Genomic DNA, 56,343 nt, shown 5'->3' with positions numbered 1-56,343 from the left:
CCACGTGGCGCTTGCGTCCAAGCGCCTGCAGGGCTTCGTCGATGAAGCCCGACAGGTCCCCGGCGAACGACACCAGGGCATGGGGCCTTGCACAAAAATCATCGAGGCTGATGCTGCCCGGTACGCTGTCGGCCCGCAGCAGCTTGGGTCGGCTGCGGCGCAGCACTTTGCGTTTGGCATTGGCAGGGAGTTCGCTGGTGTAGCTGACGCCGACCGAAATTTCACCGGAGGCCAGCAAGGTGGGCATCAACAGGTAGTTGACGCGCCGTATCACCAGCACGATACCTGGCGCTTCGGCGCGTACGCGCTTGAGCAATTGCGGCAGCAGGCCGAATTCGGCATCGTCCGACAAGCCGATGCGAAACACGGCGTTGCTGGTAGCCGGGTCGAACTCGGCAGCACGGCTGACGGCCGTGGAAATCGAATCCAGCGCGGGCGAGAGCAGGGCGAAGATTTCGTTGGCGCGGGCGGACGGCTCCATGCTGCGCCCGGTGCGCACGAAAAGCGGATCATCGAACAGGTTGCGCAGGCGCGACAGGGCGGCACTGATGGCGGGTTGGCCGAGGAACAGCTTTTCCGCTGCACGGGTCACGCTTCGCTCGTGCATGAGCGTTTCGAACACGATCAGCAGGTTGAGGTCTACGCGACGCAAGTCGTTTCGATTCATCGGGGCGCTTCGCCAGAAAAGGAGCAGGGGTGAATATTAAGGCCAAAGGCTGGTAACCTGCACCCATCCAGGGGGCCAATTGCAGGGAAAATGCAGGGCCCAATCGATGACAGGCATGTCGACTATTAATGACCGCGGCTGGTCTGATGGGTAAAGCCCGGATAGAGTCAGTGGTAATTGATGTTTCACGAGGCGAGGTAGGCGATGTCCCGCATGATTCGGTTCCACAAGTTCGGCGCTGCGGATGTGCTCCGTTGCGAGGAGCAGGCTGAGCCGATGCCCGCCGCCGGTGAGGTGCAAATCCGCGTCGAGGCGATCGGTGTCAGCTGGTACGACGTGCTCTGGCGCCAGAACCTGGCGTCCTCCCGTGCACGGCTGCCAGCCGGTATAGGTCATGAAATGGCCGGCGTGGTAACGGCGGTGGGCGAGGCGGTCGACGACATCGTGGTCGGTGACAGGGTCGCGAGCTTCCCGGCCACCAGTGCCAACGATCACCCGGTGTACGGTGACGTCATCGTCTTGCCCCGTTCAGCCATCACCCGCTATCCCGAGGTGCTGACACCGATCGAAGCGAGCGTGCACTACACGCCGCTGCTGATCGCCTATTTTGCGTACGTCGATCTGGCCCGTGCAAAAAGTGGGCAGACGGCACTGGTCACCGATGCCAGTCATTGCGCGGGCCCGGCGTTCGTGCAGCTGGGCAAGGCGCTTGGGCTGACGGTGTTTGCCGCAACCAAGGATGGCGAGCAGCGTGACTATCTGCTCGGCCTGGGCGCTGACAAAGTGATCGTCACCGAGGAGCAGGACCTGGTGATGCAGGTAGGCAAGTACACCGAAGGTCGCGGTGTAGACATGGTGCTCGATGGCCTGGGCGGGCCGCAGATGTCGTTGCTCGGTGATGTGTTGGCCCCGCGTGGCAGCCTGGTGCTGTATGGCCTGCAAGGCGGCAACCAGACCCCATTCCCGGCCTGTGCTGCGTTCCAGAAGAACATTCAGTTCTACGTGCACTGCATTGGCAATTTCACGGGCAAGCCTGAATTGGGCATCAGCCAGGACCAGGTGGCCTTGCACAGGGCATTGCGCGACATTAATCAGTTCACGGCCGACAAGCTGCTCACGCCGCAGATCATCAAGGTGTATCCGTTCGAGCAAGTGGTAGACGCCCATCGTTACATGGATCAGTGCCCTTGCGGCGGGCGCGTGGTTCTGGACCTTACGCCAGCCTGACATGCCGCTTGCTGATGACTCGCTCACTAGGTGGCATCTGCAGCATATAGACGTCGCTGCCAGCCGCATCAGGCTTTGATCGCACATACCCCTCCCAACAGTCAGCCGTCGTCGGCATGATCGCCGGCGACGGCTGACTGTGCCTGGCTCTTTACTCGCTTCGGCCAGTGGCCGGTAATCCTGCGCATGATGTTTAGAAAAGGATAATTCCTACAATGGACCAAGACTGATACTACATTAAGTTTCAGTGTTCTGGAGTTGCAGAAATATTTCGCCTCTTATCTTTGATTGAAGTCTCCAAGTTTCAAGGTCAAGCTGTCATTTCATCATCGCTGACTACTTTTTTTCCCCTGATCTGTATCTTTAATTCTTCTGTTGTATATCGATAATGGCGCAATGACAGTTTACGCAAGGAGCGTGATATGAGCAGGGCTGAGCTGGCTGGGCAATGGCGTGAAGGGCTGGTGTGCCATGGGCATGCGGTGAGGGTTTCCGGAGTGTGTCGACAGTGAAGGTGAACTTCATTGTGCGTGGACTGTAGCGACCTTTCGGAGTACCCCGGGCCGGTCGATGCCAAGTGCTTGTGCATCGACTGGCCGCATGAACTGGACGAGGTAATATCGTGACGGCTATTCACGATCAGGCAATGCATCATATCTATCGGCAAGTGCTGGAGCGCTTGTTGAATCATATGTCCCAATCACAACGTGCGTCCTTGCAGTTGTTGATTCAGCGATTGCTGATAGCTGCCGGAGGTGCTGAATATATCGGGACATTCCGTGTATTGGTTCTGCATGGCAACGACCGCCGTAGTGCAAGGTTACTAGCCATGCTTCGGGCTGCGCAATTGAGCATCGCCGCACGCGGGCCGGTCACCTTCCAGTTGCGCGTGTTGGTGATCAGTCAGCCCGCTCCCAGTTTCAACACCCTGATCGCTCACGAGCGTGCGTTCAATGCCTTGTTCCTGCAGGATGATCCACGCGTTGAGTTACTCATGTTCCAAGGCCGGGCGGTCAGACCCTTTTCGCGAGACTGGGTGCCCAGCAGAGACGACGCCCCTGCGGCCAGCACTGCCATGCTCCTGTTGGGGCATCTGGCAGGGACCAGGCCTGAGGGGTTGCTAGGCGCTTGGCTTTATCTGGACCTGGCAACCACATTCAGTGAGGCCGTGCAGTCCCAAACACCTGTCGACGTGATGATCACGGCAATACCGGCGCGAGAGCGGCATCGTTTTCTGGCCTGGTTCCGGCGCATCCTGCACCTTGCAGGCGAAAGTGGCTTGCCCGAGGCGCAGCATTGCCTGGCTGCGTTGGCTGACGGGCTCAGTCACCTGTCAAGGCGGCTGGAGGGTGTTGGCTGCCAGGAAACCATCCCGGCAGGCCGGGAGGTGCAGGCACGTACGCCACTGCGGGTCATGGCGATCGATGAGCTTCTGGCAGACTTGCTTGAAGGGCAAAAACTCGAAGCAATGCTCGGCAATGCGTGTGCAGTGCCAGAGAATGCCTATCCATTGGGGGCTTTCGTGGAGCCTGAGGCGTTGGCGCAGGTGCGCCAATTGCAGGGTCGTGCTCAGCAAAGCCTGGGGTGCAGGCCCGCATTGTCGCTCAAAAGTCAGGTAGACAAACCTGGCCGGGGCCGCGTTAAGCAGGCGGGCGGCGTGCTGGGGTTGAGTCACGATCAGTTGATTTGCCTGCTGTTTGCACCTTTCGCTCGCAGGGGTGAGTATTTGGAGCGCTACCTCAGGTGCCGGCATACCGACATGCTGGTGGCATTGCCCTACTTGCACTACGCCTTGCGCGGGGAGCCATGTCCACAGGCCGTGAAGGCTTGGCTCGTCAATGTCAGTGGCTTGCCTGTTGCACAGCTGCGGGCCGTGTATGAAACCAGCTTGCCTGCCTCGGCCATGCGCGTGTTGAGGCACCTGGCCAGGCGTGACATCAACCTGCGTCTGCTGTGTCAGGCGCCATTGCCGGCGCAGGGCAGTGACGTGGAGTGGTCGTGATGCCGCAGGCCCCGCATCGCGAATTCGCCTACCGCAAGGTCTACCGGTACATCGAAGCACTCATCGATCAATCGCCGCCCGGCCAACGACAGCGTTTGCCCTCGCTGCGTGGCCTTGCTTCGAGGCTGCGGGTGTCGTTGGGCACTGTTCAGCACGCCTATAACCTGCTGGAGGAAGCCGGTCGTGTTCAGCGCCTGCCCAGATCGGGCTATTTCGTGCACAGTGCGTCGAGCAGCGAAGTGGCCATCGTGCCCCGGCAACCGCCGGTATTCGAGCCATCGCTGTTCGAGCTGAACTTGCACCACCATGAACGCCGGCTGGCGCGTCAGCGGCTGCGAGCCGTGGGCTGGGGCCAGGATCCGGGTAGCGTGAGATTGCGTCAGGCGCTTGCTGAGCGCTACACCCTTTCCAGCAGCCGTTACTGGTGCGCCAAGGATGTGCACGTGGCGCCGGACCTCACTGCGTTGCTCGATACGGTGTGGGCAGCGCTCGAACTCCGGCATGCGACAGTACTGGTTCATTCACCATGCTGCTGGCAGCTGCTGCAGGCGCTCGCCCGGACCGGGGTGCCCGTGCTGGAGGTGCCAGTGGATACTCGGGGTGATCTGAATCTGTATGCGTTGACCTGTCTGTTGGAAAGCGAGCCAGTGGGGCTTGTGGTGTTGCCCTCATGTCTGAGCACGCCACAAGGGCGGTTGATGTCCTCGGCGGGCCAGCAGCAGTTGGGTCATCTGCTTTCACGCTATCGGGTATGGGTGCTGGAAAGCGACCTGGACAGCGAGCTCTGTCACGCAGGCCCGCCTGTCATACGCCAGCGAGACTGGGTGGATGTCAGGCAACTGTTGGTGGTGGGTGGGTTCGAGGCAGTGCTTGGGCCCGAGGCCCCGTATGCCTACGTGCTCGGACCAACCGGTGCACTGACCAGAGGCTTTGGCGAACGGGCTTTCCGCTTGCCACCCTTACGCATGCAAGCGCTGGCCTGCATGTTGGACAAGGGGGAGGTGGATGCACAGTGGGCCTGGCTTCGCCAGGCGCTGCAACGCCGTACCCGAACATTGGCACGCGTGCTCGCGTTACGCTTCGGGCCACAGCTGCAACTGCGTTTGCCCGACGGCGGCGGCTTGCTCTGGGCAAGGTTGCGCCAGCCTGTGCATTGGGAGTCCATCAGCAAGGCGCTGGCAGGCACGTCGCTGCATGCCATGCCTGGCAAGCACTTCAGCTTGCAAAGCCGCTTTCAGCACCACCTGGCCCTGGGCTGGACCGGCGATGACCCGGTAGAGCTACAGATTGCCGTCGATCGACTGGCTCGGATCGCCGGGCATCCCTGATGACCTTACCAGTCGGCATCGGCCATGCTGTCACGGTGCGAAGGGCACGGCCCGACCCGCGGCACTTGTCACATGGGCCAATCTGTATGTATAACCAGTACCCCGTAAAGCTGCCGTCCGACCGATTTCCGTGATTGCCCATTCTGTCGAAGATCCCCTGTATTACCTGCATAACTTCCGCCAGGTCCTGTGCTGGGTGGGTCAGCGCTACGCAGACCTGCTCGACCTGAGCGAGCAGGCGTTCATCGCTGCGTTCGCCGAGTTGGACCCGCCTGCACAAGCGATCATGGTGCGCATGGTCATGCGCAAGGGTGAGCTGTTTCGCGATGATCGCCTGCAGTATGCCGAAGTCGGTGATATCGGGCAGGCCCTGGCACCTCTGATCGGGCTCGGCTGGGTGTGCGAGCCCGAGCACTTGACCCTCGAGCAGTTGTTCACGCTCTTGCGCAAGGATGAACTGGCGCAGTGCTTTGCAGCGCAGCTCAGCCGGCCGCGTGCGGCCAAGCATGAGCTGCTGGCCGAGTTGCAAGCATTGGAACTGGCTCCGCGGTCGCTGCGCCAATGGTTCGCCGACAGTGAGCTGCGTATCGTGCAGTGGTGTCGCCAGCCGGTCTGTGACCGAATTCGGCTGCTGTTTTTCGGCAATCTCTATCAAGACTGGTCGGACTTCGTGCTCGCCGACCTGGGGGTACTGCGCTTCGAGCAGGTAGCGTTCAGCGCTGACTCGCGGGCCTTGCACCAGCGCTCGGAGGTTGATCTGGCCCTGGCGCTGCACCAGTGCGCCGAGCGTCTAGAGGAGGGCGCCGATACCGCTTCGATCCTGACGACACTGCAAGGCTTGCACAGTGGCAATGCATGGCTGGCCAGGCGCAGGGCGCGGTTGCTGTTCGCGCTGGGCCAGCAGTGCGAACGCAGGGGCGAGTGGGATCAGGCTATGGCGGTGTACGCCCAATGCGCCCATCCCCAGGCGCGCATTCGTCAAGTACGCGTACTGGAGCGCACACAGTCCTGGGAGCAGGCCCATGCCCTGGCTCTGCAACTGGCAGCAGCGCCGGCCAATGCGCTCGAGGTACAGGCGCTGGAGCGCATGTTGCCGCGTCTGGCGCGCAAGCTCGGCGGGCCACCTCAGCGTCGCCAGCGCCTCAAGCCCGTCGAGTTGATGGAGCTGGAACTGCCCAGAGCCCACGCCGAGCTTGGCGTCGAGGAAGCGGTGCGACAGCATCTGGCTACGGCGGGTGGGGAGGTTCACTATGTGGAAAACACCCTGTTCAACAGCTTGTTCGGCCTGCTGTGCTGGGAGGCCGTGTTTGCCCCGGTCCCAGGAGCCTTCTTCAACCCGTTCCAGTCGGCGCCACAAGACCTGCACGACAGCGACTTCCAGCATCGGCGCAGCCAAGTGTTCGAGCGTTGCCTGAACCGGCTGGACGACGGTACACATCGGCAGGCCATTCTGGACTGCTATGCCACCAAGCGCGGCCTGCAATCGCCTTTCGTGTTCTGGGGCATGCTCAGTGAAACCCTGCTGGACCAAGCCTTGGGCTGCTTGCCGGGCGCCCATCTGAAGCAGTGCTTTTTGAGGCTGCTGCAGGACATTCGCAACAACCGCACCGGTATGCCAGACCTGATCCAGTTCTGGCCGGAGCAAGGCCGCTACCGCATGGTGGAGGTCAAGGGGCCAGGTGATCGCCTGCAGGACAACCAGCTGCGGTGGCTGGAATTCTGCCGCCTGCATGGCCTGCCGGTCGCGGTGTGTCATGTGCGCTGGAGCGAGGCGGCGTGAGCTACAGTGTGGCTGTACGGGCTTTGTGTGAGTTCAGCGCCAAGGTGGGTGACCTGGACCTGCGCTTCACGCCGTCGCCCACAGCCCAGGAAGGCATTGAAGGCCATCGGCGCGTGGTCGCCCGCCGGGGGGCAGGCTATGAATCGGAAATCGCCCTTGAAGGGCAGTTTGAAACCCTGCGTGTTCGCGGACGCGCCGACGGCTATGACCCGGCTTGCAACCGCCTTGAAGAAATCAAGACCCACCGCGGTGACCTGGCCCGCCAGCCTGACAATCATCGCCAATTGCATTGGGCTCAGGCCAAGGTCTATGGCTGGCTGCTGTGTCGGGCGCGTGGCCTGTCAGCCCTTGATGTGGCCCTGGTGTATCTGGACGTCGACAGTGACGGGCAGACGCTGATCACCCAGCACTGCACGGCGACTGATCTGCAGGCCTTCTTCGACGACCAGTGCCAACGGTTTCTGGCCTGGGCTCACCGTCAGCAACGGCGGCTCGCGCAGCGCGACCAAGGGCTACTGGCGCTGCGCTTTCCCTATCCGCAGTTTCGCCAAGGGCAGCGGCAGCTGTCTGAGACCCTGTACAAGGCCGTGAGCACTGGCCGCTGCCTGATGGCCCAGGCCAGTACCGGCATCGGCAAGACGCTTGGCACGCTGTTTCCCCTGCTCAAGGCCATGGTGCCGCAGCAGTTGGACAAGCTGTTCTTCCTGACAGCCAAGACGCCGGGGCGCGCGCTGGCCCTGGATGCCCTTCGCCAACTGACCGATACCCAGGCCCAGCCCGGCTTGCGCACGCTGGAGCTGATCGCCCGCGACAAGGCCTGCGAACACCCGGATAAAGCCTGCCACGGGGAATCATGCCCGTTGGCGGCGGGCTTCTACGACAGGCTGCCTGCCGCACGCGAAGCCGCCGCTGCCCAGCCCTTGCTCGACCGCAGCAGCCTGCGCGCAGTGGCGTTGGCCCATCAGGTATGCCCTTACTACCTGGGGCAGGAAATGGCGCGCTGGGTCGATGTGCTGATTGCCGACTACAACTACTACTTCGATGCCCACGCCTTGCTCTTCGGTTTGGCCCAGGCCAACCAATGGCGTACGGCCGTATTGGTGGACGAAGCCCACAACCTGGTCGAGCGCGGCCGCAGCATGTACAGCGCCAGCCTCGATCAAGGCCAGCTGCAAGCATTACGTCAACGCAAGCCGGCCGGGCTGACCACGGCCCTGGACCGTTTGAACCGGCAGTGGAATGCGCTGCACAAGGAACAGCGCGCGCCGTACCAGGCCAGTGACGCGTTGCCCCAAGCGCTGCTACGCGCGCTCCAGCAGTGCACAAGCCTGATCCAGGAGCAGATGAACCAATCCCCGGCGCATACCGATCCGCACCTGCTGCAGTTTTTCTTCAATGCGTTGCAGTTCAACCGGGTGGCTGAACTGTTCGACGAGCATTTTCTGTTCGACATCAGCGTGCGCAACGGCCCACGCAACAAGCGCTATTCCACCCTGTGCCTGCGTAACGTCAACCCGGCGCGGCTGCTCGCGCCCCGTATGCTGGCGGCCCGCAGCGTGACCTTGTTTTCAGCCACACTGAGCCCCCGGCGCTTCTACCACGACCTGCTGGGCATGCCGGCGGACACCGCCTGGCTCGAGGTAGCCGCGCCGTTTCGCGCCGAGCAGTTGGAAGTGCGCATCGCAAGTCAGGTTTCCACGCGTTATCAGCAGCGCAGCGCCTCGTTGGCGCCGATCGTCGAGCTGATTGCGCAGCAATACCAGCGCCTGCCGGGTAACTACCTCGCCTTCTTCAGCAGCTTCGAATACCTGCAGCAGGTGGCCGAGCTGCTGGCGCGCCAGCACGGGCAAATCCCCCTCTGGTCGCAAGCGCCAGGGATGGACGAGGGCGAGCGTCAGGCCTTTCTCGACCGTTTCGTCGAAGGCGGCCGCGGCGTAGGTTTTGCGGTGTTGGGCGGGGCTTTCGGTGAAGGTGTCGATCTGCCGGGGACGCGCTTGATCGGCGCGTTCGTGGCCACTTTGGGCCTGCCCCAGGTCAACCCGATCAACGAGCAGTTCAAGCAGCGGCTTGGTCGGCAGTTCGGCGCTGGGTTCGACTATGCCTACCTGTATCCAGGCGTGCGCAAAGTCATCCAGGCAGCAGGCAGGGTCATCCGGGGCGACCAGGACCGCGGGGTACTGGTACTTATCGACGAGCGCTTTGCAGAACCCCGCGTTCAGCAGATGTTTCCAGGCTGGTGGCCGCCAGCGATTGCTTGACACTGCAGCGTGGGCCCTTTGCCGCTACTGATAAAAAGGCAACTTTGAGGCCCTGCGTTCGTTCTGGTCGAGCCTTTGCGGTAAGATCAGCGACCACACCGTTCCACAATCCGTTGTATTTGAGGGCGGTTGAGCGTGTCAGGTTCGCAGTGGCTTGGCCCGTGCGCTGTCTCCGAGGCCTGGGAATGGGTAGCGTGCACTCATCGTCCGCCTGCGCTGCAACACTGCTACAGGATTTATGTTTTGTCCGAACTTCCGAAAAACCCGCTCTTGCAGTACATGGACCGGCTGGCGCCCTCCAGCCAGCAGACCATGCGCTATATCCTCCAGGACGCTGCCGACCGGCTAGGGTTCGTGGACTGCAACCTGATCGATGTGCCGTGGCATCAGCTCGAGCCTGGTCATGTGATAGGGCTGGTCGCCGCGCTGCGCAGCGATGGTTTTGCGCCCAACAGCTCGTCGCTGTACGTCAACGCCATTCGCGGTGTTATGAACGAGGCTTGGCGACAGGGCCTGATCGACCACGAGCACCTGCTGCGCATGCGCGAGGTCAAACCTGCCACTGGCTCGCGACTACCGCCTGGTCGCAACCTGCGGCGCAGCCTGATTCGGGAACTGATGGACGTCTGCGCCGCTGATCCGCGCCCGCAGGGCGTTCGTGATGCGGCCATCATCGCCTTGTTGTACGGCACCGGCATGCGCAAGTCGGAATCGGTGGACATCGACCTGGACCAGGTGGATTTCGAGGCGCGCAGTTTGCAAGTGGTGGGCAAGGGCAATCACCAGCTGATCAAGTACGCACCGCCCTGGGCCTTCGAGAAACTGCAGGCCTGGCTTGACCTGCGGCGCGCTGGCTTGCCTGCCGGCGCAGAGGACGATCCGTTCCTGTTCAACCGAATTCGGCGGGGCAACCACATCACCCGGGCTCGCATCACCAAGCATGCGATCTACTACATTGCCCGCCAACGCGGTGCGCAGGTCGGCGTGAAGATCATGCCGCACGATTTTCGTCGCGCCTTCATCACGCGGGTCATCGAAGAGCATGACCTGTCCATCGCTCAGAAGCTGGCGCACCACGCCAACATCCAGACCACTGCCATCTATGATCGGCGCGATGACAACGAACGTCGGCGTGCCGTGGACCGTTTCGACTACTGATCACGCCCGTCCCTTGCCGGCAGATGGCCGACTCTATGCCTAGGCTCGCGAGCACCTCAATGGCGCTCGTGCATGCCCTTGGCTAGTGCGCGCACCAACGAGCTGCCCAATGCGGGCGCAGCGCTCTGATTCAAGCATCTGCCGCTGATCCGCCGAATTGGCCCATTCCCTGCTATGTCCACCTCGAGAATTTGATCGAGTGGTCAGGCAGGAGCGGGCAGCCGTTCCCGCCCGGTCCCCTCGCAACGGCCATGACGCCACGCACTACAAGGGCTGCAGGATGATGCTCGCAGAGCCGCTTAAAGCATTGGACGACCCGACCGGGTGGAGCGCTTGTCTGCAATTGCGTTTTGTCGTACGCGAGGATGTGACCCGCCTTGGTGCGCGCCGGCATTTCGGACCTCTTTTGGTGCAGCGGCCATTCTATCCGGAAGGCGCGCCATGCCACGTCTATGTCCTGCACCCGCCAGGCGGCATCGTCGCCGGTGACCGGCTAGAGTTGGACATCAGCCTGGAGCCCGGTAGTCACGCGCTGCTTACCATGCCGGGGGCGAGCAAGTTCTACCGCAGCGTGGGCCCGACGGCGCGCCTGACCCAGCGCTTTCACCTGGCAGCGGGCAGCACACTGGAGTGGCTGCCCCAGGACAGCATCTTTTTCAATGGTGCCAAGGCAACGCTCGAGAGCCGCTTCACCCTCGAAGCCGGCGCTCGACTACTGGCCTGGGAAACCTTGTGCCTGGGTAGGCCGGTCATGCAAGAGCGCTTCGAGCAAGGCGCGCTCGACAGCCTGCTGAGCATCGAGCTTGCAGACCAAATCGGCCTGCACGAACGCTTGCGGGTGCGCGGTGGACGCCTGGAGAAGCTCGGTGGTCATCCGTTGCTGGCAACGTTCTGCGCTGCGCCCGCCAATCAAGACACGCTTGAGGCCATACGCCCGCATCTGGACGCGCTGGGTATCCCGGCAGGCGCGACGCTGCTCGGCTCGCTGCTGGTGATCCGCCTGCTCGATCACGACAACCAACACCTGCAACACACCCTGCAACGCCTTTGGCAGGTGCTGCGTCCGGCCATCCTGGGGTTGTACGCCTGCCCGCCACGAATCTGGGCCACCTGAAGAGAGTACCGATGGAGCTGACCCCTAGAGAGAAAGACAAACTGTTGCTGTTCACCGCCGCATTGCTGGCCGAACGGCGCCTGGCCCGTGGCCTTAAGCTCAACTACCCCGAGGCGGTGGCGCTGATCAGCGCGGCGGTGCTCGAAGGGGCACGCGACGGGCGTACGGTCGCCGAGCTGATGAGCCTTGGCCGTGAAGTACTGACCCGCGAGCAGGTCATGCCCGGCATCGCCGAGATGCTGCACGACGTGCAGGTAGAAGCAACGTTTCCCGATGGCACCAAGCTTGTGACGGTGCATGACCCCATTGTCTGAAACCCCAGCGGAGCCCCTGATGATTCCAGGTGAAATCCAGGTCGCCCTTGGCGACATCAAGCTCAACAGCGGCCGTGCCACCGTCAGCGTGAGCGTTGCCAACCACGGCGACCGCCCCGTGCAGGTCGGGTCGCATTACCACTTCTTCGAGGTCAACGCGGCCCTGGTCTTCGACCGTGGCCCCACCCGCGGGTTTCGCCTGGACATCCCGGCAGGTACCGCCGTGCGTTTCGAACCAGGCCAGGCCCGTACCGTGCAGTTGGTCGCCTATGCCGGCAAGCGCGAGGTGTATGGGTTTCAGGGCAAGGTCATGGGGCCTTTGGAGCGTGAAGCATGAGCCGACTGTCTCGCCAGGCCTATGCCGACATGTTCGGGCCCACGGTAGGGGACCGGGTACGCCTGGCCGACACCGAGCTGTGGGTGGCCGTCGAAAAGGATTACACCCTGTACGGCGAAGAGGTGAAGTTCGGCGGCGGCAAGGTCATCCGTGACGGCATGGGCCAAGGGCAGATGCTGGCCGCCGAGGCCATGGACCTGGTCTTTACCAATGCGCTGATCATCGACCACTGGGGCATCGTCAAAGCTGACATCGGCATCAAGCACGGCCGCATCGCCGGCATTGGCAAAGCCGGCAACCCCGACGTCCAGCCAGGCGTCACCTTGCCGATCGGCCCTGGCACCGAGGTGATTGCGGCCGAAGGCAAGATCGTCACGGCTGGCGGCATCGATTCGCACATCCACTTCATCTGCCCACAGCAGGTGGATGAAGCCCTCAATAGCGGCGTGACTACCTTCATTGGCGGTGGTACCGGGCCCGCCACCGGCACCAATGCCACCACCTGCACCCCAGGCCCCTGGTACTTGGCGCGTATGCTCCAGGCAGCCGACAGCTTGCCCATCAACATAGGGCTGCTGGGCAAAGGCAATGCATCGCGCCCCGAGGCACTGCGCGAGCAGATCGCCGCCGGCGCCGTGGGGCTGAAGCTGCACGAGGATTGGGGCTCGACCCCAGCGGCCATCGACTGTTGCCTGGGGGTGGCCGAGGAGATGGACATCCAGGTGGCCATCCATACCGACACCCTCAATGAGTCCGGCTGCATCGAAGACATCCTGGCCGCCATTGGCGAGCGCACCATCCATACCTTCCACACCGAAGGGGCTGGCGGGGGCCATGCGCCGGACATCATTCGGGCAGCGGGGCAGGCCAATGTACTGCCGTCCTCGACCAACCCCACCTTGCCCTACACGGTCAATACCGTGGATGAGCACCTGGACATGCTGATGGTCTGCCACCACCTGGACCCGAGCATTGCCGAGGACGTCGCCTTCGCCGAGTCGCGTATCCGGCGCGAGACCATCGCGGCCGAGGACATCCTGCACGACATGGGCGCCTTCGCCATGACATCTTCCGATTCCCAGGCCATGGGCCGGGTCGGAGAAGTCGTGCTACGCACCTGGCAGGTGGCGCACCAGATGAAAAAGCGGCGCGGGCCCCTGGCGCCCGACACGGCGTACAGCGATAACTTCCGGGTCAAGCGCTACATCGCCAAATACACCATCAACCCTGCGGTCACCCACGGCATCGCCCATGAGGTCGGCTCGGTCGAGCCGGGCAAACTGGCAGACCTGGTGTTGTGGTCTCCGGCGTTCTTCGCGGTCAAGCCGGCGTTGGTGATCAAGGGCGGCATGATCGTCACTGCGCCCATGGGCGACGTCAACGGCTCGATTCCAACGCCGCAACCGGTGCACTACCGGCCGATGTTCGGCGCCCTGGGCGCGGCCCGCCATGCCACCCGCATGACCTTCCTGCCACAAGCCGCAATCGACGATGGCCTGCACCAGGCGTTGAACCTGCGCAGCCTGATCGGGGTGGCCCACGGCTGCCGACGGGTGCGCAAGGCCGACATGCTCCACAACACCCTGCAACCGGTGATCGAAGTCGATGCCCAGACCTATCAGGTCAGGGCCGACGGTGAACTGCTGGTGTGCGAACCGGCCACCGAGCTGCCGTTGGCGCAGCGCTATTTCCTGTTCTGAAGGAGCCCCGATGTTAGTTCTGACCCGTCGTATCACCGACCCCGGCACCCATGCCGTAACCGGCACTGTCACCCTGGATGTGGACAGCCGCATCAAGAGCCGATTGCGGGTAACCCTTGACGATGGCCGCGAAGCGGGCCTGATGCTCGAAAGGGGGCACTTGCTGCGCGGCGGAGAACTGCTGACGGATGCCACCGGCAGCCAGTTGATCCGGGTACAGGCCGCGGCCGAAGCAGTCTCGACCGTGCGGTGTGCAGACCCGCACCTGCTGGCACGCGCCGCCTACCACCTGGGCAATCGACACGTACCTCTGCAGATCGAGCCTGGCCTGCTGCGCTTTCAGCATGACCATGTGCTCGATGACATGCTGCGCGGCCTGGGCCTGACCGTGGAGGCCGAACAAGCGCCTTTCGAGCCGGAGGCCGGTGCCTACCAGAGCACACCCCATACCCATGCCCATGGTCACCCCTTCGTGCGCCTGCCTGCTCATTCCTGACCTTACTGGAGCTACCTATGAAAAAGACGTTCGCGCTGTTGTTGCTGATGCTGGCGTTGCCCGCTTTCGCCCACCCTGGTCACGATACCCACCCGCTACAGGACGGGCTGTTGCATCCGTTGACCGGGCTGGATCACCTGTTGATGCTGCTGGGCACTGGCGTGTTGGCGGCGCTCACTGGCCGCACGTTGCTACTGCCCTTGGCGACATTGGCGGCGATGTTCGCCGGTGCTGTAGGAGGGCACTTGTTCGGAAATGTACTGGGCATGGAAACCCTGATTGCAGGCTCGCTGGTGGTGGCCGGTGCGGCCATGCTGCTGCCAGCACGGCAGCTGCTGCTGGCGCTGGCCATGCCGGTGTTTGCGCTGTTCCATGGCTGGGCGCATGGGGTAGAGGCGACGCCCAGCGCGTTCTGGCAATTCAGCGCAGGCTTCGTTGCAGTGAGCGGCCTGTTACTGGCCTGTGGCTACGCAGCAGGCTTGCTGCTGCGCCGCCATGCACGGCTGCAGAAAGCGTTCGGCGGTGGGCTGCTGGCCGGCGCCGCGCTGGTGCTGGCCGGTTGATGAGCACCGATCTGGCGCTGCTGCGGTTGTTGCAGCTGGCAAGCCCCGGCTTGCCAGTCGGGGGCTTCACCTATTCGCAGGGCCTGGAATGGGCAGTCGAGGCAGGGTGGGTCAAGAACACAGATGGTTTTGCCGCCTGGCAGCGCGAACAGATCCAGGACACCTTGGCGTACCTGGACTGGCCCGTGCTTGTCCGCCTGTACAACGCCTGCCTGGCCAGCGATGCCCAGGCCTACGCCCATTGGTGCCAGTTCTTGCTGGCCAATCGCGAAACGGCAGAGCTGCGCCTGGAAGAGCAACAGCGTGGGGCCGCCCTGGCGCGACTGCTCGACGGTTGGCAGCTGGCACAGGTCCCGGCTTGGCGTGACAGCCTGGGGCTCACCCAGCTGGGTGGCATGGCCTGGCTGGCCGTGCATTGGGCGATCCCCTTGCGGCAACTGGCCATGGGCTACGGTTTCGCCTGGCTTGAAGGGGCGGTAATGGCCGGTGTCAAGCTGGTGCCGTTCGGCCAACAGGCTGCCCAGACCCTGCTGCATGCGCTGAGCAATGACTTGCCCGAGGCATTCGACCACGCCCTGACCCTTGGCGACGACCAGCTTGGCGGCGGCTTGCCACTGCTGGCCATCGCTTCATCGCGTCATGAAACCCAATACACCCGTTTGTTCCGTTCTTGAGGACTGCCTGAATGCAAAGCTATCAACAACCCCTGCGTGTCGGTGTGGGTGGCCCCGTGGGCTCCGGCAAGACCGCATTGCTCGAAGCGCTGTGCAAGGCCATGCGCGACCATTACCAGATCGCGGTGGTGACCAATGACATCTATACCAAGGAAGACCAGCGCATCCTGACCGAAGCCGGTGCACTTGAGCCTGAGCGCATCGTGGGCGTCGAAACCGGCGGCTGCCCGCACACGGCCATCCGTGAAGATGCGTCGATGAACCTTGCAGCCGTCGAGGAGCTGGCACGCAAGTTTGGCAACCTTGAAGTCATCTTTGTCGAAAGTGGCGGCGATAACCTGAGTGCGACGTTCAGCCCCGAGCTGGCCGACCTCACTATCTACGTGATTGACGTAGCCGAAGGCGAGAAGATTCCGCGCAAGGGTGGACCCGGCATCACCAAGTCGGATTTCCTGGTCATCAACAAGACCGACCTGGCACCGTACGTTGGGGCTTCACTCGAAGTAATGGAGCGTGACACCCAACGGATGCGGCCCGAGCGGCCCTGGACGTTCAGCAATCTGAAAAAGGGGGAGGGGTTGCAGGCGGTGATCGACTTCATCATCGAGCGGGGCATGCTGGGCGTGCGAACCTGACACCCGCTTGATGGGCAATACCCAGCCAGGCGGGGCTGCCAGGCTGGGTAGACGCGACCCGGCAGCGCATCAGCCTGAGTGCGCGACGTGCTCCGGCGTCAGTTCATCCTGAAAATCCTCCTCGCCAGGCAATGCGGTGATCACGCTGAAGTCACTCACCTCGACCTGCCCACCGCCATAGCCCAGCAGGTGGAAGGAGAAGGCCTTGCGTTCCACCGGGTTGTCGAAACCGAACTCCATCTCCAGCGGCTCGTCAGCGGTGACCCTGACTTCCTCGGGCAAGCCTAGCGGCACATCCTGCTCCAGTTGCTTGGCCTTGAGCTGGATATACGCGGCGTGCCTGGCGTCCAGCGCACGCACCTTGACCCTGACCCGCGTGCGCGAGCCCTCGGGCATTTCCAGGTACTGCGCGCCGATCAGGTTATCGGCCCAATCGTCATGGATGCGCTTGCGTAACTGGATGGGTGAAGGCCCGCCAAATTGATAGCGCAGGTTGAGAGGGCTTTGCATCAGTGACTGGTCCAGTACGCCGGCCAATGCACCCATCTGCTGGCCCAGTGCGCTGTCGCCCTGGTCCAGGTAGCGGGCCTGATCGGCAATGAAACCTTCGCTGGCGTAACGGCGACAGCGCTGCTGGAAATCGCACTCGGTAAACACGCCCTTGCCGTCGTGGTAGCGGAGCATGCCATTGGTGAACGAGATCATTTCACGCCCAGTGTCGTAGTCTCGGTACATCGACCGCCCGCCAAGGGCCAGCGGGATGGGCAGCGCGAAATAGTCCAGCAGCGAAGTGGCCAGGTCGACATGCCCGTAGGTGCCGCCCTTGAGGTGAGGTAACTGGGCCTGATCGGGTGCGAGGGTCAGGTTGAAGCCCCAGGAAGAGGCCAGACGCACCCCATCAATGCCGTGGGATTCATCCGAGGTGATAACCACCAAGGTGTCCTTGAGCACGCCCCGGCGCTCCAGGTTATCCAAGAAGGCCCCCAGGGCATCGTCCAGATAGGCCACGGCGGCCTGCTTGGGCGTGTCGAAGCGCGCCAGGTAATCGGCAGGGGCGGAGTAGGGCTGGTGGGTGCCGACGGTGAGCAGGGTGAGCATCCACGGTTTGTCTTGCTTGCGCAGTTGCCCGACGTAATTCAGTGCGCCCTCGAAAAAGGCTCGGTCATCCTTGCCCCACGGGAAGTCCAGGTAATTGCGGTTGGCGAACCACTCCACGCCATGTACCGAATCAAAACCTATGTGGGGCATGATGCGGTCCTTGGCCATGAAACGCAGCCCAGCGCCCTGCAGGTAATGGGTGGTAAAACCAGCCTGGCGCAACTGCGCCGGCAGGCAGGCCTGGTTGCGCTCGGCCTGGGTCAGCAACTCCACGCCCTTGGGCGTACCGTTGGCCAGCTTGTCGTAGTCGCCACAGAGCATTGCATACAAGCCGCGTATGGTCTGATGGCTGTGCAGGACGTAGTCCGGGGTGTTCATGCCCCGCGCTGCCCATTGGCTCAGGCGCGGCATCAGGTCTTCGTCGAAGCGGCTGTGCAGCGCCTCGCGATTGGGGCGCAGGTAGGCACCCGGGATGCCCTCGACCGTGATGACCAGCAGGTTGCGCGCGCTGCCCGGGCCATTGAGCAGGCGTTGGCCGTTGAGATCCGACTGGGTGAGGCCGGCGCTCGGCAGGGGGGTGAACGGCGTCGCCTGGCCGCTCCAGCGTTGCACCTGGCGCTGCACATCGCCCACCGCCGCAGAGACGAGCTGATGGCCCAGGTTGTATTGACGCCACTGTTCGGCATCGGAGGGTGCCAGGTGTTGGCTGGCCCAATGCACACCGAACAACGCCAGGACCGCCACCCACGCCTTGCGTGGCAGCGATCGGCCAGGCTGTGTACGCGTCTTCCACGCCCAAGCCAGCCAGGCCAGCAGCCCGGCACCCATGGACCAAGGCAGCCAGGCGTGGGCCAGACCGCCCCCGGTGGAGTTCTCCATGAACTGCGGGTCGACCAGATAGGCGAGGTCTGCGCTGGTGGGCAACCGTCCCACCGCGCTGACCAGTTCGGCCGAGGCGACCCAGAGGAGGGCCCACGCCAACAGCACCGGCAGCGCCAGCCACCAAGGCCGGCGGTGCAAAAGCAGCACCAGTGCGCCGCCCAAGGCCAGGTCGGAGAGATAGCCAAGCGGGTTGGACCAGCCCAACACGGCACGTGCGCCCAGAGGTAGCACCAGCACCAACACGGCCAAGGCGGCGAGCCGCTGGTGTGAGGGGTCTGAAAGGCTCTTCACAAAAATCTTTCCTTTGCCATTAAATCGTCATCAAACTGTGGCTGATGATAACAGGCCGAGGCCGGGCAAGGCGGGCGTGCAAAGCGCGGGCACACAAAAGGAGGGCCCGCGTGAGCGGGCCCGGTGCGTCGATCATCAGAAGTAGTAAGGGAATTTGAGGCTGAACGAGAAATCGGGCGCATCATCGGTCAGCCCAATGGACAGGTTGGGCACGATCGTGAGGTTGTTGGTCGCCGCAAACGTCATGCCGACGTTGAAGTTGGCCGCGTTGTAGTCGCTGTTGGAGACCGATTGCCAGTCACCACCGTCGGGCTTGATCTTGCTCTTGCGTCCGAACTGGTCGGAGACCGAGAACGACATGCTCATCTTCTCGTTCAGCGCGAAGGCAATACCCGCACCGATTTGCCAAGAGTCGCCCAACTTCACGTCACCTGGGACCTTGCTGTTGACCTGCGGGCTGATGTCGCTGAAGGAGTCTTGCAGGTTGTACGTGTAGGACAAGCTGCCGAACAGCACGGCCGGATCGAACGTCTTGACCAGCGAGATACCCGGTGTGATGGACCAGACCCCATTGCCGGTCGGCAGGCTCTCGGGCACGGATAGGTTGTCGTTGCCCGCCACTTCGCGCAGCTTGATCCCATAGGGGTCCTTGCCGGTAGGCGCCTTGACCCGCAGGGTGGCCACGGCGTCTGGCCAGGTCTCGGATTCGTCCAGGAACTTGTAGGCGACACCCACGTTGATATCGCCGATTTCCGGGTCGCGTGTGACCGTGGCATCCGAGGTGCTCGGCCCGGCACCCCCAGCGCCGCCAGACGAATAGGTGGACTCGCGGTAAATGACGGGGACGTTGATGTCGAACTGCCAGCGCTGGTCCAGGTTGTAGCGTGCCGTCAGGTCCAAGGTCCAGTTGTCGGCTTTGATCCGGTCCAGGTTGATATTGCCCAGGAAGATCGAATCCAGCGCCAGGAAGCCGTTGAGGGTCAGGGCGCGGGTGTCGTAGTGGGTGTAGGTCAAGCCGGTTTCGAGGCTGAACTTGCCACCTCCGAAGAACCCGCTGGCCTCGTCGTACAGGTTGGAGACGCTTTGCGCAGGCTCGGAGTCTGCGGCCAGCGCCTGTCCATACGAACTGCCGGTGGTCCCAGGCGCCCCGGCGGCGACGGTCTGGGCCCCCTTGACCCGTTCGCTGGGCGATCGCACCAGGCGTTTTGGCGGGGGAGCGGCCGGGGTTTCTTCGACCTGGCGAACCCGCTGCTCCAGCACCATCAGCGCCTGCTGCTGGGCTTCATAGCGGCGCTTGAGTTCGGTCAGTTCCTGTTTGAGTGCTTCTACTTGCGGATCTACAGCGGCGTACAGCGATGTGGCGGGTGCCAAGGTTGTCAAACACACAACCGCTTTGAGTGCTAACGATCGTTGCATGAAGATGCCGTCCCTTCCGACTGCTGTGATGAGACTGAGCGTAGATCAGTATCCGACAGAGCGAAGCCCTTTGAGCTGGTCCAGGCTGCCATTTAGCGAAGCGGCAGTCGGCAGGTTCTGACGCATGACCACGTTCAGGGAGGTGACGTTGTTCACCAGGTTGCCATTGCCGAGCACGGTGGTGTTCTGCATCAACCCGCCCTGGGCCAGGCGCTGCACGCTGCTACCCTGGTTGGCGTTGGCGTCTATGTTCATTTGTACGCCCACGCCTGTGGACGATACGCTCAGCGCGCCGGCGCCGTTTTCGGCCATCAATGTCTGCCCAGCGGCCAATACCTGGCCATGGGGCTGCACGGCAGGGGCCTGATCGGCCTTGGTCACGTTGACGTTTACAGTGTTGTACGCACTGTTGTCGTCGCCGGCCGCGCGGACCACCTGGGTCACCCCCTGGGTGGTGCCGAGCCCGGCACCGCCGCTCACCGTGCCGCTGCCTTGGGCGACCGGCTGGGCACCTCCCTGGGCCTTCGGCGCGCCGTGCCCATCGATCAGCGAGACATAGAACTGCGGCTTGATCGTGGCCTCTTGCACCTGCAAGGTGCTGCTGGCGCCTATCACTTCACCGCGCGCGTTCTGCCAGGTGCTGCTCATGACGATGCCAAAACTCACGATTCGGCCCGGCATCACGTAGCGCCCACGCAAGCTCGCCAGCTCCTGGTCCTTGAGCTCGATGGGGTGCAGCACTTCGGCGTGGACAGGCAGGCTGGCCGTCATGCAGGCCAGGACCAACCAGATAGGGGTCTTCATGCAATGCTCCCCGGCGCATCATGCACCTTGTTCTTGGAAGAGGCGTTAGAAGAAATCGCTTCGAATGAAGCCGTAGTCCAGCAGATCGGCATCCTTGACCGGCGTGAAGCCGTCCAGGCGGCCTTTGGCCGTCAGCGGCAACGGAGGGTCGAGCAGCGCGTTGTGCTTGTCGTAGCCCTGGCCGATCACCGCGAAAATGATGCCGTTCCAGCCCTTGAGGAAGTCCTCGGTTCTGTAGCGCTTGTGCCCCAACACCGGATCGCCGATGTAGACCCAGCCGCGGTCGACCTTCTGCATGACCACAAAATGCTTGTAGCCGCGGATGTCCATCAGCACCACCACCGGGATTCGTACGCTGTTAAGGGTTTCGGGCGCCACCCGGTATCCCCGGGCGCGCATGCCCAGGCTTTCCACGTAGCGCTTCATGTCGAGCATCGAAAACCCCTGGGTGCGGACCAGGTTCTGGTCGGCATGGGTCAGCATGCCTTCGATGATCTGGTGTTCGTCCACGTCCAGCCAGTAGGCCTGACGCAGGATGGTTGCCAGCGCGGCGGCGCCGCAGCTGAAGTCGGTCTTCTGTTGCACCAAGTCGGCGAACTTGCGTTCGCGCATGCTCTGGATGGGCTTGAACACCACCGCGCCGCCTGGCAGGACGGACAGGGGCATCTGGGCTGCTTGACCCATGCTGGCCAGGCACAGCAGGAACGCCAGGGCGAATACGCGCATGATCGACGCCTTTGGATGCGTTGAAGATAGGCCCCCTGAAAGGGGGCCTTGGGGTCTGGCATCAGAACGAGGTATTGGAGATAGCCAGCGAGTTGCTCTGCTGGTTGCCGACACCGGCCGCCACGTTCACGCCCAGGTTGCCGCTGCCGCCATTGACCGAACCGCTAAGGGTTGCAGTGTTGGTCACAGGGTTGGCCCAGCCGGTCGGGGTCAGCACTTGGAAGGACACGGTATTGCTCAAGTCGTAAGCGCTGCTTTCGCTGTAGCTCTTGGCCACGTCGTTGGAGGACTGACTGGAGGTTTCGCCAGACTTTTCAAACGCCGAAGCCGAAGCGTTCTCGTAGGACGAGTCATGGGACTTGGTGTACGACGAGTCACGCGAATGGTTATAGGCCGACTCGCTTGACTTGTCGTAGTTGGAGTCGAAGGCTTTCTCGAATGAAGAATCGTAGGCACTTTGCTGCGAGGTGTTCACCGAGGCGTCCAGGGATGCATTGAGCGAACCGTCGACGCTGCTGGTGCGGGTGCGCTCGCGATCACCGTTGGTCAGGGTCAGGGTACGCGTGGCATCGGCAGCCGCTGCCAGGCTGGCACTGAGGCTGGCGCTGTTCGAGGCGCTGGCGCTGCCGCTGGCCGAACCGTTCATGCCCCAGCTGTTGGAGCCACTGGCACTGGCACTGTTGGAGCCGCTGGCGTTGTTGGCACTCGAACCACTCGAATTCCAACCGCTGGAGCCGCTGGAGCTGGCACTTTGCGAGCCCGCCAGGTTGAAGCTGGACGAGGCACTGCGGTCATCGGTCGAGTTCAGCGTACCTTCACGCGAGCTGGAACCGGTGGCCGAGGTGGTGAAGGTCAGGGTATCGACACGGTAAGTGCGGTCGGCCCCATTGTTGACCACAAGCCCAGGGCCGTTCTGGTCGGCCTTGGCCGTAGCCGTGGCGTTGCCGATACCGGCATTGGTATTGGCGATGGCCATGCTGTTCTTCTGCTGGTTCAGGTCGCCGCCGGCAATGTTGATGCCTACGTTGCCCGAGCTGCCTTCGCCAGAGCCGCTCATTACCGCCGAAGACTGGGTCGACCAGTTGTCGACCCGGTTGTTGTTGCTGTACTGGCTGACGTCAGCATTGGCTTCTGCGGTGCCGAAGACGAAACTGTTGTCCAGGGTAGAGTCGGCAGCGGCGTTGGCGATGGCCGACGCGTTGCCCTGCTGGTTACCGTTACCAGACGCCACGTTGACACCCACGTTGCCACTGGCGCCAGTTGCCGAGCTGCTCATTTCAGCTTCGTTCACGGTGCCCTGGTTGGTGATGGTGTTGCCGGTGCTACGCTGGGTGTCCAGCGCATCGGCCTTGGCCGAGATAGGCAGCCAGGTGGTGCTGTTGCCGTTGTAGCTGCGACGGTTCTGATCGGCTTGTACAGCAACGGCCATGACCGCAGCAATTGCGAAAACCAGAGGCTTGAGTGCCATCGAAGGTTTCATGGTGATTCTCCGTACTCTAAAGGTTAAGTGTCGTTCATGACTCAAACGGTCAGTCGGCGACTCGTATGCTCAAGGTGTTGGCCATGCGGTTTCCCACCCCGGCACTCTGATTCAGCTGAACCACGCCACGGCCACCGGTGAACGCCTGGTCACTGGTGGTGACCTGGCGATGACCTGTCGGGGTTGCAGCTGAGTCAAAGGTGTTGAGCAGCGTCACGTTCTGTTGCAGGAGGACGCTGTCGTCGATGCTTTGCGGTTGTGTTCCGACGCTGATGCGCAGGGCGTTGGCCTGCTGGGTGCCGGCACCGGCGCTCTGGTTGACGCCAAGCGCGCCATTGCCGTGGCTGAACGAGGCGCCGCCAATGTGGGCTTGGGTGTCCATGGCAGCGTCCGCAGGCGTATTGAGCCGTTGCCGGATCTGGGTCGTGGCACTGGCGCCGTGGCCAAGGGCGAAGGCCCGGGCATTGGCCTGCTGCTGCATGTCCCCGGCGGCCTGGTTGACCGTCATGTTGCCCTGATAGGCACGGCCGGCGTCGTCGATGGTGGCGCTGTTGCTGATGGCAGTCGGTGGCTGGGCCATGGCGGACGCGCTGCACAGCAGGGTGATGACGAGCAGGGCAGGCTTCATGTCATTTGCCCCCCGTCAGGATCTGCAGGGGCGCGAGGCCTTTCTGCACGCTCGAATTGACCATGTTGGAGATCCCGTTGCCCGACCCTGATCCACGCCCGCCAGCCAGGTTGGGCAATTGGCTCTGGTGGCCAAGGTTGCCGCCCAGGTGATCGGTGTGTTGGGTGATCAGGGCGTTGATGCCTGAGCCGCTGCTGATGCTAGCGAAGTCGCCATCGCTCAACTCGTTGGTCTGGCGCAGCACATGATTGACCGGGTTGGCATTGACGGTGGTGGGTGTGGGGTCCGGACGCAGTGGGGGAATCACGGCATTGCGTGTCTGCACGTCGCGGGTAATGACGATGGTGCCATTGTCGGCTTGGGCGGTCGCGCTGAGCGAGCTGATCGCGCACCCCAGCAGCAACAGGTAACCCAGGCGTTTGTCGATGTTCCTCACGACGGCAATTCCTTCTTCAGCCGCTGGCCTTGTTCAGCGTTGCGCTAGCAAGAGCAGAAGCCGTGCCGCTTTTGAGAAGTCGCTGTATTTCAGGAGGTTAGCGCGATGAAAGCTGTCGTGTAGAGCTGCGTTGTGTCAGTGCTGATACAACGGACATGGACTGATGACCAAGCGGTCACCTCTAGGGCGTGGTTTGATTGGAATGACAGGCAGTGTATCGGTGGCGTGACACTTATCGGAGCTCACGGCGTAAGCCGCATGCTTGCGGGGTTGGTAACAGCCGGGGTGTGTCAGAGGCTTAACACCGGGTCAGAGCCCCGCAGCGTCGAGGCGACCAGTTCCAGCGCCAGAGCCTGACGTGTCGCCCAGTCACCTTCGATGATGCGATAGGGCTGATCGTGGTCTTGCAGCCAGTGCAGGCTTGCCTCGAAAAACTGCTGGCGCTCTCGCACATCCGGTTGGGTGCGCTGGCCATCGGCAACCCAGGGCACGCCCTCTGGGCTGAGAAGCAGGTGCAGGTCGTAGTGACGATCGAGCAGAGCCTGCTCCAGCCAAGGTGGGCAGTCACCGAACAAGGTCTGGCTCCAGAGCATGTTGCTGAGCAGGTGGGTGTCCAGAATCAACAGCGAGGGCGAGGCTGCGCGTGCAGCGTCTTCCCAGGCCAACTGTCCATGGGCGATGCTGGGGATGTCGGCGTAGCACGTGTCGCGGCAGTGCTGGTCGATGAAATGACGCACATACTCACCCACCACCAGCCCTCCGAAACGCGCCTGGATCTGGCCGCTGAGCCAGCTCTTGCCACTGGATTCGGGGCCGCACAGCACCACAACCTGTGTGCTCGTGACAGCGCTCATGCCTTCACCAACGCCGGGTCCCTGTGCCACTCCAGCCATCCGCGCAGGGCAATGAGGGTGAGCACCGCAAACAGCGCCGCGGTGAAATACAAGTGCTGGTGCAGGTACTGCCCGACATAGATGATGTCCACAACGACCCACAGGGGCCAGCATTGCAAGCGCTTTTGCGCCATCCACAGCTGGGCCACCAGGCTAAAGCCGGTCAGGCTGGCATCCAGCCAGGGCAGGGCGGCATCGGTCCAGGTGGCCATGGCAGTACCCAATGCTGCGCTAAGCAGTACGCCCAGGCCCAGGTGGATGACCAGCGCGCCGGGCCGTAAGCTCGATACCTGGCGTGCCGCGTCTTGCCGTTCAGGGCGCTTCCACTGCCACCAGCCATACAGTTGCAACAGCGCATAGGCAACTTGAAGCAGCATCCCCGAATAGAGCTTGACCTCATAAAATAGCCAGGCATAGATCAGCACCATGATCAGGCCGAGGGGCCAGCACCAGGCGTTCTGCTTGACCGTGAGCCACACAGCGATGACGCCGAGGACGGCGGCGATGAGTTCAAGGCCGGACATCGGCGATCCTTGGAGATTTCAGGGAGGGGCGCGATTGTAGCGGTTAGCTCAAGGAAGGTGTAGAGCGTTGCCGGGATCAGGGCCGTCTAGCGGCCCTGAGCCGGTGTCGGCTTCAGACCCTGAACTGGCGCAGCAGTTGTTCCAGGTCCTGGCTGAGCCGGCCTAGCGCCACGCCGGCCTCACTGGACTGGCGTGCCGCCTCGGCCGCCTGCTGCGAGAGGCCTGCCGTGTCCAGCACGTTGCGGTTGATGTCCTCGACCACGTGGGACTGCTGCAGTGTGGCGCTGGCAATAGAGGCATTCAACGCTGTCAGGGTGTGCAGGGCCTGGTTGATCGCATCTAGGCTGGCGCCTGCTTCGCGGGCTTGCGTGACGGTTTGCCGTGAGGCCTCGCTGCTGGTGTTGATCGCCTTGACGGCAGCATCGGACTGGCTCTGCAAGTGTTCGATCATGGTGTGGATCTCGGCCGTGGACTGGGCCGTGCGCTGCGCCAGCAGGCGCACCTCATCGGCTACCACGGCAAAACCCCTGCCTTGTTCGCCCGCGCGAGCCGCTTCGATCGCCGCGTTAAGCGCCAGCAGGTTGGTTTGTTCTGCAATCGAGCGGATCACGTCCAGCACGCCGCCAATACGGGTACTGTGCCCGGCCAGGTCACGGATCACTTGCACCGCCTGTTCGATGGTGATGGACAACCGGTCGATCTGGGCCAGGCTGCCATGGATCGCCTGCTGCCCATGGGCGACCTGTTGCTGAGCGCAGTGCATTTCCCCGGCGGCCTGCTCGGCGGTCTTGGCTACATCCTGCACGGCGTAGGTCACCTCGTTCACGGCCGTTGCCACCTGGTCCATCTGCAGGGATTGTTGTGCGCTTTGCTGTTGCGCCGCACCGGCATTGTCGCCTACATGGTCGGCTGATCTGGCCAGCGCATGCGCCGCCCCTTGCAATTGCCCGATCACCCCTTGCAGCTTGCCGTTGAAGCGGTTGAAGTGCTCGCCCAGCTGACTGAGTTCATCGCGCCCGTGGGTGTCCAGGCGCCGGGTCAGGTCGCTTTCGCCGCTGGCGATATTGCCCATGGCCTGCACGGCTTCCTGTAGCGGGCGGGCAATGCTGCGTGCGATCACCCAGACCATCAGGCCCATCAGCAGCGCGATCGCCATGCCCAGCAGCGAAGCGTCACGCAGCTGGCGAGCGAACTCGGTCTGTACGTCGTCAACGTAGACCCCAGAGCCGATGATCCAGCCCCAGGGCTTGAACAGCTGGATGTAGGATGTCTTGGCAACAGGTTCGCTAGCCCCTGGCTTGGGCCAGCGGTAATTCACAGGCCCAGCCTCCTGCTGGCGCGCCAGCGCGACCATTTCGTTGAATACGGCAAAGCCATCCGGATCGCGAATGCCCGAAAGGTCCTGGCCGTCGAGCTTGGGATTGGCCGGATGCATGATCATGCGCGGGGTCAGGTCGTTGATCCAGAAGTAGTCGTCATGGTCATAGCGCAACGCCCTTACCACCTGCAGGGCTTGTTGCTGGGCCGCGTCACGGCTCAAGGTGCCGGCGGCCTCCAGCTGTTGGAAATGCGCCAGTACACCTGTGGCCGTTTCCACCACATGCCGGGTTTTCTCGGCCTTGGCCTGGTACAAGTCGCCGTGGATCTGGCGCAGCATCAGCAGACCAAGCACCAACAGCATGGCTATCGCCACTATCAGGATCAGCCATAAACGGCTGCTGATCGACATCGATCTAAGCGTCTTCATTGCGCATGCTCCATTTGTTCTTGTTTTCACCTGCATCCAAGCACGCCTGCGGCCATGGACCCACTCGACTAATGGCTAAGTGCCATGTGCGGTGGAGTCTGTTGCCTGCATCGTCATGACAGTGCAAAGGGGCTCTGCCAGCATTTCGGCGGCGCAACATGAAACCTTTAGTAACCGTGAACTTTTCCACTGGCTTTGCGACCAACAGACGCTGTAAAACAGCCGGGCCGCGTGCGGCAATATTCAGGCAAATCAAGAACAAGGAGCTTGCCACGAGCAGGCTCCATCGGGGGGATGATGGATTTTTGGACGGCCTTTCAGGCAATCATACTGGGCGTGGTGGAAGGGCTGACGGAGTTCCTGCCGATTTCCAGTACTGGCCACCAGATCATCGTTGCCGACCTCATCGGGTTTACAGGTGAGCGGGCGATGGCCTTCAACATCATCATTCAGCTGGCCGCCATCCTGGCGGTGATGTGGGAGTTTCGCGGCAAGATATTCGATGTGGTCCGTGGGTTGCCCAATCAGCCCAGGGCGCAGCGCTTCACCGGCAACTTGCTGTTGGCCTTCCTGCCTGCGTTGGTATTGGGTGTATTGTTCGCCGACCTGATTCATGAGTACTTGTTCAATGCTGTCACCGTGGCAGCTGCGCTGGTACTGGGTGGGGTGATCATGCTCTGGGCCGAGCGACGCCAACACAGGGTTCAGGTGACTCATGTCGATGAGATGCACTGGAGCCACGCGCTCAAAATCGGTTTCGTGCAGTGTCTGGCCATGATCCCGGGTACCTCGCGTTCCGGCTCGACCATCATCGGCGGCCTGCTGTTTGGCCTGTCGCGTACTGCTGCGACGGAGTTTTCCTTCTTTCTGGCGATGCCGACGATGGTGGGGGCTGCCGTGTATTCGGGTTACAAGTACCGCCATCTGTTCCAGCCCGATGATCTGCCGGTCTTTGCGCTGGGCTTTGTCACCTCGTTCATCTTCGCGATGATCGCCGTACGCGGCCTGCTGAAATTCATCGCCAACCACAGTTATGCAGCCTTTGCCTGGTATCGGATCGTCTTCGGCATGCTGATCCTGGCGAGCTGGCTGTTCGGCTGGGTCGACTGGACCGTCGCTCATGGATGAGCAGTCAGACCGCCAGCGCCCGACACGGATACGCAATGCCAAGTTCAAGGGAGTGCTGCTGGGGCTGCTGTGTGTGCTGCCGGTGTTGGGCGTCGCGTGCCTGGCCTACGACGCGCAGGCGTGGTGGCCGCTGGTGGTGTACCCGGTGATGAGCCTGGTCAGTGTATTGCTCTACTGGCGCGACAAGTCCCAGGCCCGCAGCCAAGCGCGACGCACCCCGGAGAAACTGCTGCATGGTGTAGAACTGTTCGGTGGCTGGCCTGGGGCTCTGCTGGCGCAGCAGGTGTTCCGGCACAAGACACGCAAGGTGCCTTACCAGGTCAAGTTCTGGGCCATCGTGGTCGTGCACCAGGCCGCCTGGGCGTATTGGCTGTTCTTTCAAGGGCGAGCTGCAGCGTTGGGGTGAAGCCGCTGTATCACGAACGGGGGCGAGCGCCCCCTATTGAAGTTCCGGCCACTCGGGTTGGGCTCAGTGATGTGTCAGACGTAACGTTCCCCGCACGTCTCGAATGAGGCGGCCAAATGATCGATCCATACCCGCACCGCAGGCGTGACACCGCGTCGGTGCGGGTAAACCGCCTGCAGGTAGCCGCCTGGCAAGGACCAGTCCGGAAGTAATCTTACGAGTTCACCGCGTTGGAGCTGCTCTTCACAAAACAGGCTGGGCAGGGCGGTGAAGCCCAGACCAGCGCGTACAGCTGCATTACGTACCACGAAATCGTCCACTGAAAGCCTGGGTTCGAGCGCCAAGGCGTGTTGCTGGCCCCCTGGCCCCTGCAGCCTCAGGTGTACCAGGCGGTCGGCCTCGGGTGCACCCAGCACCGGCAGGTCGGCCAGTTGCTCAGGCGCGCGCACCTGTGGGGCGAAACCGGGCGCGGCTACCAGTTGCATCTGTGCCTGACACAGTCGCCGGGTCACCAGCGTAGGGTCCTCATCGCCCAAGTCGCGCACTCGCAGCGCTACATCTATTCCTTCAGAGATCAGGTCCACCCTACGGTTGAGCAAGACCAGATCCAGCTGCACGAGCGGATACTGTTGCAGAAACCGGGTTACCACGTCCGGCAAGAACGCATGACCCAAGGCCACCGGGCAGGACACGCGTAGCCTGCCGCGCGGTTCACTGCTCATGCTGGCTACTGCTTCTTCAGCGGCTTCAGCTTCAAGGAGCATGGCTTGGCAGTGATGCAGGTAGCGTTCGCCCACAGCGGTCAGTTTCACTTGCCGCGTGGTGCGCTGTAGCAGGCGCATGCCCAAGCGATCCTCCAGTTCGGCGATACGGCGGGATAGCCTTGATTTCGGAATGCCGAGCTGGCGTCCAGCGGCGGCGAACCCGCCTGCTTCGACGACACGGGCGAAATAAAACAGGTCGTTCAGATCCTGCATGGCACGGCTCATTGTTCCAGGGGTAGGACAAACTAGCGCGATTGGGCGTACTTATCATCCATTACACACTTAGGTAACATCCTTTTCATCAAATATATCCAGCCTCAACCCCCCTTTCACAGGAGTACCCCATGAAACTGCTGCACATCGATTCGAGCATCCTGGGTGACAACTCGGCCTCGCGCCAATTGAGCCGTGAAGTCGTAGCCGCGTGGCAGGCCGCTGAGCCGAACGTCGAAGTGGTCTATCGCGACCTGGCAGCCGATGCCATCGCTCATTTCTCGGCCGCTACCCTGATGGCTGCCGGCACCGGCGAAGAGCTGCGCGATGCAGCCCAGGCCCTCGAGGCCAAGCTCAGTGCCGAGACCCTCGAAGAGTTCCTGGCCGCCGACGCAGTGGTCATCGGCGCGCCAATGTACAACTTCAGCGTGCCGACCCAACTCAAGGCTTGGATCGACCGCATCGCCGTCGCCGGCAAGACCTTCCGTTATACCGAGGCTGGTCCAGAAGGCCTGTGCGGTGACAAGAAAGTGGTGCTGGTTTCCACGGCAGGGGGAATGCATGCCGATCAACCGACAGGGGTCGGCCACGAAGACTTCCTCAAGGTATTCCTGGGCTTCATCGGTATTACCGACCTGCACGTGGTACGGGCTCATGGCCTGGCTTATGGCCCGGAGCAGCGCACCGAAGCGATTGCCGCGGCCCAGGCGCACATCGAGAACGGTCTGTTCGCCGTGGCGTGATGGCAGGAGATACAGAGCGCAAGTTAAGGGTCGCCTAGGCGGCCCTTTTTCATGGGCGTACCAACCGTATTCTTCTAATGGCCGCACAGCCCACTGTTGCGCAACGCTAGGGCGCAACTGTAATGGTGGTTCATTGAGGAATAGCCTTATGCTGTAACGAAATATGTATAAGTGCTGAAGAAGGAAGCCGCAATGCCGCTCAAGGACCTGCTCATCGCTCTGGTGGTAATCATCGCCTGGGGCGTCAACTTCGTCGTGATCAAGGTCGGGCTCGATGGGTTGCCACCCATGTTGCTGGGGGCGCTGCGTTTTCTGCTTGTGGCTTTTCCCGCGGTGTTCTTCATCAAGCGGCCGAACCTGCCGTGGCGTTGGCTGATCGCCTACGGTGCGACCATCTCGCTGGGGCAGTTTGCGTTTCTGTTCCAGGCCATGGCCAGCGGCATGCCACCGGGGCTCGCTTCATTGGTCCTGCAGTCCCAGGCCTTCTTCACCTTGGGCTTCGCTGCGCTGTTTCTGGGCGAGCGCTTGCGCGTGGCCAGCGTGCTCGGGCTGCTGGTGGCCGCCGGTGGGCTGGCGCTGATCGGCAGCGAAGACGGTAGCCATGTCCCCATGCTCGCGCTGGTACTGACCTTGTGTGGCGGGGCGATGTGGGGCTTGGGCAACATCATCACTCGTCGCTTCGGGTCGATAGACCTGGTGGCATTGGTCATCTGGGGCGGCTTGATCCCTCCGCTGCCGTTTCTGCTGCTTTCTGGCTGGTTGGAGGGGCCTGAACGCATCAGCCAGGCGCTCACGCACATCGGCTGGCACTCGATTGCCGCGCTGGCATACCTGGCATTCGTGGCCACCATTCTGGGCTACAGCCTCTGGAGCACGCTGTTGTCGCGCCATCCGGCCGGCAAGGTCGCGCCTTTTTCGCTGCTGGTACCTGTCATAGGCCTGAGTTCATCAGCGCTGCTGCTGGGCGAGCGCCTGACTGAAACCCAGGGTTGGGGTGCCTTGCTGGTCATGAGTGGCTTGTTGGTGAACGTGTTCGGCGCCCGACTCGGACAGCGGCTCAAGGCTGCGAGGGCCTGAATAATCACGAGTGCTACCTGTCTTTTTTTAAGCGTTGATTGACCAAGCTCATGATGTCGGTCAGTTACGGTCGCCTATCAGGCACGGATATGGTTCCTTGGTTACGTTTTTGTAAGGAGGACCGCAAACGATGCGAGTCAGGGACGAAACCTATTGGCAGTGGGCCGACGCACAACTGCACAGCCGCTGCCACGACGAGGTGCTGAGCGATGGCACCACCCTGGATGTGCAGGTGCGCCTGTCCAGGCAAGGTGCAACTCAACTGTTTCTCGGCCTTTACGCACGCAATGGGCAGGCTCTGTTGGAGGAGTATTATGCTGCGCGCTCCGGGGAAACCATGACCCGGGCGCTGGTTTGGGGGGTGGAGCGCGCTCGGGCGTTGGCCACAGGTGCCATGCCATTACCTAAAAAAGCCAAAAGGCGCGCATGAAAAAGCCCGGCGCGGTGGCCGGGCTTGATATAGCGTGACGGTCAATACTGCGCTTCGATCACTTTCACGGCACGTTGCGTACGTGCCTCTGGCCATTGCTGTTGCAGGGTTTGCAAGACACGGCCGACGAACTCGGTATCGGCAGCCGCCTTCTTGCCCACATAGCCCTGGCCTCGGCGGTAGGCCTTGAATCTCGCACGCATGCTTGGCAGGTGCTCCTGGAATTCATCTTCAATCGTGTTGGGTGGCAAGCGGTCCAGGCGCACTTCGCCGCTTTGGCTCACCCACAGCAGATGGTCATCGAGGCTGTCCTTGCGCGTGGCGAACAGCTTGGCCAATTGATCGATGGTCGGATTGTCGTTCAAGTTCATCATAAAGCCCCCATTACCCAGTTTCAGGTGATTTTCACAGTTGGCGCTATCGCGATGTAGCGCGTTTCCAAGGCTGCTACTGCAGCTTTGCAACAGGGGCTTTCTCACGCTGCCTTTTGGACAGTTCCCTCTCCACGGACCGCCTGCGTTACCGCGCAGGCGGCCTGGAACACCCTTGCCACGGCTCCCGATCAGGGAGACGGCCTCATCATGCCCAAGCGCGATGAACGGCGTCAACTATTTTGTAGTGATATTTTTTGCTCACTACATTTTCGTAGAGTTGTTCGACAATACTCGATTTCAAAGCCCTGAAAGAATCTCGTATGCCGCGCGCACGCGGGCTTCGTTGGGGTAGTTGCGGTTGGCCAGAAGCACGATGGCCAAGCCCTCTGACGGGACGAACGCTGCGTAGGCACCGAAACCATTGGTGGAGCCTGTCTTGTTGTACCAGGCTCCCGCCAATGGGGCGGCAGGCGGCTGCAGCCGTTGTGCCGGCTGGGGGCCTCGTATCATTTGCGGACCATTGCCGGCGATGAGGGTGCGCAGCGCAACGGGGTACGCATAACGCTCCCAGCCCAGGCCTTGTGTCATTTCACCGATCTGGGCGTAGCCGCTACGGGTGATGAGGGTGGCCCGGGCCAAGGGCGCAGGCAGACCGTCGGGCTGCATGTTCAAGCGCACATAACGCAGCAGATCGCTGGCACTGGTCTTGATGCCGTAGGCTTGCTGCGCATAAGGGCCAGGGTTTACGCGCACTGGCTTGTCGCTGGCGTCGTAGCCCTGGGCATACAGGCTACGTGCATCACTGGGCACCTCCAGGTAGGTGCTGTGCAGGCCCATGGGCTCCAGCACGTTGTGCTCAAGCAAGGTGGCAAACGGTTGATGTTGGGCGCGGGCGGCCAGGTCGCCGAACAGGCCCAGGCTCGGGTTGGAGTAACACCGTTGGGCACCTGGCGTGCCTTTGGGCTGCCATTGGCGCAAAAACGTCACCACTTGCTCGGGTGTATCCACGGTGTCAGGAAACTGCAAGGGCAGGCAATCGGCACTGTAGGTGCCCAGGTCCAGCACGGTGGCGTCGCCCATGGGGGTGCCAGCCAAGGCCGGGTGATAGCGTTTGGCAGGGGCGTCCAGGGCAAGCTGGCCTTCGGCATTGGCCACTGCCGCCAACGTGGCGGTGAATGTCTTGCTCAGCGAGCCAATTTCAAAGAGGGTGTCGCGGCTAACGGGCACGCCGCTTTCGCGGCTGGCGACGCCGTAGCTGAAGTAATGAGCGTGGCCATGCGCATACAGCGCGACCGCCATGCCGCTGATGCCCTGGGCCTGCATCAGGGGGCCAATGACGGTGTCGACTTTGATTCGCAGCGGGTCATTGGCGTAGGCGGGTAACCAGAGGGCGCCGAGTGTGAGGGCGACCGCAAGGGCCACGGAGCGGGAGCAGATCATGAAGATTCCTTGGCTGACTGTCCGTTGCGCGATACCAGGAGGGGTTCCGGCGTTAGCGCCTGGGGGCGCAAGACCTTATCCTCCGTCCTTGCCCAAAGACAAGACGGAGCTGTGATGAAGTACCTGCGCATGCTGTTCGACAACTTCACCCTGGCGTTGCTGGCCGTGGTAGCGATCGCCACCGTGTTGCCTTGCTCAGGGCAGGGTGCGGTGTATTTCGGCTGGCTCACCAACCTGGCGATCGGTTTGTTATTCTTCCTGCACGGGGCCAAGCTCTCGCGGGAGGCAATCATCGCTGGAGCGGGGCATTGGCGCCTGCACCTGCTGGTGTTTTCCTGCACGTTCGTGCTGTTTCCGCTGCTGGGCATGGCGTTCAAGCCGCTGTTCCTGCCACTGGTGGGAGACGAGCTCTACTTGGGGGTGCTGTACCTTTGCGCCCTGCCTGCCACCGTCCAGTCGGCCATCGCGTTCACCTCGCTGGCGCGGGGTAACGTACCAGCGGCCATCTGCAGCGCAGCCGCATCCAGCCTGCTGGGCATATTCCTGACCCCGGTACTGGTGATGCTGTTGCTGGGCGCCAGCGGCGACACCGGCTCGGGTCTGGACGCAGTGCTCAAGATCACCCTGCAGTTGCTGGTGCCCTTCGTGGCCGGGCAACTGGCCCGCCGCTGGATTGGGGGCTGGGTAAAACGCAATGCGCGTTGGCTGAAGATCGTCGACCAGGGCTCGATTCTGCTGGTGGTCTACACCGCCTTCAGCGAGGCGGTGGTCACAGGCTTGTGGCACACTGTTTCGCCGCAGCACCTGGCAGGCCTGTTCGCCGTTTGCGGCATCCTGCTGACCGTGGTGTTGCTGGGGACCAGCCTGTTGGGCAAAGTGCTTGGCTTCAACCTCGAAGACCGGATCACCATCCTGTTCGCAGGCTCGAAGAAGAGCCTGGCAACCGGTGTGCCGATGGCGCAGGTGCTGTTCGTCGGTAGCGGCATCGGCGCAATGATCCTGCCATTGATGCTGTTCCACCAGATCCAGCTGATGGTTTGTGCTGTGCTGGCGCAACACTATGCGAGCCGCGAGCAGGATGATATCGAGGTGCCGACGGTGCGATGACCCGATGATGGTTGCAGCTCACGTGGTCTGCAACCATCACGTCGCCTGGGTCAGAAGTTCGCGGGGGTATTGGCGCTGATGATCTCCGCTTCGTCCTGGCCAATATTCTTGAAACTGTGGGGCAGGGTGGTAGGGATGTAGTAGCCATCTCCCGCATTGAGCACGCTGACCTGGCCATCGACCCACAGCTCGACGGTGCCTCGCGTGACGAGCCCGCACTCCTCGCCCTCGGCGTGTACGATGGGCTCGCCCGAGTCGGCACCTGGGGCGTAAAGCTCGCGCAGCATGCGCATTTGCCGGCCCTCGACGCTGGCACCTACCAGCAGCATGCGCAACCCATTGCGACCCAAGTCGGGCTGCTCGCCCGCCCGGAACACGAAACGCTCCTCACGGACGGGTTCATCAAAGCTGAAAAACTCTGCCAGGCTCATCGGAATGCCCTCCAGCAGCTTCTTCAAGGAGCTGACCGAAGGGCTGACGCGATTCTGCTCGATCTGCGAAATGGTCGAGTTGGTGAGCCCGCTGCGGCGTGCCAACTCCCGCTGGGAGAGGTTGTTGCGTTCACGCACTAGTTTGAGTCGCGTCCCCGTGTCCATAGCCGCCTTGTAATAAGAGGTGTCAAGAATAATGAGCGAGGCGCATTAAAACATACTCTCAAGGCTTGCGCGCTGCGGTTTGCCGGTGCCGGCTGCCAGCGATGCCGGGTGGGCCATCGCTTGGCAAGATATGGCGCGCTCACTGCGCCCTTGGCCCTGGCCACATGCTGCGCAGGACCCCATCACGCCGAACCCAGGCGTGCATCAGCGCAGCGCCCACGTGTACCAGTATCGTGGCGAACAACAGGTAGCCTGCCCAGCCGTGCGCCTGGCGCAGCACGGCATACAGCTGCAAATCATGGGGCACGATCGCCGGCAGGCCAAACGGGCGAGGGTACCCGCCGGCCGAGAGCATGGCCCACCCCAGCAAGGGCATGGCTAGCATGAGGCCGTACAGCAGCAGGTGCGAAGCGCCGGCAGCCAGGCGCTGGAAGGCTGGCAGGTCCTGGGGCAGAGGTGGATGGGGAATGCTCAGGCGCACGATGATGCGCGCTACGACCAGCACCAGCAGCGCAAGCCCCGTGGCCTTGTGCAAGCTGACCAGTACGGGGTGACGGACGGACAGGTCCGTGACCATGCTCACGCCGATCAAGAGCATGGCCAGGATCAGGATCGCCATCGACCAGTGCAGCAGGCGGGCGACGGGATGAAAGGCGGTGGGTTTCATGGTCGGGCTCCAGTGCTCAAGGACTCGCGGCTACGACGGTTGAATGATTCCGAATAGGCCGCTGACCGGGCCGCGAGTATAGGGTCGGCGGAGGGTTCGATGCCGTGGGGCAGTATCAAGGGGTCGAAGTTGAGGTCGCGGCAGGCACCCTGTTCCGGTGCGTCGACCTGCTCAAGCACCAGGGTGCCTGCGTTGACGCTGCGCCGGCTCGCTGGCCAGGGTTTGGCAGGGTCGTCGATAGCGTCGTCCGGTTCGGCCAGCACCAGGCGCAGGGTCCAGCGCAAAGGCCCCTGCGCCAGCCGTCGTTGCAGGTCATGTTGCAGGAACAGAGGGTCGTCCACCTTCGCCGGTAAGGCCGTGTACGGCGTGAGCGGTTCAAGCTGCCAGCGCACCGGATGGGCATGGCCGTCGTGATCGATCAACTTGAATGCATTGATGCTGTGGTACTGGGTGTTGGCGAAGCTGTCGCTGGGCTTGTAGCTGGCTGCCCATTGCCTAAACGCGGCGCTCTCGGGGTGGGCTGCAAAGAAGGCCTGTACCTTGGCAGGGTCGGGCTTGCGCGTGGCCGGGTCCGGGGTGTTGGCCAGCACCTGCTCGTAGAACGCCTCGGCCGTACTCACCGCCAGAACGGGCGGGTTGTTCATGCCGGTCCTCCAGACTTGCCCATCGTCGGTGGCGAGCTCGATTGCCAGGCTGCGCACGGGGATGCCGGTGTCAGGCGCAAACGGGTTGGCACCACCAATGGCCAGGCGGCCTGTCACCGGCACGTGCGCCTGGGTGAATGCCCGTGCCGTCGACAAGCTTGCCGCTTGCCCGCTGGCCTGGAAATAGCCGCTCACGCACAGGCCTTTAGCGTGGTTCTTGCGATAACCCGGGTAGTGCCCAGCCTGGGCCTCGAACGTGTCGATGATGCGCTGTGGTGTAAGCGCGGATTGGCCAAGCCAGCCGGCGCTGTAGGCGAAACCCGCACCGGCAGCCAGCATCACCGCGCCGATTGCGGCAAGCCGCGAGGCCTTGGCCCGGCCGTGCAAAGGTTGGTTCATGGTCAGTCCCGTTGTTTTCACGAAAAGTGCCAGTACGACGCTGTACTGGAAAAGTTATTCCCGGGCGGGAATAACTTTTTCTCCAGCGCGTCTGTTCTCTACACTGCCCCATCATTGACCGGATACTTTCCATGCAGGACTTGGACGACCAACAATGGCGAGCGCTACTGGCCCGACTGCGTCGCTTCGCCCTCTGGCTGACCCGCGAGGCAGGAAGTGCGGATGACCTTGTGCAGGCCACGGTCGAGCGTGCCTTGAGCCGGCGTCAGCAGCACCAGGATCCCGATGCCCTGCGCGCCTGGCTGTTCACCATCCTTTATCGATTGTTTCTGGATGGCAAACGGCGAGAACGGTTGCATGCCCGCTGGTTGTCCTGGTTCGCCAGCAGTAGCACGGCCGAAGAAACGGCCGGCGATAACCTCGAGGACATCGTGCTGGCCCAGGCGGATTTGCAGGCATTTGGTCGGCTCAAGACCGAGCAACGCGCGTTGCTGTTGCTGGTGAGCGTTGAGGGCCTGAGTTACAAGGAGGCTGCCCAGACGTTGGGTATTCCCATCGGTACTGTCATGTCACGGCTGTCGCGCGCGCGCGATGCCCTGCGTGCATTGACCGAGGACAGCCCTCGACCACCGGCCTTGCGGAGATTGAAATGACCCGTCTTATTCCTAACGAAGAAGAGCTTCACGCCTACGTCGATGACCGCCTGGACCCGGTGCGCCGTGCCGAAGTCCAGGCCTGGCTGGCCAATCATCCAAAGGCTGCGCAGCGTGTGGAAGGCTGGCGCGCCGATGCGCGCCAGTTGCGCACGAGCCTGGCGGGCCTTGCGCAGCCGCTCGCGGGTCCGCGGGTTGACCGCGATCAGCTGCGCCGACAGGCGCGACACCGCCTGAAGCGTCGCTGGGCAAGTGCTGCAGCGATCGTCCTAGCCCTAGGCATTGGGGGACTTGGCGGGTGGCAGGCGCGCGATGCCAGCTTTGCCGACGCAAAGCCCATGGCTGATGCCGTGCAGGCCCACCGATTGTTCGCCGACAGCCAAGCGCTGGATATTCAGGCGCGTGACCCCGATCAATTGCGCACCTGGCTGCAAGCGCACTTTCACCAGGTGGGCCAACTGCCTGATCTGGCAGGCTACGGGTTCGCCCCGGTGGGCGCCCGGCTGCTCAGTAACGAGCAAGGGCCGGCGGCGCTGGTGGTGTTCCAGGACGGGGCGGGGCGCCGTATCAGCCTGTTCCTGCGCTCACCCGGCGAGCACTTCCGGCGCATGCCGCAAGGGCAGCGAATCGATGGTCAGCTCCAGGCCCGATACTGGTCCCATGGCGCCTACAGTTTCGCCCTGGTCAGTGCTGCCGATGATGGCCGCGGTGTGGGTATCGGCGAGGCCTTGCGCACCACGTTGTGAGCCGTACAAGGCCTCCTGCGCCCTAGGCTGGCTTAGCTGAGCTCTAGCCAGATGGGCGCATGATCCGACGGTTTTTCCATCGCGCGCAGTTCGTAATCCACGCCTGCAGCCTTGATCCTCGGAACCAGGCTTGCCGAGGCCATGATCAGGTCGATGCGCAGGCCACGCTTGGGTTCGTCCTCGAAGCCGCGGCTGCGGTAGTCGAACCAGCTGAAACGGTCGTCGACACCCGGGTGCAGATGCCGGAAGCTGTCCACCAGCCCCCAGCCTTTCAAGCGCTCCATCCACTCCCGCTCCTCTGGCAGGAAGCTGCATTTGCCGGTCCTGAGCCAGCGCTTGGCATTGTCTGGGCCGATTCCGATGTCGCAATCTTCTGGGGATATGTTCATGTCGCCCATGACCAGCACGGGCTGGTCACTGCGAAACTGGCCTTCGAGCAATGCTTGCAGGTCCGCGTAGAAACGCTGCTTGGCCGGGAACTTGGTGGGGTGGTCGCGGCTTTCGCCCTGCGGGAAATAGCCGTTCATGACGGTGACGGGGTTGCCGTGGTGGTCGGCGAAGGTGCCCCAGATGAAGCGCCGCTGGGCGTCTTCTTCGTCCGTTGCAAACCCTTTGTGCAAGCTCAAGGGTGCCTGACGCGATAGTAAGGCGACACCGTAGTGGCCCTTTTGCCCGTGGTAATGCACGTGGTAGCCCAGGGCCTGGACCTCGGCTAGTGGAAACTGATCGTCGCTGACCTTGGTTTCCTGCAGGCCGATGATGTCCGGCTGGTGCTTTTCGACCAAGGCGGCCAACTGGTGTGGGCGCGCCCGCAGGCCATTGATGTTGAAACAGACGATCTTCATGCAGAGACGATCCCGTTAAAAAGGCGCGATGCTAGCCGACATCGGCGTTGATCACCAGCATGGGGGCACTTAGGCGCGGCTGACATGGCGCGAAGGTGAACGATGGGCGGCATTGTGCCTCCAAGGCCTATCAGCCAGCCCAGAAGGTTCCCCTCCATGTCTCAAGCCCCTGCCGCCGAGGCCCGCGTTTGCCTGCTCGACTCCGGTTATCGCCGCGAAACCCGGGCACTGCTGTACACCGTCTACCGGGACGACCCTACTTTCGCTTATCTGCTCGAAGCGCATCGCCCTGGTTATGAGCGCCGCCTGCGTACGCTGCTACGCGAGTGGGTACGCCAGCATTTCTACCTGCAACTGCCCGCCGTTGGCTTGCTGCTGGACGATCGCCTGGTAGGCGTCGCGCTGATCGTGCCGCCATTGCGGCGTCTGGGTGTGGCTGACAGCTGGGCCTGGCGCCTGCGGATGATGGTTGGCGCGGGGGTGCGCGCCACCCGGCGCTTCATGGCGTACCAGGCGGCTGTCTCGACATGCCGGCCTACCGATCAAGTGCACGTGCTGCCGCTACTGGGGGTGTTGCCGGCGCTGCAAGGCCAGGTGTATCCGGCCCAGTTGTTACATGCGGTACAACAATGGTGCATAAAGGATGGGCCGGTAGAAGGGATCGTCGTCGACACGGGCAATGATGAACACGTGGCGTTCTATCACACGCAAGGCTTTGTCGAGGTTGGCGAGGTCGCCATTGGGACTGTGCGCCAACGCGTCCTGATGTATGACAGCGCTCAGGTCAGTGAACCCTTGGCGTGAATGGCGTTTCGGTTGGCTTCTTTTACACCCTTGGTCTGGTAGCATGCGCGGGATGACATATTCAGGAAGAGTTCGCTGGGGCCTGGTGATCTGGGCCGCCAGCTTTGCTGCATGGGGCCAGAGCGAATTGGTGGTGACGGTCAAGCCGGCCAACAAGGCGCTCAAGGCCAATGTCGAGGGCTATATCGGTAGCTTGGGCGACCGCGACGAGCAAGCGCTGCTGCGTTTCAGTCGCGGGGCCGAGGAGCAGGCGCGCAAAGCGGCCCAGGCGCTGGGCTACTACCAGGCCCAGATAAGTACCGACGTCAAGCCGCCCCGCGACGATGATGGTTCACCACGACTGGTGGTGAATATCGTGCCCGGCGAGCCGATACGCCTGCGCAACGTGACCGTGCGCGTCGAGGGGCCGGCCAGTGACATGACCGCGTTCAGGGTGCCTTCCGGCGGCGCGCTTCGCGCTGGCGAGCAACTGAACCATGGTGTGTATGAGGATGCCAAGCGTGTCATTCAGAACCAGGCCTCACGCTATGGCTTCTTCGCAGGTCGCTTCAGCCAGCAGCGCCTGGCCGTCGATCCCCGTGCCGGGGTGGCCGATATCGACCTGGTCTACCAAAGTGGGCCGCGGTACCGACTGGGCGCGGTCACCTTCAGTGGCGATACGCCGCTGGACGACGATTTGCTGCAGCGGATGGTCTCGTTCAAACCCGGTACGCCCTACGATTCGGAGCTGATTGCAGAACTCAACAGCGACTTGCAGTCCAGCGGCTACTTCGAGGGCGTGCGCGTAGACGCCGCGCCCACGGCCGCAGTCGCTCAGAATATTCCGGTCGATGTACGCCTGGAAACCCGCAAGCCTCGCACGCTGGGCTTGGGCCTTGGGTATTCCACCGACGTTGGCCCGCGGGGCAAGGCCAACTGGACTCGCCATTGGGTCAACCCCCAGGGGCACAGCTATGGCTGGGAAGCGGAGCTGTCGGCGCCGCGTCAAAACGTGGGGCTGTGGTACGACATCCCGTTGGACCCGCCATTGACCGACAAACTGCGATTTGCCGGGGGGTACCAGAACGAAGAACTGGCGGGCACCGACACCCTCAGCAAGCTCTTGACGGTAGGCCCTGAATGGCACAGCAAGCTGCCCAGCGGCTGGCAGCGGGTCATATCGCTCAAGTACCAACGCGAAGAGTACCGGCTGGGGGACGATGCGGGCCTTAGCAACCTGCTCATGCCCGGTATCAGCTATTCATTCCTGCGCAGCGACAACCGCATTGACCCCCATAATGGCTATCGCGTGCAGTTCGAAGCGCAAGTGGCAAAGGAAGGCCTGGGCTCCGATACGAACCTGCTGCGCGGCAACGTGCTGCTCAAAGGGCTCACCACAGTAGGTCAGAACCACCGGCTGCTGGGCCGCGTTCAGTTCGGCGGCAGCGCCACCAACGGTTTCCAGAACAGCGTTCCGCCTTCGCTGCGGTTCTTCGCTGGTGGCGACCAGAGCGTGCGCGGCTACGACTACCAGACCCTGTCGCCGAAAAACAGCGACGGGGATCGCATCGGTGGCCGTTACCTGGTGGCGGGCAGCGTCGAATACCAGTATTCCCTGACGGACAAATGGCGCCTGGCGACCTTCGTCGACCAGGGCAACGCGTTCAACAACTTCGAGTTGCCCAACCTGAAGACGGGGGTCGGCTTCGGCGTACGCTGGGTTTCACCGGTAGGGCCGCTACGCCTGGACTTGGCCAAGGCCTTGGACGACGACGGCGGCATCCGCCTGCACTTTTCCATGGGGCCTGAGCTTTGAAACCTGTCATCAAATACATGCTGCTGGGCCTGTTTGGGCTCGTGGCCGTTCTGACGCTGACCATCGCTTTGGTGATCGGCACCGAGGGCGGCAGCCGTTGGGCGCTGGGCAAGGTTCCAGGGCTGACCGTGGAAGGTTTCGCAGGACGCCTGGCGGGCACCTGGCAAGCCACTCGTCTTTCCTACGTCGATGGGCAGACCCAGGTCCAGGCGCAGGCGCCGTTGCTGAACTGGTCCCCGGCATGCCTGCTGCGTGGGGCTTTGTGCATCGATCAGTTGCACGCAGAACGTATCGACATGGCGTTCGCCCCCTCGACTGACGTCAGCGACGACGGCCCGCTGCAACTGCCTACATTGGACTTGCCGCTTGCCATCGAACTGGGCGAGGTGAAGATAGGGCAACTGCGCCTGGATGGCAGCGACCTGCTCGGTGATCTGCAACTGGCTGCGCACTGGACCGGTAAAGGCATGCGCATCGACAGCCTGCACCTGACCCGCGACGATCTGCAGTTGGACCTGCAAGGTGACGTGAAGCCTCAAGGCGATTGGCCTGTGCAGTTACAGGCCCAGGTGCAGCTCCTTGCCATGGGTGACAAGCCATGGCAACTGGCATTGCAAGCCACGGGTGAACTGCAACGCTCGCTTGACCTGACCGGGACGAGCAGTGGGTATCTGGATGCCACCCTTGCGGGCAAGGTCCAGGCATTGGCCGAACACCTGCCGGCCAGCCTGAGCATTCAGGCCAAGGCGTTCAAGCCATCCGAGGCACTGCCCGACACTCTGCAGCTCGATGACCTGGTGCTGTTAGCCGATGGGAACCTTGAGACGGGCTATGCATTGACCGGGTCTGCCAATTTGCCAGCCCAGCAGTCGCCCATCGCCCTGGCTTTGTCCGGGTTGGTCGACAGCAAAGGTGCCGTGGTCAAGGGCCTTGATCTCAACGCAGGCGATAGCCAGCAGGTGAAGCTGCAAGCCAAGGTCGACTGGCAGGATGGCCTGGCAGCGGACGCGCAACTGGCCTGGCAAGACTTTCCTTGGCTGCGCCTGTATCCGCTGGATACACCGCCTGAGGTGACGCTCAAACGCCTGAACGCGCAGGTTCGCTATCGCGACGGTCGCTACGAGGGCAGCTTTGATGGCGATCTGGACGGGCCTGCCGGCGCCTTCAAGGTGGCAAGCCCCTTCGAAGGGGATCTTGAGCAGGTCACTTTGCCAACGCTGGCGCTTACTGCGGGACAAGGCAAGGCGACAGGCCGTGTGGCCGTACGCTTCGCGCAAGCGCTCGCCTGGGACGTGGACCTGCAGTTGTCGGCGCTGAACCCGGCCTACTGGGTGGCGGAGCTACCTGGAACATTGGCCGGGCCGTTGCGTAGCAAAGGCCAGCTGCAGGGCGATGACCTGTCGCTCGACGCTCAGCTCGACCTCAAGGGTCGCCTGCGCGGCCAACCCGCTGTGCTCAACGTTCAGGCGGACGGGGCAGGGCAGCGCTGGACGCTGGCAGCCTTGCGCGTGCAACTGGGTGACAACCGTATAAACGGAAGTGGCAGCCTGCAACAGCGCCTGGCCGGCAAGGTGGATATTGATCTGCCACGCCTGGGGCAGCTGTGGCCCGAGCTGCAGGGCCAGGTCAAGGGGCAACTGGACGTGGCCGGTACCCTACAGGCGCCGCAAGGCACGCTGGCATTGCGCGGTACCGGGTTGGCACAGGCCGAGAATCGCTTGCAGCAACTGAATCTCTCGGCCCGTCTGGACGACCGGCAACGGGCCAATATCGACTTGAAAGTTACGGGTATCCAGGCGGGTGATACCGCCCTCGGTACGCTGCAGGCGGCCGGCAATGGCGACATGCGACGACAGGCATTGACGCTGGCGTTGAACGGCCCGCAACTAAAGCTGGACGTGGGTCTGGACGGGCAACTGGACAACGGTGACTGGCGCGGCCGCCTGGCCACTGGGCGGGTACAGGCTGGCGGGCAAGACTGGCAACTGCAGGCGCCTGCCAAACTGCAGCGCCTGGCCAGCGGTCAGCTGGATTTCGGCGCCCACTGCTGGCGTTCGGGGCAGGCCAGTCTGTGTGGTGATGATCAACGGTTAGCGCCTGAGCCGCGCCTGCGGTACCACCTCAAGCGCTTCCCGCTGGACAGCCTGGCGCAGTGGATGCCCGAGGATTTCGCATGGCAGGGCCTGCTCAATGCCGACATCAACCTGGACCTGCCTGCCAGCGGCCCAAAGGGCACCGTGGTGGTGGACGCCAGTGGCGGCACATTGCGCGTCAATGATGGTAGCCGCTGGGTCGATTTCCCGTACCAGACCCTGCGGCTGGATAGCACCTTGGCGCCGCGGCGTATCGATACCCGTCTTGCATTCCTGGGGGAGCGCCTGGGGCAGCTGAATCTCACGGCGCGTATCGATCCACTGGGCAAGGACAAGCCGTTGTCCGGCGACTTCAACCTGGCCGGTCTCGACCTCTCAGTGGCCCGTCCCTTCGTGCCGATGGTTGAGCACCTGGCTGGGGAGCTCAAGGGGAGCGGGCAGCTGTCTGGCACGCTGCTGGCACCGCAAGTCAACGGCAGTGTGAATTTGAGCGGCGGCCAGATCACCGGTGCCGAACTGCCGATTCAGTTCCAGGACCTCGGCCTTCAGGCCCGGATCGCGGGTGAACAGGTGCAGCTTGCCGGCACCTGGCGCAGCGGCACTGCAGGCCGCGGCCAGGTTGATGGCAACCTGACCTGGGGCCAGGCGCTGGGGATGAACATCCGCGTGCAAGGGCAGCAGTTACCTGTCACGGTCGAACCCTATGCCACGCTGGAGGTAGCGCCGGACCTTACCCTGCAACTGATCGACGACAAGTTGGCAGTCACAGGCAAGGTGCAGGTGCCCAACGGCAAGATCACAGTGCGCGAGCTGCCCCCTTCCACGGTCAAGGTTTCCGACGACACGGTCATCGTCGGTAACCAGACCGAGGAGGGCAAGCCGCCGATGGCCATGGCCATGGCCATGGATATCGATGTCGAGGTAGGCCGAGGCAAACTGTCGTTCAGTGGTTTCGGCCTGACTGCCAACCTGTTGGGGCACGTGCATATCGGTGACAACCTCGATACGCGTGGCGAGTTGAGCCTGGCCGATGGTCGCTACCGCGCCTACGGCCAGCGGCTGACCATCCGCCGCGCCCGGCTGCTGTTTGCCGGGCCGATCGACCAGCCCTACCTGGACATCGAAGCGATCCGTCAAGTCGATGACGTGATCGCCGGCATCCGCTTGAGCGGCAACGCCGAGCAACCGACCAGTACGGTGTTTTCCGAGCCTGCCATGAGCCAGGAACAAGCGTTGTCCTACCTGGTGCTTGGCCGTCCGTTGGGGGCATCGGGTGAAGACAACAACATGCTGGCCGAGGCCGCCTTGGGCCTGGGGCTAGCCGGCAGCGCAGGGATCACGGGTAATGTGGCATCGCGCCTGGGTATCGATGACTTCCAGCTCGATACCGAGGGCTCAGGCAACACCACCAGTGTGGTGGCCAGTGGCAACCTGACCGAGAAACTCAGCCTGCGCTATGGAGTAGGCGTGTTCGAGCCGGCCAACACCATCGCCTTGCGCTACAAGCTCAGCAAGAAGGTGTATGTCGAGGCTGCCAGTGGAGTGGCAAGCTCCCTGGACGTCTTCTACAAACGCGACTTCTAGTTGCCACCGCAGGTTTTCGGACTGGCCTGACTGAGGATCGGGCTGAGCCGGTGGTGCCGGGATCAACGTACCGTCGCCGCCTCGATGAATTCGTTGGTGGGCGAGGGTGGTGGCGCTGGAGCCGGAGCCGGAGCCGGAGCCGGGGCGCGAACTGGGATGATCAAGTTGGTGTATTCCTCGATCAGCCGGTTTAGGGCCTCGGGCGGTTCGCTTGCCTGGAACTGCATCCGGATCTGCACCTCGTCGGGGTCGCGGCTATCTCCTTGGCGCCCCTGGCCACCGATGGTTACCTTGAAACTGGCCGAGCGGCTTGCGTCGGCTGGGGTGAATGCTCGTCGTGCTTCGGTATTCTGGACGCGAACCGACAGGTCGACCTGCATCCGTTCCAGTGCCAACCCTTTAGGCGACACCAGCGCGAAAAGGGGCACGCGCATCAGGTGTTGCTCATCCATGGCCACCTCGACCATCTTCGCGGTCATCGGAGCGCCCAGCTCTTGGTGATTGCAGTCGAAAAAACGATCGAACAGTTCAATGTACTGTTGCGCGATCATGCTGTTGGCGGCGCTCGCAGCTTCCTGCAGGCCGCGAGTGATTTCGCGCAGGTCAATGGATGTCATGGGGACAGGGCTCTTGTCCATGGGTTCGACTCATTGGGCCAAGTGGGTCCCCTGAAGGGCCTTCAGGGGGACAATTCGCGCCGCGCCGTGACTGCGCTGACAGTAGTTATGCCGTGGGGCTATCGAGCTCTTCCGGAGCCTGAGGTGGCGCACTCAAGGCTGGCGATTGCTGCGTGACATCCTTTGCAATAATGGGCTTGGTAGCCGCCTCTGTGAGGAAGTCGATCACCCTCATCATTGCCTCTGGTGGGTCCTGTCGCTTGAGAGTCGTGTTGAAGGCGTAGCGTGCCCGGGTGTCAGTCTTGCGCGTTTGCGATGACTTATGGCTTACGCTGCCCTTGACGTTGAGCTTGAAGGGGCCCCAGCCCAAGGAGGCCGCGCCTTCTGCGTTTATGTCCCTGGCCGATGTGTCTTCGGACATCTGGTTGATGACCAGCTCGAATTCGACGGTGCCGTTTTCGATGGCGATGTTCGGGTGGGTGATCGCCGCCATCAGCGGCACTTGCAGCGTCTTCTTGACCACGCCCTGTGATTGGCCCTGCTCGTCGACGATGGTCTCGTCATAGTCGAACTGGATAGCGACCGCCTTGCCGTCCTGTACGCAGACTTGCATGAGGAAGTCTGCGTAGGATTTGCTGGCGGTGACCTGGGCCTGGACCATGGCCTGCAACGGGCCCGCGATCATGCGGTCCATGGGCAAGGCATTGATGACGGACCCTATGAGGCTGTTGTCTATGGACATGCTGGGTTCTCTTTTAAATTTCAGGTTAAGGGTGGGTATGGGTGGATGAGGCTTCGCTCATCGCAATGGCAACTCCTGACGGCGGATGTTGCCGATCTGGCGCAGGCTCAGGCCGTACTTGTCGGCCAACAAGCTGCGCGAGAATCCGCTGGCGCTTTCTTTCTGAATCTGTTGGTTGCGCAATTGGCGGATAAAATGATCAACCTTGGGAATCTCAAGCGCGACACCTGCAAAGCGCTTGATCAGGGCGTCGAGTGCCTCAGCCGGTAACACGTCAGCAAGCTTGGTTCGATCGCGGTGTTTTGGAATGTACTTAGGCCTACCGCCAAATGCGCAGGTCAGCTGGTACGCGTTTTCTATGCCTATGCACTCAATCAGTGCCTGTAGCGATTGCGGCAATTGGCTGACGTCGATGTGGCTCAAGTCTGGCGTTTCCATATGACGCTCCTTCGAAAATGGTAGGGGTCACCAGCGGCATAACGTCGAGGTGTGGCTAAATTTTCTGTGATAGGCGGCGGGACCCGCTAGGCGCTATTAGGGGTGAGGGTTGTAGTTTCGGTTACTAGCTTATGCAGGCAGCGCAGTCTCACCGTGTAGGAAAAACACATGCAAGCGCTCGAGACGTGAGTGTTCCCGGGGAATGAGCGCAACATATGGCACTTTGGGTATTAACACCTCAGTCGCACGGATAGGCACGTAGTAGACTGGCACTGCCCAGGTGTGCCTCTTGAAGACTTCGCAGCCCGGATGGCACGGACCTCCAGTCCACCTGCACACAGAGTGCGTGCAGAGGCTGCCCGTTACGGGATCCGATAATCCGGTCATCGAAGGTCCGGCGGTAAATCGCCTGGGTCTCGTACACCGGCCGTACTTGGTCGGCGCGCGCCAGGGTCTGCTGCGCAAGCGCTGGCAATACAGCGGATGGCACCTCGAATCGCAACGAGGTGTTGCCAGGACTCAGGTAGCCAGCCTTTCGAACCCGTTGCCACAACTGTTGCCACTGGCTGCTCCCTGCTTTCTGGCTCAGCGTGTGACCAAGCTCGAGCAGTCTTGCGCAAGGCACCTCAGTTGTATTGAAAGCATGCAATGGCGTGATGGCCAGGCACAGCATGAGTGTTAACAGGTATTTGTTCATGGGGCTCCCCACATGTGTGTTGAAGCCGGATGTTTTCAGCTTGGGATGCTGCCAGGCAGCAGGAAATGCAGCGCCGGGGCGGGCGAACGTTGTATCATCTGCGCGGCTTGAGCTAAGCCATTTGTTTCGGATGTAGCAAGGAACCGTCGATGACACACGTGCAGCGCCTCAAATATTCCCTCCTGATCATTCTGGTGGTCCTTGGGCTAATGATCGGTCTCTCCCATTTGCAAAAAGCGGGTACGATCAGCGAGCAGACCTTCCAGATGCTGGCTATCGCCATTGCCGTGGTCGTGGTGGTGATCAACGGCATACTGCGACGTAAAGTCAGGCGATGACGCTTACCGTCCCAGTTGCCAGCCCGACTGCTCAGGCCGAGGTGGTTCGCTCCAGTAGCGCACGTGCCTGCGGATCAAGGCTGTAGCATTTGTCAGCACCTAGCTGAATCACGCCTTCGGCACATAACCGTTTGAGCACCTCTCGTACGCTGACAAATGACAACGGTATGTCCAACTGCTCCAGTTGCGCATGCACGCCTCGCACGCCAATGCTTCTTCCATTTCGCTCTGCCGCGTGCAGGGCGTCTATCACTTTCAGCCGTATCAGGCTGGTACGCAGCCCGAAGCTGCGCAGCAACTCCCGTATCTGCTCGTTGCCGGTTCGTTCGTCGACCTGCGCGTCCTGCCCAGTCGGGGTGTTGGCCTGCGCCGTGTTGGCTTGCGCTGGAGTTGGCGGGTTGTACATGTGAATGCTCCTTTTCTTGGACGAACCCGAACGATGGGTGCCTCTTTGAATAAGACGAATGAGCGCCTGTAATCTGCAATGCAAAGCGAAAAAACCTTCATCAGTTGTTGTTGGCTCAGATCAAGCGGCATCTTTTCCCGTCACGCCTGGTCCCTGTACACGAGCGTCAGGCCTGAGCGTAAAGGCCGCCTAAACTCTTCTTGCGTTCGTTCGTTTCACCGGCATGAACCGTATTCGAGGAGTGTCCGTGTCCCCATTTATCCGCTCAAGCCGTTGTGCCGGTCTGGCCGCAGCGCTCATGGTTGCGGCCTTGACCGCACAGGCTCAACCCGTAGCGCAAGATGCCAGCGCCCAGATCCGTCGCACCACCTATGGCGTGCCGCATATCGTGGCCAAGGATGAAAGAGGGCTCGGTTATGGCATTGGCTATGCCTATGCCCAGGACAATCTTTGTTTGCTGGCTGACCAGGTCCTGACGGTCAGCGGTGAGCGCTCGCGCTATTTTGGTGGTCAAGGCCAGACCGTGGACCAGCGCGAGAACCTGGCCAGTGATGTGTTCTTCACCTGGCTTAACGGGCCGGGACAGGTGCAGGCTTTTCTGGACGCACAGCCCGCTGCCATCCAGGCTCTCTTGGCGGGTTATGCCAGTGGGTTCAATCGAGCACTGGCCGAGCGTCGTCAGCAGGGCCTGCCACCGGAATGTGGAAAGGGTGAGTGGGTGCGCGCCATCACCAGCCAGGACCTGGTCAAGCTAACACGGCGGTTACTTGCAGAAGGTGGGGTCGGGCAGTTCGTCGAAGCCCTGGCCGGCGCGCAGCCGCCCGAGAACGATGCCCGGCAACCCGCAGTCGCTTATGGGAAAGCGCTGGAACAGCAGCAACGGTTTGCCACCCAGCGTGGCAGCAACGCCATTGCAGTGGGTGCCCAGCGTTCGGGCAATGGCCGTGGTTTGCTGTTGGCCAACCCGCATTTCCCATGGGTGGGAGGCATGCGGTTCTACCAGATGCAATTGACCATCCCCGGTGAACTCGATGTGATGGGTGCAGCATTACCTGGTTTGCCGATGATCAACATCGGCTTCAATCGCCACCTCGCGTGGACCCATACCGTCGACACGTCCAAGCATTTCACGTTGTTTCGCCTGCAACTCGACCCCAAGGACCCAACCCGGTATGTGCTCGACGGCAAGTCACTGCCGCTGACCCGCCAAAGCGTCAGCATCATGGTCAAGGCCGCCGATGGCCGACTGCAAAAAATCGAGCGTGTCCTGTATAGCTCGTCATTTGGTCCGGTCGTTCAGTGGCCTGGGCGGTTGGACTGGGACAGGCATACGGCCTACAGCCTGCGTGATGCCAACAGCGATAACGCCCGCGTGCTGCAACAGTGGTACCAGATCAATCGTGCCGACAGCGTGGCGGCGCTGACGCGTTCCGTTGAGCAGCTGCATGGTATTCCATGGGTCAACACCGTCGCCGTGGATGAACGTGGCAAGACGACCTACCTGAACCAGTCAGTGGTGCCTTACGTCGACCAGGCATTGCTCGATGACTGCGGTGGCGAACAGGCAGGCCCGCTGGTAGTGCTCGATGGTTCCCGCAGCCTGTGCAACTGGAAAGTCGACAGCCGCGCTGCGCAACCCGGTACGGTTCCGGCGGAGCTGATGCCCCGTCTGGAGCGCGATGATTTCGTGCAGAACTCCAACGATCCAGCCTGGATGACCAACCCTGCGCAGCCGATGACAGGCTACTCGCCCTTGGTCAGCCGCAGCGATCAGCCTCTGGGCATGCGTGGGCGCTTCGCGTTGGAACGTCTGCAAGGCAGGGCGCTGCTTGGTGTGGAAGATCTGCAGCGCTTGGTGACCGATGACGAAGTCTACCTTGCGCATTTGCTGCTGCCGGATCTGCTGAGCTGGTGCAAGCGTGCCCCCACTGATGTCCAGCCCGTGTGCCGCAGCCTGGCCAGCTGGAACGGCAAGGCCAACCAGCAGAGCAACATGGGGCTGGTGCACTTTGAAAACATCTACAACGCAATCGAGCAACAACCGCAGGTATGGCGAGTGGCGTTCGATCGCAACGACCCTGTGCATACCCCGCGTGGTCTGGCGGTTGAGCAGGCATCGGTGAGCAAGGTGGTTCATCAGGCGGCCCTTGCCTCACTCCGGCAAGTGGCCGAGGAGGGCATCGACCCGAAGGCGCACTGGGGGCAGGTACAACAGGCCCAAGATGGCACGCCAGTGCCGGGCGGGCCCCAGGCACTTGGCGTGTACAACGCCATGTACAGTGTGCCGATGGGGCAGGGCAAGCGCTTGGTTGTCAGCGGCACCAGCTACCTACAGCTGGTCAGCTTCACCGATGAAGGCCCCAAGGCACGCGGTCTGCTGGCGTTCTCCCAATCGAGCGAGGCGGCCTCGCCCCATGCCAGTGATCAGACCAAGGCGTTCGCTGCTGGTCAGTTGCATGATATGCCGTTCACAGAGAAGCAGATAAAGGCCGATCCGGCGTACCGGGAGGTGATTATCCGTGAGCGAGATGAGCGGCTAGGCGTTCAGTGAGTATCGGAATGGGAGACAAGCCTTGCTCGTCTCCCGCATAAGCATCAGCCCGACGCCTGATGTTGCGCTCAGGCTGGCTAGCCACTATCGAGCAAATAGCGCTCAAGCGCTCAGGGAAATTCGAACGGCGCCAGCTGAAACCCTTGCGCGTCCACTTGCAAGGCCCAGGCACGTTTGTCCCAGTCGCCCAGCACAATGCGCCGGGCCGGCTCCCCGTCCACCATCAGCTTGTGAATCGCCGGGCGATGGGTATGGCCGTGCACCAGTGTGCGCACGTCGTGCGCCGCCATGACCTTGGGCACTTCTTCGGGCGTGACGTCAACGATCTCCGTGGATTTCATTCGCGTCTGGGCGCGGCTTTCGCTGCGCAGCTTGCGTGCCAATTTCAGGCGAACTGACAAGGGGAGGTGCCTAAGCAACCAGAGGCTCACGGGATTGCGCAGCAATCGCCGCATTTTCATGTAGCCCAGGTCTCGGGTGCACAAGGTGTCGCCGTGCATCAGCAGCACCCGTTCTGCTTCCAGCTCAACCACACAAGGATCGCTCAGCAGGGTGCAACCTGCAGCCTCGCAAAAGGCCTGGCCGATCAGGAAGTCCCGGTTGCCGTGCATCAGGTAGAGCGCAGTGCCGCTGTCGCTGAGCCGTCGCATGGCTTGGCAGATCGACTGCTGAAAGGCGGTCATGGCATCGTCGCCGATCCACGCTTCGAAAAAGTCGCCCAAGATGTACAGCGCCTTGGCCTGGCAAGCCCGACCTTCGAGCAAATCAAGAAACGCCCGGGTGATGTCCGGGCGTTCTTCTTGCAGGTGCAGATCGGAGATCAGCAGTATCACTCAATGATCTCGGCTTTCTCGATGATTACGTCGTCCTTTGGTACATCCTGGTGGCCAGCGCTCGAGCCGGTGGCAACTTTTTCGATGGCGTCGACGACTTCACGGCCTTCGATCACTTCACCGAACACGGCGTAGCCCCAGCCCTGGGTGTTTTTGCCGCTGTGGTTGAGGAAATCGTTGTCAGACGCGTTGATGAAGAATTGTGCCGAGGCAGAGTGCGGGTCCATGGTGCGGGCCATGGCGATGCTGTACTTCTTGTTCTTCAGGCCGTTGTCGGCTTCGTTCTGGATGCTGTCGCGGGTTTTCTTCTGGGACATGCCAGCTTCAAAGCCGCCGCCCTGAATCATGAAGCCTTTAATGACGCGGTGAAAAACGGTGCCGTCGTAGTGGCCGTCCTTGACGTACTGAACGAAGTTTTCGGTCGTCTGCGGCGCTTTCTCGGCGTCCAGCTGCAGGACGATGTCGCCGTGGTTGGTGCTCAGTTTGACTTTGGACATGCTGAAACTCGCTTTTTCAAGGCAATCGAAAATAGGATGCGTTGGGCGCTGATTACTACCAGACGCGGCGTCAGGCGTTGAGGACACATGGCGCGCTTGCGCCATTTTGCCAAGGCTGCGGCAAAAAGGCGTGAGAAATCACGCGAGTTTGGCGGAGCCCGACTGTCGGCAGCTTGACTGCTTCGGCTATGATAGGCCCTTTGATTCATTCGGCCTACCCAGGCCGGCTACGTGCATTCAAGGATCCTATGAGCAAGCCCACTGCCGACAACGCGCCCAACGCCGCTGCCAAAGGCGCCCCCGCTGTCCCTGCGAACTTCCTGCGGCCGATCATCCAGGCCGACCTGGACTCGGGCAAGCACGCCAGCATCGTCACCCGCTTCCCGCCCGAGCCCAATGGCTACCTGCACATCGGCCATGCCAAGTCGATCTGCGTCAATTTCGGCCTGGCCAAGGAGTTTGGAGGTGTCTGTCACCTGCGCTTTGACGACACCAACCCTGCCAAGGAAGACCAGGAGTACATCGATGCCATCCAGCGCGATGTAAAGTGGCTGGGCTTCGACTGGGCCGGCGACGTTCGCTACGCCTCGAGCTACTTCGACCAACTGCACGCCTGGGCCGTCGAGCTGATCAAGCAGGGCAAGGCCTACGTGTGCGACCTCACGCCGGAACAGGCCAAGGAATACCGCGGCAACCTCAAGGAACCAGGCAAGAATAGCCCGTACCGCGAGCGCAGCGTGGAGGAGAACCTCGACCTGTTCGCCCGCATGAAGGCCGGTGAGTTCAAGGACGGTGAGCGCGTGCTGCGCGCCAAGATCGACATGGCTTCGCCCAACATGAACCTGCGTGACCCGATCCTCTACCGGATTCGCCATGCCCACCACCACCAGACGGGCGATACCTGGTGCATCTACCCGAACTACGACTTCACTCACGGCCAGTCGGATGCCATCGAAGGCATCACCCATTCCATCTGCACGCTGGAGTTCGAAGGACACCGGCCGCTGTACGAGTGGTTCCTGGACCACCTGCCGGTGCCTGCGCATCCGCGCCAGTACGAGTTCAGCCGTCTTAACCTCAACTACACCATCACCTCCAAGCGCAAGCTCAAGCAACTGGTGGACGAGCAACACGTCGAGGGCTGGGACGACCCGCGCATGTCCACCTTGTCGGGCTTCCGCCGCCGTGGCTACACCCCGGCGTCGATCCGCAACTTCTGCGAAATGATCGGTACCAACCGCTCGGACGGTGTGGTCGACATGTCCATGCTGGAGTTCTGCATCCGCGACGATCTGGACCGTACTGCACCCCGCGCGATGTGCGTGCTGCGCCCATTGAAGGTGGTGATCACCAACTATCCCGAAGGCCAGATCGAGCAGCTCGAACTGCCGCGCCATCCCAAGGAAGACATGGGCGTGCGCGTGCTGCCATTCGCACGTGAGCTGTACATCGACCGCGACGACTTCATGGAAGAGCCGCCCAAGGGTTACAAACGTCTTGAGCCTAACGGCGAAGTGCGCCTGCGCGGTAGCTACGTCATCCGCGCCGATGAGGCGATCAAGGACGCCGAGGGCACTATCGTCGAGCTGCGCTGCTCCTACGATCCGGACACCCTGGGCAAGAACCCCGAAGGCCGCAAGGTCAAGGGGGTGATCCACTGGGTGCCGGCCGAGGGTAGTGTGGAATGCGAAGTCCGGTTGTACGACCGTCTGTTCCGTTCGGCGAACCCTGAAAAGACCGAGGAGGGTGGCACTTTCCTCGACAACATCAACCCTGATTCGCTGCAAGTGCTCAGCGGCTGCCGTGCCGAGCCCTCCCTGGCCCAGGCGCAGCCGGAAGATCGCTTCCAGTTCGAACGCGAAGGCTACTTCTGTGCTGACCTCAAGGACAGCCAGCCGGGCCGCCCGGTATTCAACCGCACCGTCACCCTGCGTGACTCCTGGGGCAGCTGAGGAACCACCGTGCTCACGATCTACAACACCCTGACCAAGACCAAGGAGCCGTTCAAACCGTTGGACGGCAACAACGTGCGCATGTACGTCTGCGGCATGACCGTCTATGACTACTGCCACCTGGGCCATGGTCGCAGCATGGTGGCTTTCGACCTGGCCACCCGCTGGTTGCGCAAGAGCGGCTACAACCTGACGTACGTGCGCAACATCACCGACATCGATGACAAGATCATCAACCGGGCCAACGAGAACGGCGAAACCTTCGACGCACTCACCGCCCGCATGATCGATGCGATGCACGAGGACGAACGCCGCCTTAACATCCTGCCTCCGGACCAGGAACCGCGCGCCACCGATCACATTGCCGGCATGCATGCCATGATCCAGACCTTGATCGACAAAGGTTATGCGTATGCGCCTGGCAACGGTGATGTCTACTACCGCGTCGGCAAATTCGTGGGTTACGGCAAGCTCTCACGCAAGAAGATCGAAGACTTGCGTATTGGTGCGCGAATCGAGGTCGGCGAGGCCAAGCAGGATCCGCTGGACTTCGTCCTGTGGAAAGGCGTCAAGCCGGGCGAGCCCAGCTGGGAGTCGCCCTGGGGGCCTGGCCGCCCTGGTTGGCACATCGAATGCTCGGTGATGTCCACGTGCTGCCTGGGTGAGAGTTTCGACATTCATGGCGGCGGCAGCGACCTTGAGTTCCCGCATCATGAGAACGAAATTGCCCAGAGCGAAGCTGCCACTGGCAAACCGTACGCCAACGCCTGGATGCACTGCGGCATGATCCGCATCAACGGCGAGAAGATGTCCAAGTCGCTGAACAACTTCTTCACCATTCGCGACGTGCTGGAAAAGTATCACCCTGAAGTGGTGCGCTATCTGCTGGTGGCCAGCCACTACCGCAGCGCGATCAACTACTCAGAAGATAGCCTTCGCGACGCCAAGGGTGCACTGGAGCGGTTCTACCACGCTTTGCGTGGCTTGCCTCGTGTACCGGCCAGCGGCGGGGAGGCCTTCGTCGAGCGTTTCACTGCTGCGATGAACGACGACTTCGGTACGCCAGAAGCCTGCGCCGTGTTGTTCGATCTGGTCCGCGAAATCAACCGCCTGCGCGAGAGCGACGTGTCGGCAGCGGCTGGCTTGGCGGGGCGTTTGCGTGAGCTGGGTGACGTGCTGGGTGTGTTGCAGCTGGAGGCCGATGACTTCCTGCGTGCAGGGGCTGAAGGAAAGGTGGACGCTGCTCAGGTCGAGGGTTTGATCCAGGCACGCTTGCAGGCGCGGGCGGATAAGAACTGGGGTGAGTCCGATCGCATTCGTGACCAGTTGACGGCCATGGGTGTGGTGCTTGAAGACAGCAAGGGCGGGACGACCTGGCGGTTGGCGGACTGATCTGGGGGGAGGGTGAGCGGATTGGGTTGCTTGCAACCCATGTCCAGCCCGCCTGTAACTCGGCGATGGCCAAGCGTTTACCGTCGTCCTTGCCCTTACCGCAACATGCTTTCTGCGTTTGCTTCTAAGCGCGCGGTAGTTCAGGCGCCGCAGATCGCGACTTCAGGAGGCCGAGCGCAGGGCTTGCGCAGGGA

Annotated in this window: 54 protein-coding genes and 1 pseudogene (1 of these 55 only partly in view); 29 read left to right on the top strand and 26 right to left on the bottom strand. The window is 62.2% G+C overall.

Translation table 11 applies throughout. From position 1 onward, the window contains the following. Window positions 1-667 carry the 5' portion of a LysR family transcriptional regulator gene (locus tag FS767_RS17895; RefSeq protein WP_058605121.1) on the bottom strand. 248 nt of this gene lie to the left of the window's left edge, so 667 of the gene's 915 nt are visible here — the first part of the coding sequence; it begins with the start codon at window positions 665-667; its stop codon lies beyond the left edge, outside the window. 204 nt (window positions 668-871) lie between these two features. On the opposite strand from FS767_RS17895, the gene FS767_RS17890 reads away from it, so the two are divergent. The 14 genes from FS767_RS17890 (at window position 872) to ureG (ending at window position 16,253) form a co-directional block, all read left to right on the top strand. Further along, window positions 872-1,894: a zinc-dependent alcohol dehydrogenase family protein gene (locus tag FS767_RS17890; protein WP_058605122.1), complete on the top strand. Its 1,023-nt coding sequence runs from the start codon at window positions 872-874 to the stop codon at window positions 1,892-1,894. A gap of 622 nt (window positions 1,895-2,516) precedes the next feature. Beyond that, window positions 2,517-3,896: a hypothetical protein gene (locus FS767_RS17885; RefSeq protein ID WP_144967118.1), complete on the top strand. Its 1,380-nt coding sequence runs from the start codon at window positions 2,517-2,519 to the stop codon at window positions 3,894-3,896. Continuing rightward, the gene (locus FS767_RS17880) at window positions 3,896-5,224 is read left to right on the top strand and encodes a GntR family transcriptional regulator (protein WP_144967115.1); all 1,329 of its coding nucleotides are present in this window, start codon (window positions 3,896-3,898) and stop codon (window positions 5,222-5,224) included. The genes FS767_RS17885 and FS767_RS17880 overlap by 1 nt, the downstream gene beginning before the upstream one ends. A 130-nt stretch (window positions 5,225-5,354) precedes the next feature. After that, a complete protein-coding gene (locus FS767_RS17875; RefSeq protein ID WP_144967113.1) occupies window positions 5,355-7,004 on the top strand; it encodes a VRR-NUC domain-containing protein in 1,650 nt (549 codons plus the stop codon). Further along, window positions 7,001-9,262 carry an ATP-dependent DNA helicase gene (locus FS767_RS17870; RefSeq protein WP_144967111.1) on the top strand — a complete coding sequence of 754 codons (2,262 nt, stop codon included), beginning with the start codon at window positions 7,001-7,003 and terminating at the stop codon, window positions 9,260-9,262. The genes FS767_RS17875 and FS767_RS17870 overlap by 4 nt, the downstream gene beginning before the upstream one ends. 243 nt (window positions 9,263-9,505) lie before the next feature. Beyond that, entirely contained in the window at window positions 9,506-10,420 is a 915-nt protein-coding gene (gene xerC, locus FS767_RS17865) for a tyrosine recombinase XerC (RefSeq protein WP_144967109.1), read from the top strand. A gap of 280 nt (window positions 10,421-10,700) precedes the next feature. Beyond that, window positions 10,701-11,534: an urease accessory protein UreD gene (locus FS767_RS17860; protein WP_144967107.1), complete on the top strand. Its 834-nt coding sequence runs from the start codon at window positions 10,701-10,703 to the stop codon at window positions 11,532-11,534. 11 nt (window positions 11,535-11,545) lie between these two features. Next, on the top strand, window positions 11,546-11,848 hold the full coding sequence (locus FS767_RS17855) for an urease subunit gamma (protein WP_003253929.1): 303 nt from the start codon (window positions 11,546-11,548) through the stop codon (window positions 11,846-11,848). Between the two features lie 19 nt (window positions 11,849-11,867). Continuing rightward, entirely contained in the window at window positions 11,868-12,185 is a 318-nt protein-coding gene (locus tag FS767_RS17850; RefSeq protein WP_144967153.1) for an urease subunit beta, read from the top strand. After that, a complete protein-coding gene (gene ureC / locus FS767_RS17845; RefSeq protein WP_144967105.1) occupies window positions 12,182-13,885 on the top strand; it encodes an urease subunit alpha in 1,704 nt (567 codons plus the stop codon). The genes FS767_RS17850 and ureC overlap by 4 nt, the downstream gene beginning before the upstream one ends. A 10-nt stretch (window positions 13,886-13,895) precedes the next feature. Then, window positions 13,896-14,381 (top strand): urease accessory protein UreE, encoded by a 486-nt coding sequence (gene ureE / locus FS767_RS17840; RefSeq protein WP_144967103.1) that lies wholly within the window; start codon window positions 13,896-13,898, stop codon window positions 14,379-14,381. A 17-nt stretch (window positions 14,382-14,398) separates the two neighbouring features. After that, window positions 14,399-14,944 carry a HupE/UreJ family protein gene (locus FS767_RS17835; RefSeq protein WP_058639348.1) on the top strand — a complete coding sequence of 182 codons (546 nt, stop codon included), beginning with the start codon at window positions 14,399-14,401 and terminating at the stop codon, window positions 14,942-14,944. Then, on the top strand, window positions 14,944-15,618 hold the full coding sequence (locus FS767_RS17830; protein WP_144967101.1) for an urease accessory protein UreF: 675 nt from the start codon (window positions 14,944-14,946) through the stop codon (window positions 15,616-15,618). The genes FS767_RS17835 and FS767_RS17830 overlap by 1 nt, the downstream gene beginning before the upstream one ends. A gap of 11 nt (window positions 15,619-15,629) precedes the next feature. Continuing rightward, on the top strand, window positions 15,630-16,253 hold the full coding sequence (ureG, locus tag FS767_RS17825; protein ID WP_027915537.1) for an urease accessory protein UreG: 624 nt from the start codon (window positions 15,630-15,632) through the stop codon (window positions 16,251-16,253). Window positions 16,254-16,322: 69 nt separating this feature from the next. Here ureG and FS767_RS17820 read toward each other — a convergent pair whose 3' ends face one another. From FS767_RS17820 to FS767_RS23555, 11 genes and pseudogenes are all read right to left on the bottom strand, one after another. Further along, window positions 16,323-18,524, bottom strand: coding sequence for an LTA synthase family protein (locus FS767_RS17820; protein ID WP_144967100.1), 2,202 nt, complete (start codon window positions 18,522-18,524; stop codon window positions 16,323-16,325). Between the two features lie 135 nt (window positions 18,525-18,659). Next, entirely contained in the window at window positions 18,660-19,940 is a 1,281-nt protein-coding gene (locus tag FS767_RS17815; protein WP_058605135.1) for a hypothetical protein, read from the bottom strand. 45 nt (window positions 19,941-19,985) lie between these two features. Next, window positions 19,986-20,744, bottom strand: coding sequence for a hypothetical protein (locus tag FS767_RS17810; RefSeq protein ID WP_144967099.1), 759 nt, complete (start codon window positions 20,742-20,744; stop codon window positions 19,986-19,988). 45 nt (window positions 20,745-20,789) lie between these two features. Further along, window positions 20,790-21,470 (bottom strand): C39 family peptidase, encoded by a 681-nt coding sequence (locus FS767_RS17805; protein ID WP_023533487.1) that lies wholly within the window; start codon window positions 21,468-21,470, stop codon window positions 20,790-20,792. 61 nt (window positions 21,471-21,531) lie between these two features. Then, window positions 21,532-22,950, bottom strand: a complete 1,419-nt coding sequence (locus FS767_RS17800; RefSeq protein WP_144967098.1) for a heme utilization protein — start codon at window positions 22,948-22,950, stop codon at window positions 21,532-21,534. Between the two features lie 49 nt (window positions 22,951-22,999). Beyond that, window positions 23,000-23,578, bottom strand: a complete 579-nt coding sequence (locus FS767_RS17795) for an adhesin (RefSeq protein WP_144967097.1) — start codon at window positions 23,576-23,578, stop codon at window positions 23,000-23,002. 1 nt (window position 23,579) lies between these two features. After that, window positions 23,580-24,014 carry a hypothetical protein gene (locus FS767_RS17790; RefSeq protein WP_144967096.1) on the bottom strand — a complete coding sequence of 145 codons (435 nt, stop codon included), beginning with the start codon at window positions 24,012-24,014 and terminating at the stop codon, window positions 23,580-23,582. Window positions 24,015-24,304: 290 nt separating this feature from the next. Beyond that, window positions 24,305-24,868, bottom strand: a complete 564-nt coding sequence (locus FS767_RS17785; RefSeq protein ID WP_144967095.1) for an AAA family ATPase — start codon at window positions 24,866-24,868, stop codon at window positions 24,305-24,307. Continuing rightward, a complete protein-coding gene (gene pnuC, locus FS767_RS17780) occupies window positions 24,865-25,431 on the bottom strand; it encodes a nicotinamide riboside transporter PnuC (RefSeq protein ID WP_100851369.1) in 567 nt (188 codons plus the stop codon). Before pnuC ends, FS767_RS17785 begins: the two co-directional genes overlap by 4 nt. A gap of 112 nt (window positions 25,432-25,543) precedes the next feature. Then, window positions 25,544-26,278: a methyl-accepting chemotaxis protein gene (locus FS767_RS23560; RefSeq protein WP_371921599.1), complete on the bottom strand. Its 735-nt coding sequence runs from the start codon at window positions 26,276-26,278 to the stop codon at window positions 25,544-25,546. A 138-nt stretch (window positions 26,279-26,416) separates the two neighbouring features. Continuing rightward, window positions 26,417-27,088: pseudogene (locus FS767_RS23555) on the bottom strand (cache domain-containing protein); the annotation flags it as partial. 387 nt (window positions 27,089-27,475) lie between these two features. Between FS767_RS23555 and FS767_RS17770 the strand changes: the two are divergent. Together FS767_RS17770 and FS767_RS17765 are read left to right on the top strand one after the other, a co-directional pair. Further along, the gene (locus FS767_RS17770; protein ID WP_100852615.1) at window positions 27,476-28,306 is read left to right on the top strand and encodes an undecaprenyl-diphosphate phosphatase; all 831 of its coding nucleotides are present in this window, start codon (window positions 27,476-27,478) and stop codon (window positions 28,304-28,306) included. Then, a complete protein-coding gene (locus FS767_RS17765; protein ID WP_144967093.1) occupies window positions 28,299-28,712 on the top strand; it encodes a DUF1294 domain-containing protein in 414 nt (137 codons plus the stop codon). Before FS767_RS17770 ends, FS767_RS17765 begins: the two co-directional genes overlap by 8 nt. 74 nt (window positions 28,713-28,786) lie before the next feature. On the opposite strand, the gene FS767_RS17760 is transcribed toward FS767_RS17765, so the two are convergent. Beyond that, window positions 28,787-29,689 carry a LysR substrate-binding domain-containing protein gene (locus FS767_RS17760; protein WP_144967092.1) on the bottom strand — a complete coding sequence of 301 codons (903 nt, stop codon included), beginning with the start codon at window positions 29,687-29,689 and terminating at the stop codon, window positions 28,787-28,789. Window positions 29,690-29,820: 131 nt separating this feature from the next. On the opposite strand from FS767_RS17760, the gene FS767_RS17755 reads away from it, so the two are divergent. The 3 genes from FS767_RS17755 (at window position 29,821) to FS767_RS17745 (ending at window position 31,939) form a co-directional block, all read left to right on the top strand. Beyond that, entirely contained in the window at window positions 29,821-30,432 is a 612-nt protein-coding gene (locus FS767_RS17755) for an FMN-dependent NADH-azoreductase (protein WP_144967091.1), read from the top strand. Window positions 30,433-30,624: 192 nt separating this feature from the next. Beyond that, the gene (locus FS767_RS17750) at window positions 30,625-31,509 is read left to right on the top strand and encodes an EamA family transporter (protein WP_058605147.1); all 885 of its coding nucleotides are present in this window, start codon (window positions 30,625-30,627) and stop codon (window positions 31,507-31,509) included. A 130-nt stretch (window positions 31,510-31,639) separates the two neighbouring features. After that, window positions 31,640-31,939: a hypothetical protein gene (locus tag FS767_RS17745; protein ID WP_144967090.1), complete on the top strand. Its 300-nt coding sequence runs from the start codon at window positions 31,640-31,642 to the stop codon at window positions 31,937-31,939. A 41-nt stretch (window positions 31,940-31,980) separates the two neighbouring features. Here the strand turns inward: FS767_RS17745 and FS767_RS17740 are convergent, their stop codons facing one another. Together FS767_RS17740 and ampC are read right to left on the bottom strand one after the other, a co-directional pair. Then, window positions 31,981-32,313, bottom strand: a complete 333-nt coding sequence (locus tag FS767_RS17740) for a hypothetical protein (RefSeq protein WP_058605149.1) — start codon at window positions 32,311-32,313, stop codon at window positions 31,981-31,983. A gap of 297 nt (window positions 32,314-32,610) precedes the next feature. After that, window positions 32,611-33,753, bottom strand: a complete 1,143-nt coding sequence (gene ampC, locus FS767_RS17735; protein ID WP_144967089.1) for a class C beta-lactamase — start codon at window positions 33,751-33,753, stop codon at window positions 32,611-32,613. A gap of 114 nt (window positions 33,754-33,867) precedes the next feature. On the opposite strand from ampC, the gene FS767_RS17730 reads away from it, so the two are divergent. After that, the gene (locus tag FS767_RS17730; RefSeq protein WP_144967088.1) at window positions 33,868-34,860 is read left to right on the top strand and encodes a bile acid:sodium symporter family protein; all 993 of its coding nucleotides are present in this window, start codon (window positions 33,868-33,870) and stop codon (window positions 34,858-34,860) included. Window positions 34,861-34,910: 50 nt separating this feature from the next. Here FS767_RS17730 and FS767_RS17725 read toward each other — a convergent pair whose 3' ends face one another. The 3 genes from FS767_RS17725 to FS767_RS17715 all read right to left on the bottom strand — a co-directional run bounded on the left by FS767_RS17725 (window position 34,911) and on the right by FS767_RS17715 (window position 37,172). Further along, entirely contained in the window at window positions 34,911-35,456 is a 546-nt protein-coding gene (locus FS767_RS17725) for a cupin domain-containing protein (RefSeq protein WP_027915556.1), read from the bottom strand. Window positions 35,457-35,595: 139 nt separating this feature from the next. Then, the gene (locus tag FS767_RS17720; protein WP_058605152.1) at window positions 35,596-36,123 is read right to left on the bottom strand and encodes a cytochrome b; all 528 of its coding nucleotides are present in this window, start codon (window positions 36,121-36,123) and stop codon (window positions 35,596-35,598) included. Next, window positions 36,120-37,172, bottom strand: a complete 1,053-nt coding sequence (locus FS767_RS17715; RefSeq protein ID WP_144967151.1) for a catalase family peroxidase — start codon at window positions 37,170-37,172, stop codon at window positions 36,120-36,122. The genes FS767_RS17720 and FS767_RS17715 overlap by 4 nt, the downstream gene beginning before the upstream one ends. Window positions 37,173-37,297: 125 nt before the next feature. On the opposite strand from FS767_RS17715, the gene FS767_RS17710 reads away from it, so the two are divergent. Together FS767_RS17710 and FS767_RS17705 are read left to right on the top strand one after the other, a co-directional pair. Next, the gene (locus FS767_RS17710) at window positions 37,298-37,819 is read left to right on the top strand and encodes a sigma-70 family RNA polymerase sigma factor (protein WP_144967087.1); all 522 of its coding nucleotides are present in this window, start codon (window positions 37,298-37,300) and stop codon (window positions 37,817-37,819) included. After that, entirely contained in the window at window positions 37,816-38,565 is a 750-nt protein-coding gene (locus FS767_RS17705; protein ID WP_144967086.1) for an anti-sigma factor, read from the top strand. The genes FS767_RS17710 and FS767_RS17705 overlap by 4 nt, the downstream gene beginning before the upstream one ends. 32 nt (window positions 38,566-38,597) lie before the next feature. Here FS767_RS17705 and xthA read toward each other — a convergent pair whose 3' ends face one another. Further along, the gene (gene xthA / locus FS767_RS17700) at window positions 38,598-39,410 is read right to left on the bottom strand and encodes an exodeoxyribonuclease III (protein WP_144967085.1); all 813 of its coding nucleotides are present in this window, start codon (window positions 39,408-39,410) and stop codon (window positions 38,598-38,600) included. A gap of 156 nt (window positions 39,411-39,566) precedes the next feature. On the opposite strand from xthA, the gene FS767_RS17695 reads away from it, so the two are divergent. Genes FS767_RS17695 through FS767_RS17685 form a run of 3 tightly spaced genes read left to right on the top strand, consistent with a single transcriptional unit; the run spans window position 39,567 to window position 45,686 of the window. Beyond that, window positions 39,567-40,214, top strand: a complete 648-nt coding sequence (locus tag FS767_RS17695; protein WP_144967084.1) for a GNAT family N-acetyltransferase — start codon at window positions 39,567-39,569, stop codon at window positions 40,212-40,214. 52 nt (window positions 40,215-40,266) lie between these two features. Further along, a complete protein-coding gene (locus FS767_RS17690) occupies window positions 40,267-42,009 on the top strand; it encodes an autotransporter assembly complex family protein (RefSeq protein ID WP_144967083.1) in 1,743 nt (580 codons plus the stop codon). After that, window positions 42,006-45,686, top strand: coding sequence for a translocation/assembly module TamB domain-containing protein (locus FS767_RS17685; protein WP_144967082.1), 3,681 nt, complete (start codon window positions 42,006-42,008; stop codon window positions 45,684-45,686). The genes FS767_RS17690 and FS767_RS17685 overlap by 4 nt, the downstream gene beginning before the upstream one ends. A gap of 62 nt (window positions 45,687-45,748) precedes the next feature. Here FS767_RS17685 and FS767_RS17680 read toward each other — a convergent pair whose 3' ends face one another. The 4 genes from FS767_RS17680 to FS767_RS17665 all read right to left on the bottom strand — a co-directional run bounded on the left by FS767_RS17680 (window position 45,749) and on the right by FS767_RS17665 (window position 48,180). Further along, window positions 45,749-46,324 carry a DUF2589 domain-containing protein gene (locus tag FS767_RS17680; protein ID WP_144967081.1) on the bottom strand — a complete coding sequence of 192 codons (576 nt, stop codon included), beginning with the start codon at window positions 46,322-46,324 and terminating at the stop codon, window positions 45,749-45,751. An 85-nt stretch (window positions 46,325-46,409) separates the two neighbouring features. Further along, on the bottom strand, window positions 46,410-47,045 hold the full coding sequence (locus FS767_RS17675; RefSeq protein WP_144967080.1) for a DUF2589 domain-containing protein: 636 nt from the start codon (window positions 47,043-47,045) through the stop codon (window positions 46,410-46,412). Window positions 47,046-47,102: 57 nt separating this feature from the next. Beyond that, window positions 47,103-47,483, bottom strand: a complete 381-nt coding sequence (locus FS767_RS17670; protein WP_144967079.1) for a Mor transcription activator family protein — start codon at window positions 47,481-47,483, stop codon at window positions 47,103-47,105. Window positions 47,484-47,721: 238 nt separating this feature from the next. Then, window positions 47,722-48,180 carry a hypothetical protein gene (locus FS767_RS17665; RefSeq protein ID WP_144967078.1) on the bottom strand — a complete coding sequence of 153 codons (459 nt, stop codon included), beginning with the start codon at window positions 48,178-48,180 and terminating at the stop codon, window positions 47,722-47,724. Between the two features lie 149 nt (window positions 48,181-48,329). Between FS767_RS17665 and FS767_RS17660 the strand changes: the two genes are divergently transcribed. Next, window positions 48,330-48,518, top strand: coding sequence for a hypothetical protein (locus FS767_RS17660; protein WP_023533551.1), 189 nt, complete (start codon window positions 48,330-48,332; stop codon window positions 48,516-48,518). A 31-nt stretch (window positions 48,519-48,549) separates the two neighbouring features. Here the strand turns inward: FS767_RS17660 and FS767_RS17655 are convergent, their stop codons facing one another. Next, window positions 48,550-48,924 (bottom strand): fe2+ zn2+ uptake regulation protein, encoded by a 375-nt coding sequence (locus FS767_RS17655; protein WP_144967077.1) that lies wholly within the window; start codon window positions 48,922-48,924, stop codon window positions 48,550-48,552. 223 nt (window positions 48,925-49,147) lie between these two features. Here FS767_RS17655 and FS767_RS17650 point away from each other — a divergent pair, with 223 nt between their 5' ends. After that, entirely contained in the window at window positions 49,148-51,475 is a 2,328-nt protein-coding gene (locus FS767_RS17650; protein ID WP_144967076.1) for an acylase, read from the top strand. A gap of 110 nt (window positions 51,476-51,585) precedes the next feature. Here FS767_RS17650 and FS767_RS17645 read toward each other — a convergent pair whose 3' ends face one another. After that, entirely contained in the window at window positions 51,586-52,308 is a 723-nt protein-coding gene (locus FS767_RS17645; RefSeq protein ID WP_144967075.1) for a UDP-2,3-diacylglucosamine diphosphatase, read from the bottom strand. Further along, window positions 52,305-52,805, bottom strand: a complete 501-nt coding sequence (locus tag FS767_RS17640) for a peptidylprolyl isomerase (protein WP_144967074.1) — start codon at window positions 52,803-52,805, stop codon at window positions 52,305-52,307. Before FS767_RS17640 ends, FS767_RS17645 begins: the two co-directional genes overlap by 4 nt. 248 nt (window positions 52,806-53,053) lie before the next feature. Between FS767_RS17640 and FS767_RS17635 the strand changes: the two genes are divergently transcribed. Beyond that, a complete protein-coding gene (locus FS767_RS17635; protein WP_144967073.1) occupies window positions 53,054-54,757 on the top strand; it encodes a glutamine--tRNA ligase/YqeY domain fusion protein in 1,704 nt (567 codons plus the stop codon). 9 nt (window positions 54,758-54,766) lie between these two features. Next, window positions 54,767-56,149: a cysteine--tRNA ligase gene (cysS, locus tag FS767_RS17630; RefSeq protein WP_058605167.1), complete on the top strand. Its 1,383-nt coding sequence runs from the start codon at window positions 54,767-54,769 to the stop codon at window positions 56,147-56,149. The last annotated feature ends 194 nt before the right edge of the window (window positions 56,150-56,343 follow it).

The organism is Pseudomonas sp. DE0010 (assembly GCF_007680745.1).
GTDB classification, from domain to species: domain Bacteria; phylum Pseudomonadota; class Gammaproteobacteria; order Pseudomonadales; family Pseudomonadaceae; genus Aquipseudomonas; species Aquipseudomonas parafulva_B.
The sequence above is the reverse complement of the archived record's forward strand: the minus strand, read 5'-3'. Positions and strand labels throughout refer to the sequence as shown.

Bases quoted from the DNA above. Each gene is read 5' to 3' on its own strand.
- FS767_RS17890 (WP_058605122.1), top strand. From the start codon at position 872: ATGTCCCGCATGATTCGGTTCCACAAGTTCGGCGCTGCGGATGTGCTC.
- FS767_RS17880 (WP_144967115.1), top strand. From the start codon at position 3,896: ATGCCGCAGGCCCCGCATCGCGAATTCGCCTACCGCAAGGTCTACCGG.
- FS767_RS17860 (WP_144967107.1), top strand. From the start codon at position 10,701: ATGATGCTCGCAGAGCCGCTTAAAGCATTGGACGACCCGACCGGGTGG.
- FS767_RS17855 (WP_003253929.1), top strand. From the start codon at position 11,546: ATGGAGCTGACCCCTAGAGAGAAAGACAAACTGTTGCTGTTCACCGCC.
- FS767_RS17850 (WP_144967153.1), top strand. From the start codon at position 11,868: ATGATTCCAGGTGAAATCCAGGTCGCCCTTGGCGACATCAAGCTCAAC.
- ureC (WP_144967105.1), top strand. From the start codon at position 12,182: ATGAGCCGACTGTCTCGCCAGGCCTATGCCGACATGTTCGGGCCCACG.
- ureE (WP_144967103.1), top strand. From the start codon at position 13,896: ATGTTAGTTCTGACCCGTCGTATCACCGACCCCGGCACCCATGCCGTA.
- FS767_RS17835 (WP_058639348.1), top strand. From the start codon at position 14,399: ATGAAAAAGACGTTCGCGCTGTTGTTGCTGATGCTGGCGTTGCCCGCT.
- FS767_RS17830 (WP_144967101.1), top strand. From the start codon at position 14,944: ATGAGCACCGATCTGGCGCTGCTGCGGTTGTTGCAGCTGGCAAGCCCC.
- ureG (WP_027915537.1), top strand. From the start codon at position 15,630: ATGCAAAGCTATCAACAACCCCTGCGTGTCGGTGTGGGTGGCCCCGTG.
- FS767_RS17815 (WP_058605135.1), bottom strand. From the start codon at position 19,940: ATGCAACGATCGTTAGCACTCAAAGCGGTTGTGTGTTTGACAACCTTG.
- FS767_RS17810 (WP_144967099.1), bottom strand. From the start codon at position 20,744: ATGAAGACCCCTATCTGGTTGGTCCTGGCCTGCATGACGGCCAGCCTG.
- FS767_RS17805 (WP_023533487.1), bottom strand. From the start codon at position 21,470: ATGCGCGTATTCGCCCTGGCGTTCCTGCTGTGCCTGGCCAGCATGGGT.
- FS767_RS17800 (WP_144967098.1), bottom strand. From the start codon at position 22,950: ATGAAACCTTCGATGGCACTCAAGCCTCTGGTTTTCGCAATTGCTGCG.
- FS767_RS17795 (WP_144967097.1), bottom strand. From the start codon at position 23,578: ATGAAGCCTGCCCTGCTCGTCATCACCCTGCTGTGCAGCGCGTCCGCC.
- FS767_RS17785 (WP_144967095.1), bottom strand. From the start codon at position 24,868: ATGAGCGCTGTCACGAGCACACAGGTTGTGGTGCTGTGCGGCCCCGAA.
- pnuC (WP_100851369.1), bottom strand. From the start codon at position 25,431: ATGTCCGGCCTTGAACTCATCGCCGCCGTCCTCGGCGTCATCGCTGTG.
- FS767_RS23560 (WP_371921599.1), bottom strand. From the start codon at position 26,278: ATGGACCAGGTGGCAACGGCCGTGAACGAGGTGACCTACGCCGTGCAG.
- FS767_RS17770 (WP_100852615.1), top strand. From the start codon at position 27,476: ATGGATTTTTGGACGGCCTTTCAGGCAATCATACTGGGCGTGGTGGAA.
- FS767_RS17765 (WP_144967093.1), top strand. From the start codon at position 28,299: ATGGATGAGCAGTCAGACCGCCAGCGCCCGACACGGATACGCAATGCC.
- FS767_RS17760 (WP_144967092.1), bottom strand. From the start codon at position 29,689: ATGCAGGATCTGAACGACCTGTTTTATTTCGCCCGTGTCGTCGAAGCA.
- FS767_RS17755 (WP_144967091.1), top strand. From the start codon at position 29,821: ATGAAACTGCTGCACATCGATTCGAGCATCCTGGGTGACAACTCGGCC.
- FS767_RS17750 (WP_058605147.1), top strand. From the start codon at position 30,625: ATGCCGCTCAAGGACCTGCTCATCGCTCTGGTGGTAATCATCGCCTGG.
- FS767_RS17745 (WP_144967090.1), top strand. From the start codon at position 31,640: ATGCGAGTCAGGGACGAAACCTATTGGCAGTGGGCCGACGCACAACTG.
- FS767_RS17740 (WP_058605149.1), bottom strand. From the start codon at position 32,313: ATGATGAACTTGAACGACAATCCGACCATCGATCAATTGGCCAAGCTG.
- ampC (WP_144967089.1), bottom strand. From the start codon at position 33,753: ATGATCTGCTCCCGCTCCGTGGCCCTTGCGGTCGCCCTCACACTCGGC.
- FS767_RS17730 (WP_144967088.1), top strand. From the start codon at position 33,868: ATGAAGTACCTGCGCATGCTGTTCGACAACTTCACCCTGGCGTTGCTG.
- FS767_RS17725 (WP_027915556.1), bottom strand. From the start codon at position 35,456: ATGGACACGGGGACGCGACTCAAACTAGTGCGTGAACGCAACAACCTC.
- FS767_RS17720 (WP_058605152.1), bottom strand. From the start codon at position 36,123: ATGAAACCCACCGCCTTTCATCCCGTCGCCCGCCTGCTGCACTGGTCG.
- FS767_RS17710 (WP_144967087.1), top strand. From the start codon at position 37,298: ATGCAGGACTTGGACGACCAACAATGGCGAGCGCTACTGGCCCGACTG.
- FS767_RS17705 (WP_144967086.1), top strand. From the start codon at position 37,816: ATGACCCGTCTTATTCCTAACGAAGAAGAGCTTCACGCCTACGTCGAT.
- xthA (WP_144967085.1), bottom strand. From the start codon at position 39,410: ATGAAGATCGTCTGTTTCAACATCAATGGCCTGCGGGCGCGCCCACAC.
- FS767_RS17695 (WP_144967084.1), top strand. From the start codon at position 39,567: ATGTCTCAAGCCCCTGCCGCCGAGGCCCGCGTTTGCCTGCTCGACTCC.
- FS767_RS17690 (WP_144967083.1), top strand. From the start codon at position 40,267: ATGACATATTCAGGAAGAGTTCGCTGGGGCCTGGTGATCTGGGCCGCC.
- FS767_RS17680 (WP_144967081.1), bottom strand. From the start codon at position 46,324: ATGGACAAGAGCCCTGTCCCCATGACATCCATTGACCTGCGCGAAATC.
- FS767_RS17675 (WP_144967080.1), bottom strand. From the start codon at position 47,045: ATGTCCATAGACAACAGCCTCATAGGGTCCGTCATCAATGCCTTGCCC.
- FS767_RS17670 (WP_144967079.1), bottom strand. From the start codon at position 47,483: ATGGAAACGCCAGACTTGAGCCACATCGACGTCAGCCAATTGCCGCAA.
- FS767_RS17665 (WP_144967078.1), bottom strand. From the start codon at position 48,180: ATGAACAAATACCTGTTAACACTCATGCTGTGCCTGGCCATCACGCCA.
- FS767_RS17660 (WP_023533551.1), top strand. From the start codon at position 48,330: ATGACACACGTGCAGCGCCTCAAATATTCCCTCCTGATCATTCTGGTG.
- FS767_RS17655 (WP_144967077.1), bottom strand. From the start codon at position 48,924: ATGTACAACCCGCCAACTCCAGCGCAAGCCAACACGGCGCAGGCCAAC.
- FS767_RS17650 (WP_144967076.1), top strand. From the start codon at position 49,148: ATGAACCGTATTCGAGGAGTGTCCGTGTCCCCATTTATCCGCTCAAGC.
- FS767_RS17640 (WP_144967074.1), bottom strand. From the start codon at position 52,805: ATGTCCAAAGTCAAACTGAGCACCAACCACGGCGACATCGTCCTGCAG.
- FS767_RS17635 (WP_144967073.1), top strand. From the start codon at position 53,054: ATGAGCAAGCCCACTGCCGACAACGCGCCCAACGCCGCTGCCAAAGGC.